This is a genomic window from Actinoallomurus liliacearum (genome assembly GCF_039542035.1).
GTDB classification, from domain to species: domain Bacteria; phylum Actinomycetota; class Actinomycetes; order Streptosporangiales; family Streptosporangiaceae; genus Actinoallomurus; species Actinoallomurus liliacearum.
The window spans coordinates 503,175-559,554 of record NZ_BAABHJ010000002.1 but is presented as its reverse complement, the minus strand read 5'-3'; the positions used below and the strand labels follow the sequence as shown (position 1 = coordinate 559,554).

Genomic DNA, 56,380 nt, shown 5'->3' with positions numbered 1-56,380 from the left:
GAGCCGGAACTGGTGCCGGACGTTCTGCGCGCGCAGCCGCTCCACGACGCCGGCGGCCGTCGCCTGACCGCCGATCTCGATGATGCGCCGGTGCAGCAACTGGTTGAGCTCGGAGTACTTCAGCACGTGCCCGTCGGCAACCGCGGCGCGCATGGCGTCCCCGATCGATCGCAGCTCCGCGATCTCCTCATCGGTGACGCGCTCGGCGGCCTTGGCCGCGCACAGGCCCTCGACGACCATCCGCACTTCGGAGATCTCGATCGCCTCCTCGAGCGTCACCGCGCGGACGCGGGCGCCCCGGTGCTGAACGCGCTCGACGAGTCCCTCGTTGGCCAACTCGAACAGCGCCGTGCGCACGCCGCTGCGGCTCGCGCCGAACTGCTGGGACAGGTCGGCCTCGACGAGCCGCTGGTTGGGCGCGAACTCGCCCCGGACGATCGCCTCGCGGATCGCGGCGGTGACGTCTTCTGGCGCGACGGCCCCCGAGCCGGCCGCGGTCTGCTCCTGCGCTGGCATGGTCCCTCACTCGCGGGGCTTGTACGCGACGCGCCCTGTCACTTTAGTCGTGGGAATGGTCGAATCGTCGAAGAAGATGTCGACAATTTAACCACCGGGCTCGCCGACCGCAACGCGCGGGGGCTCGCGAGGAGACTGAGTGCGGTTGGCGGAGCGGGCGGATCGGTTCGAGTGGTACCCGGCGCTGGTGAAGGCCTCGCCGACGCGGTGCCCGGCGAGGCCTTCGTCAGGAGGCGGGGACAGCGCCGATCTTGTTCACCCAGCCCTGGCGTTCGTAGGCGATGTACTGGCCGGGGCCGTTCTTGCCGGTGCCGGGAAGCTGCTCGTAGTCGAGGAGCTGGGCGGTCACCGGGTCCACGGTCAGCCGGATGGCCACGCCGTCGAGGACCTGAGCCGAGACGGCCACGCCGGACCTGCCCTCTCGATCCTTGATCCGTCCGGTGACGTGGACGGACGGGGAGTCCGCGAGGATCCGGTAGAGCGACGCGCGCGTGCCGGGGATGGTCGGAGTCCTGAGCAGCTCCGAGGCGCTGACGAAGACGTACTTCCCGAAATCGGCCCTGCCCTTGGTGTCCTCCCGCCACAACTTCCGCAGGTAGCCCTCCAGTCCGCTCTTGGTCGTCGGCAGCTTCGCGATGGTCTTCCACTCGATCTCGTGGCGGCCGATGTCGGGGTTCACCAGATGCGAGCCCTTGTCGTACGTCGTCGTGACCGGCTTGGACGCCGTCGTGAAGCCGTTGACGTTGAGAGGCGGTGAACCCGCCGCCCGCCAGGCCGCCTCGTCCCTCTTGGTGGGGAAGGTGACCTGGACGTCCAGCGGCAGGCGCGATCGGAACCGCATGCCGGTCTCGCCCGGCAGGGCGCACGCCCAACTCTCGTCGCTGCTCGCGCCCCGCGCCTGGAACGTCTGGGGCTTGACCGGGGGAATCCTGGGGGACTTGACCTGCGGGTTCGGGCTGCCCTGGGGGACCGGGCTGACGCCCGGTCCGGGCTTTTGGAAGGGCGCCAGGTGGTCGTCCCACGTGCGCGTCCGGCTGTACCAGCACGTTCCATGGGCGGCGGGCTGCTTGGCGATCGTCTCCGCGCTGGCCAGCAGGAACGCACGGGTGTCGATCGCTTCCTGCCGGCCGGCGGTGCCGTTCCCCGCCGTACCGCCGTCGTGGCCTCTGGACAGCACGCCCGCGGCCAGCACCGCCGTGGCCGTCACCACCGCGGTCGCGCCGGTGGCGAAGGCCAGCCGCCGGACCGGCCGCCGTCCCGGGACCAGACCCCGGCCCACGGGGGCCGTGCCGGTGCGCGCACGGACCAGTGACGTGTCGGGACGTCGTTCATAGGCCGCGTTGGCGAGTTCGTCGACCACCGCGGGCTTCAGGGCGTTGATCACGCTGTCGAGTTCGTTCTGCTTCACAGCTTCTCCGGGATGACTCGGTCGTGCGAGACGGGTGCGGAAGTGCGCGTGCCGGGTTCGCGGGACGCCTCCAGTGCCCTGGCCAGCCGTCGGCGTCCGCGGTGCAGCCGGACGGTGAGGGCGGCGCGGGAGCAGCCGGCGACCCGGGCCGCATCGGCGGGCTCGAGCCCGTGCCAGGCGGTCAAGGTGACCGCTTCGGCCTCCTTGGGGGACAGGGTGCGCAGGGCCGCCAGTGCCTGGTCACGGGCAATGACGTGGTCGGCGGCATCCCAGGCGTGCAGGTCCGCGTCCGTGGTCAGGCCGGCCAGCCGGTCGACCAGGCGGCGCGCGTGTCCGGCGGCGCCATGGGACTGGCGGACGAGGTTCCTGGCCACGGCCAGCAGCCACGGCAGCGCCCGCTCGGGGATCTCGTCGACCTTCCGCCACGCGATCGTGAACACCTCGTTGGTGACGTCCTCGGCGGCCTGGGGCGGGACCCGCAGCACGACGTAGCCGAAGACGTTGCGGTAGTACGTCTCGTAGAGGCGGGTGAATCGGGCCTCTTGCTCGTCCACGCCACCTCCTTTCTTCTCGGGACACGAACGTCAAGAAGTCGAAGAAGGCGTCACCGGATTACGCGACAGTTCGCTGGATCTTCGCGATGGGCCCTGCCGTGCGGTCCGTACGAGGCGCGCCGGCCGGTCTCGCACCGGAAACCGGTCGACCGGGGAGAGCGTTGCGACGATCTCATCGGCGCAGCGTCGGCCGCGACGACGACCGATTCGAGCGCGGCTTGTGTCGTACGTCACAATCGGCCGTGTCGAAGCGCCGCGCACGGCTCCGTCCCGGCAACAGAAGGAACGCCGGCGCGCCTGAACACGCGCAGCCGAATCTGAGAGGAGATCGTCATGGACGAGACCAACCGGCGGGGTCCCTACCCCGGGCGGGCGACGATCCAGCGGATGGACCATGTCAGCGTCGTCGTCGACGACCTCGCGGCCGCCACGGCCTTCTTCGTCGAGCTCGGACTGGAACTGGAGGGCGAGGCGACGGTGGAGGGCCGCGTGGTAGACCGTGTCAACGGGCTGGAGGGAGTCCGTTCGGACATCGCGATGATGCGGACCCCGGACGGCCACGGGCGGCTCGAGCTGGCCAAGTACCACACGCCGTCGGGCCCCGGCGGGGACCCGCGCGCTCCCGCCAACGCGCTGGGCATCCGTCATGTCGCCTTCGCGGTGGAGGGCATCGACGATGTCCTCGACCGCTTGCGGGCGCACGGCGCCGAACTCGTCGGCGAGCTGGCACGGTACGAGGACAGCTACCGGCTCTGCTACGTCCGTGGCCCCGAGGGGATCATCATCGAGCTGGCGGAACAGATCAAGTGACCGGCCGGTGAACGGTCCAGCGCCGGAACCACGCGCGGCGGGGGAGACCCCCGCCGCGCCGGATCAGCGCAGCCAGACGGCGGTGTCCGGGGGCAGCTCGCCCTGCTGGTTCAGGGGGTCGCTGGCCAGCAGCGGCTCCCGGCCCTCCGGCAGACGTACGGGACGGGCCCCGAGGTTGACGACGCAAGTGATCCCGCTCTCCCGGTCGAAGGCCAGGACGTCCTCGCCCATCGCCCGCCAGGTCATCGAGCCGAAACCGAGCAGCTCACGACGCAACCGCAGTCCCCTCCGGTAGAGGCCGAGCGTCGAGGACGCGTCGGCCGACTGGGCCTCCACCGTCAGGTCGCGCCAGGCCGGGGGCTGCGGCAGCCACGGGTCGCCGCCGAAGCCGAAGCCGGGCGCGTCACCGGACCACGGGATCGGCACGCGGCAGCCGTCCCGGCCGCGGTCGGTACGGCCAGAGCGGAACCAGATGGGGTCCTGCAGCCGGTCCTCGGGCAGGTCCTCGACCTCCCAGAGACCGAGCTCCTCGCCCTGGTAGACGTAGACGCTGCCGGGGAGCGCCATCGCGAGCAGCGCGGCGGCCCGGGCGCGGCGGAGTCCCAGGCGCAGGTCCGTCGGCGCGCCGTGCCGCCGGTCGTTCAGGTCGAAGGACGTGTCCTCCCGGCCGAATCGCGTGACCGGCCGGGTCACGTCGTGGTTGGACAGCACCCAGGTCGGCGGGGCGCCGAGCGGCGTGTGCGTCTCCAGCGTCGTGTCGATCACCCGGCGCAGGGCCGCGGCGTCCCACGGGCAGCCCAGGAAGTCGAAGTTGAAGGCCGTGTGCAGCTCGTCGGGGGCCAGGTACGCCGCGAAGCGGTTCTGGTCGGGCAGCCACAGCTCGCCGATCAACGCGCGGTCGCCGTACCCGTCGGACGTCCGGCGCCAGGCGCGGTAGATGTCGTGCACGCCGTCCCGGTCGGTGTACGGGTCGAGTCCGTCCGGCTCCGCGTCGGGGTCCTTGACCAGCACGGCGGCGGAGTCGATGCGGATCCCGTCCACGCCCCGGTCGAACCAGAACCGCAGGACGTCGAGGAACTCCGCGCGCACCTCGGGGTCGGTCCAGTTGAAGTCCGGCTGCTCGGGCGCGAACAGGTGGAGGTACCACTCGCCGTCCGGCACCCGGGTCCACGCCGGACCGCCGAAGATGGAGTTCCAGTCGTTCGGCGGCGCGTCGCCGCGCCCGGGCCGGAACCAGAACCGCGCCCGCGCCGCGGAACCCGGCCCGGACCGCAGCGCCTCCTGGAACCAGGCGTGCCGGTCGGAGCAGTGGTTCGGGACGATGTCGACGATGACCCGGATCCCCAGCCCGTGCGCCTCCTCGATGAGCTTCTCCGCCTCGGCGAGCGTGCCGAAGGCCGGGTCGATGTCCCGGTAGTCGGCGACGTCGTAGCCGCCGTCGACCATCGGCGATGGGTACCACGGGTTCAGCCACAGGGCGTCGACGCCCAGGTCGGAGAGGTGGCGGAGCCGCCCCCGCAGGCCCGCCAGGTCACCGATGCCGTCCCCGTTGCCGTCCGCGAAACTGCGCAGGTAGACCTGGTAGATCGCGGCTCCCCGCCACCAGCCGGTGGAGCCCGGAGCCGTGCCAGGGGGAACTTGTTCGGCCATGCCGGTCATCTTCTCCTCAGACGTTCGTGGTCGGCGCGGGTACGGGGAGGCGTGGCTCTCGCCGCGGGCCGTGCGGTGGCCGGCCCGGCCGTGGAACTGGGCCCGCGCGTCTCACCCCTTCAGCCCGCCGGCGGTCAGACCGGCCATGATGTGGCGCTGGAACACCAGGAAGACCGCCACGGCCGGGACACTGGCGATCACGAGGGCGGCGATGAGGATGTTCTGCGGCGTCTGCTCCGACAGTGAGGAGATCGCCACGCTCACCGTCATCTTGTTGCTGTCGGGCAGCACGAGCAGCGGCCACACGAAGTCCTTCCAGACGTCCACCACCGCGAAGATCGACACCACCGCGATGATCGGCCGCGAGATCGGCAGGACGATCGACCAGAGGATGCGCGAGGACGACGCGCCGTCGATCGCCGCGGCCTCCAGCAGCTCGCCGGGGATGGAGTCGAAGAACCGCTTGAGCAGGAAGATGCAGAACGCGTTGGCCGCGGCCGGGAACCAGATCGCGAAGGGCGTGTTCAGCAGGTTGACGTGCAGGAGCGGCACGTCCCGCACGGTGAGGTAGAGCGGGACCAGGAGGACGGTGGACGGGATCATCAGCGTGGCCAGCATCAGTCCGAGGACCGCTCTGCCGAGCAGGGGCCGCAGCTTGGACAGCGCGTACGCCGCCGGGACGCACACCGCCAGCCGCAGCAGCCAGGCCCCCGCCGCGTACTCGAGCGTGTTCAGGAGGAACCTGCCCAGGTAGAGCCGCCGCCACGCGTCCCGGTACACGCCGGGGTGCGGGTGCCGTGGGAACAGCGTCGGGGGAGTCCGGGCCAGCTCGCCGGAGGACTTCATCGCCCCGGTCGCCATCCAGTACAGCGGGAACAGGAACACCGCGGTGAACAGCACGATCACGGCGATGAGAACGGTCCAATAGATCACCCGGCCGCGCGGCGTGTTCAGCGCGCGGGCCGAGATCAGGGTCCGTGGGGCGGACACGTGGTCCGCCGCGCGCCTCCGGCGGCGTCGCCGCGGGCGAGGGACGGCCGTGGCGGCCGCCCTGATCGCGGGCTCGGTCAACTCCGGCCTCCTCGTCTCATCGCCCGCCGTCCCGGGTGACGCGCAGGTACACCGCGGAGAACACCATCAGGACGAGCATCAGCATCAGCCCGAGGGCGCTGCCCCCGCCGTAGCTGTTGAAGCGGAACGCGTACAGGTACATCAGGTAGACGACGCTGACCGTGGCGTCCTGCGGTCCGCCGCCGGTGAGCAGGTACGGCTCGACGAACACCTGCATGGTGGCGATCACCTGGAGCAGGAGCATGACGAGCAGGATCAGCCGGGTCTGCGGGATCGTGACGTGCCAGATCCTGCGGAACAGTCCCGCACCGTCCAGCTCCGCCGCCTCGTACAGCTCGCTCTGCACGCTCTGCAGGGCGGCGAGGTAGATGAGCGTGCCGCTGCCCATGTTCATCCACGTGGAGACGATGACCAGGGACAGCAGCGCGGTGCTCGTGGAGTCCAGCCAGTTGAGGCCCGGGAGATGGGCCAGGTGCAGCACCTGGTTGAACAGGCCGGGGCCGGGGTCGTAGAACCACTTGAAGAGCAGCACCGCGACCGCCGGCGGGAGCATGACCGGCAGGTACACCACGAACCTGAGGTAGGCGCGCGCGTGGCGCAGTTCGTTCAGCACGATCGCGGTGAGAAACGGCAGGACGTAGCCGCAGAGCAGCGCCAGCCCGGTGAACTCCAGGGTGTTCAGCCAGGCACTGCCGAACGCCGGGTCGTCGGCCACCCGGCGGAAGTTGTCGAGGCCGACCCACTCGGACCGCCCGACGAAGTTCGTCTTCTGGAACCCGAGCAGCGCCTCCCGCACGATCGGGTACCAGGAGAACACCGCGAAGCAGATCAGCGCCCCGCAGAGGAATCCGTACGCGGACAGGCCGCGCCGGACGGACCGCCGGGACGCGGATCGGCGCGGCCCGGCCGGGTGGGACGAGGAACGCCGTGGGGCGGCCTTCCTCAGGATCGTCGTGGTCACCGGTCTCTCCCTCGCGTCGTCACCCGGCCGTGGCCCGCTCAGTTGGATCGGGCGAGGATGCCGTCGACCTTCTTCTGTGCGGTCGCGAGGAGCTGGTCGATGTTGATGTTGCGGTCGGTCAGCACCCCGGACATCACCGAGTCGAGGACGGCGTAGATCTGCTGGGCGTTCGCGGGCTCGAGCCGGCCCGGGATGCGGTCGACCGCGTCCTCGTACGGCTTGTAGTTCGCGACCGGGACGTTGGCGGCGCCGGTGCGCAGCGAGCGGTCGGTGGTCGCGGTCTGGCCGGTGTAGAAGTTCGGCTGCGGGAGACCGACGGCGCGTCCGTACTTCGCGGCCCGCTGGTAGTTCAGCTGGCCCTGACCCGGCGTTAGGACGTAGTACTCCAGCCAGAGGAGACCGGCCCTGATCTTGGCCGGGGACGCCTTCACGTTGAACAGGTAGCCGTCGCCGCCGAGGAGGGTGCCCTTCGCCTCGGGGATCGGCGCCAGGCCGTAGTCCTTGTACTTGCCCTGGAACTGGTCGACCAGCGCGGTGATGTTGTCCGGGGCCGACAGGTACATGCCGAGCCGGCCGGCCGCCATCATCTGCTGCACGTCGGCGAGCTGCAGCAGTTGCTTGGAGCCCATGCTGTCGTCCGTCCAGCGCATCTGCTGGAGGTTCTGCAGCACGGCGCGGCCCTGCGGGCTGTTGAACGCGGCCTTCTTACCGTCGGGCGTGACGACGTCGCCGCCCTGGCCGTACAGCTCCGTGGTGAAGTGCCAGCCGCCCTGGTTACCGGCGCTGTAGTCGGCGTAGCCGACGACGCCCTTGCCCAGGCCCGCGATCTTCTTCGCGTCCGCGCGCAGCTCCGCCCACGTCGCGGGCGGCCGGTCGGGGTCGAGCCCGGCCTGCTTGAACAGGTTGCGGTTGTACAGCAGGCCCATCGAGTAGTTCTGCCGGGGCAGGCCGTAGACCTTGCCGTCGGGGCCGGTGAAGACCTTCTTGACGGACGGCTGGATGTCGGGGAACTGCTTGACGCCGCCGAGGTACTTGCTGATGTCGGCGGCCTGCCCCGACTTGATGACGCTCTGGATGTCGGTGAAGTAGGCGTAGAAGACGTCCTCCATCTGGCCGCCCGCGAGCTTGGCCGTGAACGTCTTCGGGTCGGCGCAGGGGAAGGCGTCCTTGCCGACCACGGTGATGTCCGGGTGCAGTTTCTCGAAGGCGGCGACGTCCTCCGTCCACTCCCGGCGCTCGATCGGCTGGCTCTTCGCGGGCATGCAGCCGACCGTGATGGTCACCTTGCCGCCCGCGGCGTCCTTTGATTTGTCACCGCCCCCGCACGCCGTTCCGGTCAGGGCGAGCCCTGCCGCCAGCAGGATCACGAACCTTCGGGGTCTCATCGTCGACTCCCTCCTGGACTGGCCTCGGGGGAGGCCGCGGACCGAGGACCGGGCTGCAGGATCCGGTGCGAGCACGATATAGAGACCAACAGGCCACTGCAATAGATGTACTGAGGATCGAAAAAAATCGACAGGAAGTGGCCATCCTGTGGCGGCGCGGGCTCTCCCTAACGCGTCACCGGGCCGGGCCGGTGGAGCCGCGGACGACGAGCTCCGGCTCGAACAGCAGCTCGTCGTCGGCCGCCTGGGAGCCGTCGATCTGGGCGGCGAGGAGGGTCACCACCGCCCGCCCCATCGCGTCGATGGGCTGCCGCACGGTGGTCAGCGGCGGGTCGGCGCAGCTCATGAACGCCGAGTCGTCGAAGCCGACCACCGAGACGTCCTCGGGCACGCGCTTGCCCTGCCGTCGGACCGCCTTGACCGCGCCCAGCGCGAGCGGGTCGCTGCCGCAGATCACGCCCGTGACCCCGCGGCGCAGCAGGCGCGACGTCGCCGCCTGCCCGCCTTCCAGGGAGAACAGCGTGCGCTCGACGAACTCGCCGTCGGCGGCCGCGCCGGCGAGCCGCTCGAAGGTCGCGACCTTCCGGCGGGACGGCATGTGGTCCGCCGGCCCGACGACCAAACCGATCCGCTCGTGCCCGAGCGAGCGCAGATGCCCGTACGCCTGCTCGACCGCGACGGCGTCGTCGGTCGCCACGGCGGGGAAGCCGAGGTCGGCGACCGCCGCGTTGACGAGCACGACGGGCATGCCGCGCTTGCGGAGCAGCCGGTAGTGGTCGTGCGAGGCGTCCGCCTCCGCGCACATCCCGCCCGCGAAGATCACCCCGGACGCCTGCTGGTCGAGCAGGAGGTTGACGTACTCGGGCTCCGACAGGCCGCCCGCCGTACGGTTGCACAGGACCGGCGTGAAACCGAGCTGCACCAGGGCTCCGCTGACCACCTCGGCCAGCGCGGGGAAGATCGGGTTCTGCAACTCCGGCAGCACCAGGCCCACCAGGCGCGCCCGGTCGCCCCGCAACTGGGTCGGCCGCTCGTACCCGAGCACGTCCAGCGCGGTCAGCACGTTGTCGCGGGTGGCGGCGGAGACTCCGGGTTTGCCGTTGAGCACCCGGCTGACGGTGGCCTCGCTCACTCCGGCCTTCCGGGCGACGTCAGCAAGTCGTCGTGACATGCCGCAAGAATACCGCAAGGACCGCAAATCACTTGCACGCCTTGCAGTAAGTAAGGGGGCCGGGAATCCGGATGAACGCCGCGAGGTTGTGGTGAGTGATGACCGAGTCGTTTCCGGACGCGTCCTCACCCGCCGAGGCGCTGCGCGCCGAGCGGGTGAGCACGCTCGAGCAGATCGAGGCCCTGACCCGCGACTGGGAGGGGATCGTCGAGTCGTCCACCCAGATGGGGGCCGTCGACGACGAGCACGACCCGGAGGGCGCGACGATCGCCTTCGAACGGGCCCAGGTCGAGTCCCTGCTGGACCAGGCGCGCCGTCGCCTCACCGATCTCGACCAGGCGGTCGAACGCCTCCGTGACGGGACCTACGGCACCTGTGAGAACTGCGGCGGCCCGATCGCCCCCGAGCGCCTGGTCGCGCGTCCCGCCGCGCGCACCTGTATCGCCTGCGCCGCCCGCTGACCCGCGCACCTGGACCCGGCCGCCGCGCCGCACAGTGGGTATGAGGACGGCGCCGGCCCTTCCATCCACGAGTACGGCGTTCCGTCGCTCAAGCGGCGCCGCGGCCGGATGGCGTTCACGCGACGCCGCCTTTGCCGGGGGATTACTCGATTTTTGTGCGGGTATCTCCGGCGGCATGTCCTCCGCGAGCGGCACTCTTCTCGGCGAGAGATATCGGGTCGCCGAATCCCTGGGAAGCGGCGGCATGGGTGCGGTGTGGCGGGCCCGCGACGAATTGCTCGGCCGGGACGTCGCCGTCAAGGAGCTGGTCTTCCCGCCCAACCTGAGCACCCATGACAAGGAGGTCATGCGTGGCCGCATGATGCGGGAGGCGCGCACCGCGGCCCGGCTCAGCCATCCGGGAGTCGTTCGGATCTTCGACGTCGTCGAGGCCGAGGAGCGGCCGTGGATCGTCATGGAACTGATCCCGTCGGCCCGTTCGCTGAGCGAGATCCTCGACGAGGAGGGCCCCGTCGCCCCCGCGGAGGCGGCCCGGATCGGGCTGGAGGTGCTGGCGGCGCTGTCGGCCGCGCACGCCGCGGGCGTTCTGCATCGGGACGTCAAACCGGCCAACATCCTGATCGCCCCGGACCGCCGCACGGTGCTCGGCGACTTCGGGATCGCGGTCGCCGAGGGGGAGCCGACGCTGACCCGGTCCGGCGTGCTGATCGGCTCGCCGGCCTACCTGTCGCCGGAGCAGGCGCGGGGCAGGCCGCTCACCCCCGCCTCCGACCTGTGGTCGCTCGGCGCCACGCTCTACACCGCCGTGGAGGGCGAGACGCCGTTCCACCGCGACAACGTGATGGCCACCCTCACCGCCATCATCACCGATCCGCCGAACCCGCCCACGCTCGCCGGGCCGCTGTGGCCCGTGATCGAGAGCCTGCTCCGCAAGGACCCGGCCGACCGCGTCGACGCCGTCGCCCTCGCCCAGGCGCTCACCGAGGTGGCGGCCCAGGGGGAGACGAGCGCCGCAACCCGAGCGCACCCGGACACCGCCGCCCGCGCGGCGGAACCGCCGGCGGTCCCGTACAAGATGCCGGTCGGCCGCCCCGCCGACACCGGGCCGTCGGGGGAGCGGCCGGGCCCCCGCGATCCGGCTCCCGTACGGGAGCGGTCCGAGGGCGGGACGCTCGGCGCGGCGCCACCCGGCGAGGACCGGCCCGCGCGGACGCGTCCCGCGCACCGGCGGGGACGGGCCGTCGCCGCCGTCTCGATCGTCCTCCTGCTCGGGGCGGCGGGGATCCTCGCCGTCGTCTTGGACCAGGACCAGCACCGCGCGGGCCTGTCCGGCGCGAGCGGGAACGCGGGCCGGAGCACCCCGCCGTCCACGACTCCGTCGGCCCGGTCCAGCGCCTCGGCGAGCCCACCGGGGCGGCGAGAAACGGCGAGCCCTGCCCCGTCCTCCGGCGGCACCACGTCCCCGGGCGGCATCGCGCTGCCCGCCGACTTCCGCCGGTACGAGGACGACTCCGGCTTCTCCATCGGCGTGCCGCGCGGCTGGAAGGTCAGCCACGGCGGCGGATACGTCTACGTGCGCGATCCCGGCTCGTCCCGGTACCTGCTGATCGACCAGACGACGCACCCGAAGAGCGATCCGCTCGCCGACTGGCGGCAGCAGGACGCCTACCGTCGCGGTAGCGACGGCGGGTACACCCGGATCAAGCTGGAATCCGTGCCCGGCTACTTCAAGAAGGCCGCCGACCTGGAGTTCCTGCATTCCTCGGGCGGCGAGAGGACCCACGTTCTGAACCGGAACATCCTGGTGAACGGGCATCGGGCGTACGCGCTGTACTGGTCGACGCCGGCCTCCCAGTGGTCCCGCAGCCGCCGGTACTTCGACGTGTTCGCCGGAAGCTTCCGTCCGGCGTCCTGAGGCGGTCCGCGTCGTCTCCCGGCGCCGTTCCCGTCCGGCCGACCGCCCCTTGCCGGAAATGCGAACGTCCGCGGGCCTGCCCCTTCCCCCAAAAGGCACGCTCGCGGACGTTCACCATCATCGGCCCGGATGCGACTCCAGGCTTCTGGGAAATCGGCCCTCGCGGTGTCTCCCCGGTGAACCCCCCAATCCAGCGGGGTCCGCGCGGGCCGTCGTGGTCGTCTTCGTCGTTCGCTTGAAAAACTACGTGGCCCGAACCCCGGATTCATCCATCCGCCGGTGACATTCCGCCGTACACCCGCGGTTGACGCCCTGCTCCGGCCGACACTGACGCCGGGCGTATCCGCCCCTCCTTTGGTATTGACAGGCGGTCATCGCGGAGTCAGACTGCGGCAAAACAGGAAAGTTTCCTAATAGTCGGCGACTCTGGAGACCGTCATGTCGGCTCGCGCCCCGCCCCGCCCGCTCCGAGCCCAGGAACGTCCCCGCGACGGCCGCGCCCAGGCGGCCGTCGTCGTTGACCATGAGGAGCTCACTTGACGTCCTCTCCTGCCTGAAGGCGGGAGATTTCGGCCTCTCGCGAAGGAGAAGCGAGTGGTTCGCGGTTCACGGCCCCGCCCAACGGCTGGAGGGCTTCCCGCGCTGTCGCGGCCCGCCCGGCCGCGAATCCGCTTGGTTATCGCGAACTCACGCACCGTAGCAGAATGGAGGGAGCGGCGCTTCCTCTCCGGCCTCAAGGCCGGAGTTTCCGCGCCGCGAACGAGATGAACGGAAGGCTCATCGCCGCTGCCGCCGGCGTCGCTCTGACCCCCGCGCTCATCGTGGGGCTCGCCACCGCCGCGAGCGCCCACGGGTACATCAACTCCCCGCCCAGCCGTCAGGCCCAGTGCGCCCAGGGCATCGTCCAGTGCGGCGACATCAAGTACGAGCCGCAGAGCGTCGAGGGGCCCAAGGGCCTGCGCAGCTGCAGCGGCGGAAACGCCCGGTTCGCGGACCTCGACGACGACAGCAAGGGCTGGCGCGCCACCAGCGTCGGCCGGACGGTCACCTTCAACTGGACGTTCACCGCCCGCCACCGTACGACCGACTGGGAGTACTACATCGGCAACACGCTCGTCGGTACGGTCAGCGGCAACAACGCGCAGCCGCCCGCCACCGTGTCGCACACCATCAACCTCGGCAACGTCTCCGGCCGCGTGAAGGTGCTGGCCATCTGGAACATCGCCGACACCGCGAACGCCTTCTACTCCTGCGTGGACCTGCAGGTGAGCTGAGGGCGCGCCCGCCCGGCCCGGGAACGGGGCCGAACGCCGATCCGGCGGCCCCGCTCCCGGCGCCGGGTGCCCGAGGTCCGGCGATCGTCATCGTCCGCCTGGCGTCGACAGGAGATTTCCCCACCTATCCGGTTGACTAAGTGGGCAACATTCCGTCACTGTTCGTACATGCCCTGACGCGGGGCGGCGCGACCGGAGGCCTCCCGCGTCGTTCCGCCACTGCACGGGACAGGAGACGCCATGAGCGTGACGGACGAACTACTCGCCAACGCCGAGCGCTACGCCGCGACGTTCGACAAGGGGGGACTGCCCCTGCCGCCCGCCAAGGGCGTCGCCGTGGTCGCGTGCATGGACGCGCGGCTGAACCCGTACGGGCTCCTGGGCCTGTCCGAAGGAGACGCGCACGTCATCCGCAACGCCGGAGGCGTGATCACCGCGGACGAGCGGCGCAGCCTCGCGATCAGCCAGCGGCTGCTGGGCACGCGCGAGATCATTCTCATTCACCACACCGACTGCGGCATGCTGACCTTCACCGACGATGACTTCAAGGCCACGATCCAGGCGGAGACCGGCGTCAAACCCGACTGGTCGGCCGAGGCGTTCGGCGACCTGGACGAAGACGTCCGGCAGTCCATCGGCCGGATCAGGTCCGACCCGTTCGTCCCGTACACCGATCAGGTCCGCGGGTTCGTCTACGAGGTCGAGACCGGCCGGCTGCGGGAGGTCAAGAGCTGACGCCGCTCGCGTGCGGGCGGCGCCGGCGAGGCCGCTCGTCGGGGTCGGAGCGCAACTCCTCCTCGACGGGCGGCCGCTCGGTCTCGCGCATGTGCTTCGCCGGGCGGGACGGTGCGACACGCCCTTAGGGGAGGGCGCGGTCGACGATGTCCAGGGCGTCCTCCTTGATCCTCGTGGTCGACTCCTTGGACACCAGCGGCAATGCCTGTCGCAGCTCACGCCGGCCGACCGCCGCCAGGGCGCCTCCGGCGGAGATCAATCCGCCGCCCACCGTCAGGGCGGCGGCCCACGTCGGAAGCCTTCGGGACAGCCCCGCGACCGTACCCGCCACCACCGCGCCGGTTCCGTACGCCATCAGCGCGCCGGCGCCGCCGAGCAGCACCATTCCGCTCCTGGCCCGCGCCGCGTTCTCCACCATCTCCTGACGGACGACCGCCATCTCGTCCCGGACCAGGCGGACCGTCTGCGCCGTAACGTCCTCCAGCAGCTCGGACACCGATTCGTCCTCGGCCATTCGCCGTCTCCTCACGTGTTTTCCCCGAGCGCTACCCGGCACTGGGGCGGAATAACGCGTTTGGGTCGTACGGACGTCTTTCGGCGGGTATGGCCGTGAGCAGGGGATTCCGGAAGGAGGCGTGACATGTCGCTGTTTCTGGCCATCATCCTCGTGGCGATCGCCCTCGGCGTCGCCGGATGGGTGGTGAAAGGCCTCTTCTTTCTGTTGATCATCGGGATCGTGGTCTTCCTGGCCGACATGGTGCTCGGCGGGATCCTGCTCGGCCGCCGCCGCGGCAGGCCTCGCGCCGTACGCTGACGCGTCCACTCGCGGTGAGCGCGGGCCGGTCAGTGCCTGCCACCGTGTTTCTCGCCCTTGCCTTTGCCCTTTCCCTTCGCCTTGCCGGGCGCCTTACCGCTATCGGACCGCTCGCCGGCTCCCGCCCGGTCGGCCGATCCGGCGGTACGGGCCACGGGGCGCGTGGTACGGCGCGGCGCCGAAGACGGAGACGCGGAGGGACGGGCCGCGTAGACCGTCACCGTCGTGCCGACCGAAACCTGTCCGGACGGCGTGAGCCCGACCACGGTGTCGGCCGTCCGTCCAGGGACGACCTGGTGCCGGACGCCGACGCGCAGGCCCTCCCGGCGCAGCGCCGTGACGACGGAGGTCAGGCGGTGCCCGTAGTAGGCGGTGGGATCGATGGTGACCGTCCGGCGGGCCGGGGCCGCCGACACACTGGTGGCCTGCTCGCGCGCGGACCGTACGTCGGACGGGCTGCGCAGCGCCCACCCGCTCGCTCCGGTGAGCGCCGCGACGGCCACCGCTCCGACGCCGAGCACGAGGGACCGCCGGCTCGCCGGCGCCGGGGCGGCGGGCGCGTCCGGGGACGTGGCCGCGATGGGCGGCCGCTCCTCCTCGGCCACGACGACCGGCCCGGACGGCGCGGCGGCCACCGCCGGATCGTCGTGGAGCCGCCGGGCCCACTCGGCCACGGTCACGGCGTCCGGGCGTACCGCCGGGTCCTTGGCGGTGAGCGCCCGCACGAGGAACCGTACGGGCTCGGGGACGCTGTCGGGGAGTGGCGGGACGGGGCGGTCCCGGTGCGCGATGGCGACCGCCAGCACGTCGTCGCCCTGGAACGGCGGCCGCCCGGCCAGGCACTCCCACGCGATCACGCCCAGGCTGTAGAGGTCGCCGGCGGGCGTCACGGCGTACCCGGCCGCCTGCTCGGGCGCCAGGTAGAGCGGCGTGCCGATCACCTGACCGGTGCGGGTGAGCCGGAGGGTCTCCGGCCCACGCGCGATGCCGAAATCGGTGATCTTCACGCTGCCGTCCGGGCGGACGAGCAGGTTCGCCGGTTTCATGTCGCGATGCACCAGCGCCGCCGCGTGCACGCACGCCAGACCGTCGGCGGCCTGTGCCACGATGTCGACGACGCGACGGGGTGGCAGCGTGCGCTCCCGGGCGAGCACGGCCGACAGCGGCTCTCCGGCGATGAGCTCCATGACGAGGTACGGCCGTTCGTCATCCCGGCCGTCCCCGTAGTCGTGGACCTCCGCGAGGCGCGGATGGGACAGGGCCGCCAGGTGCCGGCCCTCGAGCCGGAGCCGCTCGCGGTACTCCTCGCTGTCGGCGTGCTCCGGCCGCAGGAGCTTGACGGCGACGGTCCGGTCGAGCTCGGTGTCCTCGGCCCGCCAGACCTCTCCGACGCCTCCGGCGGCCAGCAGCTCACACAACCGATAACGTTCCCCGACCACTCTCGGCACCACGGTAGGCATGGCACACCGCCTACCCGTCTGCGCCCGGAACATACCGGTGACGACCTTGAACGTGCGGTTCGTCTGTGACGCCGGTCGCGCCGGAGGTCAGCGTCCGAGCAGGGCCTTCAGCGCGCCGAGGACGGCGGGCCAGGCGCGGGAGAGGGGATCGATCACCGGGAAATGGCCGGTGCCGGTCAGCTCGGTCAGCGTGCAGTCGTCTCCGGCCGCCCGGGCCGCCCGGGCGTACCGGCGCGACTGCTCGACCGGCACGTTCTCGTCCGCCGTCCCGTGCACCAGTACGGACGGCACCGAGGAGGGGAGCAGTGCCAGCGGGTCGGCGAGCGCGGTGCGCTCGGGCAGGTCGCCGGCGGTCCCGCCCAGCAGGGCGTCGGCCGCGCCGTCGCTGAGCCCCTGGCGCGACGCGAGTTCGAGCGCGGCCACCGGGGCGAGCGCGACCACTCCGCGCAGCGGCGGCGGCGCCGGCAGCCGCCAGGGCGCGGAGAGGGGGAGGCGCGTCCGGGAGGCGGCCCACAGCGCGAGGTGCCCGCCCGCCGAGTGACCGAGCAGCACCACGTCCCCGATCCCGCCCGGAACGACCCGGTCCGCGAGCGCGGGAACGGCGTCGACGGCCCGGGCGACGTCGTCGAAGGTGCCCGGCCAGCCGCCGCCGTCCTGCCCGACGCGGCGGTACTCGACCGAGGCGGTGGCGAAGCCGCGGGCGGCCAGGTCGTCGGCCATCGGACCGGTGTGCGCCCGGTCGTACCGGGTGCGCCAGAAGCCGCCGTGCACGATGACGACGAGCGGGGCGGCCGTCCCCGCGCCGTCTCGGGGGAACCGCACGTCGGCGACCTGGTCCGGCAGCTCTCCGTAGGCCACTGTCGCGTCCGGCGATGAGGAGCGCCGTGTCAGCACGTCGTCGGGCTCCGCCGCGCCCGTGCGCCGACCGCTCTGGATGTCGTTCACCCCCCACCTCTACCGAGGTCGCCGTGCTGTCGGCAAGCAGGAAGATCATGGAAGGATCGGCGCCGTGAAGCTGACGAAGCTGGGCCACGCGTGCGTGCGCCTCCGGAAGGACGACCGGGCGATCGTGATAGACCCCGGCGTGTACACCCCGGAGGCCGACGCGCTCGACGGCGCCGACGCGATTCTCATCACGCACGAGCACCCCGACCACCTCGACGCCGACCGCATTCGCCGGGCGCAGGCGGAACACCCCGGGCTGCGGATCTTCGCCAACCGGGCGGTCGCCGAGCAGTTCCCCGATCTCAAGATCCAGCAGGTCGGGCACGGGGACCGGTTCTCCGTGGCCGGATTCGACGTCCAGGTGTACGGGGATCTGCACGCCGCGGGCCACCCGGACGTCCCGCCGGTCGCCAACAGCGGTTTCCTGGTGGACGGCGAGGTCTTCCACCCGGGCGACTCGCTCACCGTTCCGGCGCGGCGCGTGCCGACCCTGCTGACGCCGTGCGACGCGCCGTGGCTCAAGGGGGCGGAGATGGTCGCCTACCTCCGGGAGGTCGCCCCGGATCGGGCGTACTCGATCCACGACGCCTACGTCTCGGAACTCGGCATGGAGGTCGTCGGCTCCTGGTTCGAGTTCGAGGCCGAGCGGTCCGGCGCCGACCTCAGGGTCTTCAGAACGGGGCAGACCATCGACCTGTGACCGGCCGGCACGAAAAGCGCAGTCCATGACGAAGCTCCTGTTCTTGTCTTCTCGTCACGCCGCACCCGTCAAAGAGTCACTGTGCGCCGCGCGGCTCCTTACGCGAGCGTGAGACAGCGTTTTCGTGTGGGTTCTCACCGGCCTCGATCCGGCGCGCCGCCCCTGTGCCGCCACGAGGGTGGGCATCCCGCGGGACCCGGCATAGTCTCTCCCTCATCGCTACCCGGACTGGCGAAGGAGCAGGTCGGCGGCTTGAGCGAACAGACACCCACACCGGCCGCCCGCGAACCGCGGACCGCGGCCGCCCGGCTCACGGTCCGCGACGTCCTCGGCCTGGACCTGGTGACGACCTGGGGGCCGGAGGTCGTGGCCGGCGCCGCGCACCTGGACCGCCCGGTGCGCTGGCTGCACGTCGCCGAGGCCACGGACGTCGCCGTCATGCTGGCCGGTGGGGAGATGGTGCTGACCACGGGCCTGCTGCTGGCCGGGAACGACCAGGCCCAGGCGGACTACATCGAGTCGATGCGGCGCGTGGACGTCGCCGCGGTCGTGCTCGGTCTCGGCCGCGCGTTCCGCACCACGCCCGAACCCATGCGCCGGGCGGCGGAGCGATGCGGAGTGCCGCTCATCGTGCTGCACCGGCCGGCGCCGTTCGTGCGGATGACCGAGGAGGTCCACTCGCGGCTGCTGTACGGCAGGTTCGCCGCGCTCAACCTGTCCGACAACATCCGGTCCTCGCTCACCGCCCTCAACCTGTCCGGGGCCACACTGCAGCAGTTGCTCGACGAGATCGCCTGTTACAGCGGCTGCCCGGTCGTGCTGGTCAACCTGGCCCAGCGGGTCCTCGCCTCGGCCGGCGACCGGGCGTCGCTGAGCGAGCTGCTACGCGACTGGGACCGCGTCTCCCGGCAGGTCGCCGAGCTGGCGGGGAGCGGCCCGGTGACGGTCGAACCCGACGGGTGGATCGTCGTGGACCTGGAGGCGCGGGGCCGGCGGTGGGGCCGGCTGGTGTTCTTCGGGTACGCCGGATCGGAGGAGTCCGGGCTGCTCCTCGGCGCCCGGGCGGCCGAGGCGCTGGCGATGCACCGCCTGCTGGGCGACCGGGACCACGGATGGGAGGAACAGGCCGCGGAGGCGCTGCTGCTGGACCTGGCCTCCGGAGCCGCCCGGCCCGAGCAGCTCTTCACCCGGGTACGCGCCGCCGGGCTGCCCGTGAACCGCCGGACCTTCGTGCCCGTGGTGGTCCGCGTCCTCGACGACGGCCGCACCGACGGCGAACGGGACGACACGCCGGAGCTCGTCGACCGGGCGGTGGCGGAGACGCCGGAGGTGGCGGGGCTGGTCGCCCGGATCGAGCCCGAGGGCACGGCCGCGCTGCTGAGCATCCCGTACGGCGAGGACTCCGACGCCGTCGTATGCCGGGTCGCGGTGCGGGTCCGGGAGGCGCTGGCCCTGCGCGGGCGGCGGGCCGTGCTGGGCGCCGGCTTCGCCTGCTCGGTGCTCGACGAGGTGCGCCGGTCGTTCGTCGAGGCGGTCCACGTCGCGGACGCGGCGGTGGCCGCGCCTCCCGACGGGCCGGTGGCCCGGCTGGGCGACGTCCGCCTGCGGGGACTCGTACGGCTCCTGCGGGACGACCCGGAGCTGCAGGCGTTCATCGAACGCGAGCTCGGCCCGCTGCTGGAGAACCCCTCGCTGCTCGGCGTGCTCCGCACGTACATGGAGACGGGCCGCAACAAGTCCCTCGCCGCCCAGGCGCTGCACGTCAGCCGCCCGACCCTGTACCGCCGGCTGCAGCGCATCGAGGCGCTGCTCGGCATCGACCTGGAGGACTGGGAACGCCTCACCTCCCTGTACGTCGCGCTCCTCGCCCACGAGGGCCAGACCGGCCCCCGGCCCACCCCGCCGGGACGGCCATGACCTCCACGGCCGTCCCGGTCGGGATTCCGCCCGAGCCGTGCGCGGTGGTCAGGCCGGGGCGCCCTCGGCCGGTGCGGTCGCGGTGACGGCCCGTCCGGTCGCGGGGAACAGCCGGGTCAGCAGGATGTACAGCAGGAAGGCCGAGGCCAGGCCCACCGCCCAGCCGTAGTCGGCGAGCGGCTTGAGCGGTGGGATCAGTCCGCCGGCCGGGAACGGGCCGGTGCCGGGCGCCGAGTACGAGCCGCCGATGGCCAGGACGCCGCCGACCGCGAAGGCCGCGACGGCACGCCAGTTCCAGCCGCCGTCGTACCAGTAGCGGCCCTCCGCCCGGTACAGGTCGGCCAGGTCCAGCCGCGTGCGCCGCAGCACCCAGTAGTCGGCGATGAGGATCCCGGCGACGGTGCCGAGCAGGCCGCCGACCGTGCCGAGCCAGGTGAAGATGTACGCCTGCGGGCTGGCCAGCAGCTTCCACGGGAAGATCACCACGCCGATCACCGCGGTGATGAGCGCGCCGGTGCGGAAGGTGACGTGCCGCGGCGCGATGTTGGACAGGTCGAAGGCCGGCGAGACCACGTTGGCGGCGATGTTCACCGAGAGGGTCGCGATCAGCACGGTGACCAGGGCGTACAGGACCGCGGCCCAGTTGTCGAGCCGGGCGGTCAGCTCGATCGGGTCCCAGATCGCCTTGCCGTACACCACCTGAGAACCGGAGGTCACCAGCACCGACAGCAGCGCGAACGCCGTCATGGTGGTGGGCAGCCCCAGCGTCTGGCCCCAGAACTGCGCGCGCTGGTTCGCGCCGTACCGCGTGAAGTCGGGGATGTTCAGCGACAGGGTGGACCAGAAACCGATCATGCCCATGAGCGCCGGGAAGAAGACCTTCCAGAAGCCGGAGCCCCACCCCAGCCTCGACGGCTGGTGCACGATCGGGCCGAACCCGCCGGCCTTGACGCTCATCCAGATCAGCAGCGCGATCGCGCCGACGATGACGAACGGCGCCGCCCAGTTCTCGAACCGGCGCAGCGTCTCCATGCCGCGCATGATGATGCCGATCTGCAGCACCCAGAACAGCGCGAAGGACAGCCACTGCGTCCACGGATAGCCGCCCACGTGCGCGGCGCCGGTCCACCAGTCGCCGAACAGCTTGCCGGCCAGCAGGAAGATGCCGGACCCGCCGATCCAGGTCTGGATGCCGAACCAGGCGCAGGCGACGGCGGCGCGGACCAGCGCGGGAAGGTTCGCGCCCCGGACCCCGAAGGAGGCCCGCGCGAACACCGGGAACGGGATGCCGTAGCGCGGCCCGGCGTGGCCGCTCAGCAGCATCGGCACGAGGACGACGACGTTGGCGAGCGCGATCGTGAGGACCGCCTGCTTCCAGTCCATGCCCAGCGCCACCAGGCTGGAGGCGAGCGTCCAGGAGGCCAGGTTGTGGGCCATGCCGACCCACAGGGCGGTGAAGTTGTAGGTCGTCCACCTCCGCTTGGCGATCGGGACGGGCAGCAGGTCCTCGTTGGCGTACGGGCCGGTGGGTACGGCCGCGTCGGGGAGCTCGACGCGGCCGGCGGAGGCGGTGGGTTCGGCGGGCGAGGGCGAGGTGGCGGTCATGCGCGGCTCCTCGGGAGGGACGGGAACGAGAGGGGGGCCTGAGGCGTGTCCGGTGGATCTCCGTCCGGCTGCGCGGCGCCATGAAGAAGATCCACCGGCCACGCTCTGGGGCGGTCGCCGGCCGCGCCGGGGTCAGCCGGTCAGCGCGGGGATGACGGTCTCGCCGTAGGCGTCGATCGTCGTCTCCTTGGCGTCGTGCATGTCGTAGACGGCGAACTGGTCCACGCCGAGCGCCCGCAGTCGCCGGAGCCTGTCGATGTGGGCCTCGGCCGGTCCGATCAGGCAGAACCGGTCGACGATCTCGTCCGGGACGAACGCGGTGTCCGGGTTGCCGGCGCGGCCGTGGTGGGCGTAGTCGTAGCCCTGGCGGGCCTTGATGTACTCGGTCAGCTCCTCGGGCACCAGGGAGGACGACTCGCCGTACCTGCTGACGAGGTCGGCGACGTGGTTGCCGACCATGCCGCCGAACCATCGGCACTGGTCACGGGCGTGCGCCAGGGCTTCGGGCGAGTCGTCGTCGGTGACGTACGCCGGGGCGGCGACGCAGATCGCGACGTCGGCGGGGTCGCGGCCGGCGGCCACCGCGGCGTCCCGGACCGCCTTGACCATCCACTCGGTCAGGTATACGTCGGCGAGCTGCAGGATGAAGCCGTCGGCCTTCGCGCCGGCGAGGGCGAGGGCCTTCGGCCCGTACGCCGCCATCCAGACCGGCAGCCGGGCGCCCTCCCCGATCCAGGGGATGTGGATGGGCGTGCCGTCGACCTCCGCCGTACGTCCCTCCGCGAGCTCGCGGATGACGTGCATGGCCTCTTCCAGCACGGCGAGGGTGTTCGGCCGGCGGCCCGCCACGCGCATCGCGGAGTCGCCCCGGCCGATGCCGCAGATCGTGCGGTCGCCGAACATCGAGTTGAGCGTGGCGAACGTCGAGGCGGTGACCTCCCAGGTGCGGGTACCGGGGTTCGTGACCATGGGGCCGACGATCAGGCGCTCGGTCCGCGCGAGGATCTGGCTGTAGATCACGAACGGCTCCTGCCAGAGCACCGCGGAGTCGAACGTCCAGCCGTACGTGAAGCCGCGTCCCTCGGCGCGGCGCATCAGCTCGACGACGGCCGAGGCGGGCGGGTCGGTCTGCAGGACGAGTCCGAAGTCCATGAGGCGCGCCTTTCTCAGCCGAGGTAGCGGCAGGTCTCGCGGGCGACGAAGCGGCCGTGACCGGCCCGGCCGGTGTAGGTCCGGTCGTCGATGACGACCTCGCCGCGGGACAGGACGGTCTGGACCCGGCCCGTTACGGTCCGCCCCTCGTACGCCGAGTAGTCGACGTTCATGTGGTGGGTCTCGGCGGACATGACCTGGGTGGCGTCCGGGTCGTAGATCACGATGTCGGCGTCCGCGCCGGGCGCGATCGTGCCCTTGCGGGGGTACAGGCCGAACATGCGGGCCGGGGTCGCGCAGGCGATCTCGATCCAGCGGCGCCGCGAGATGCGGCCGTCCACGACCGCCTGGTGCAGCAGGTCCATGCGGTTCTCGACGCCCGGCAGCCCGTTCGGGATCTTGGAGAAGTCGCCCAGGCCCATCTCCTTCTGGCCCTTGAAGCAGAAGGGGCAGTGGTCGGTGGAGACCACCTGCAGGTCGTTGGTCCGCAGGGCCCGCCACAGATGCGCCTGGTGTTCCTTCGGGCGCAGCGGCGTGGAGCAGACGTACTTCGCGCCCTCGAAGTCCGGCTCGGCGAGGTTGTCGGTGGACAGGAAGAGGTACTGCGGGCAGGTCTCCCCGAAGACGGGCAGCCCGAGGTCGCGGGCCTGGGCGAGCTCGGCGACGGCCTCCGTCGCCGACACGTGCACGACGTACAGCGGCGCTCCGGCGACACGGGCGAGCTGGATCGCGCGGTGCGTGGCCTCGGCCTCCAGCAGCGCGTGGCGGACCTCGCCGTGGTACCGCGGGTCGGTACGGCCGGCGGCCAGGGCCTGCTCGACCAGCACGTCGATGGCGATGCCGTTCTCGGCGTGCATCATGACCAGGCCGCCGTTCCCGGCGGCGCGCTGCATGGCGCGCAGGATCTTCCCGTCGTCGCTGTAGAAGACGCCGGGGTAGGCCATGAAGAGCTTGAAGCTGGTGACGCCCTCGTCGACCAGGCCGTCCATCTCCTTCAACGTGTCCTCGTTGACGTCGGAGAGGATCATGTGGAAGGCGTAGTCGACGGCGCAGTTCCCGTCGGCCTTGGCGTGCCAGGCGTCCAGGCCGGCGCGCAGCGACTCCCCGACGGTCTGCACGGCGAAGTCCACGATCGTGGTGGTGCCGCCCCACGCGGCGGCGCGGGTGCCGGTCTCGAAGGTGTCGACGGCGAACGTCCCGCCGAACGGCATCTCCATGTGGGTGTGCGCGTCCACGCCGCCCGGGATGACGTACCTGCCGGAGGCGTCGAGCACGCGGTCGGCGGACTCGGCCCAGGCGCGCGCGACGTCGCTGTCGTGCGCGGCGAGCGCGGTGACCCGGCCGCCTTCGATGAGGATGTCGGCGTTCGTCTCGTCGGCGGCGGTGATGACCAGCCCGCCGCGGATCACGGTGGTCCCCATGCGGTCGGCTCCTCTCAGTTCTCGACGAGCGGGCCGTAGGCGTCCGGGCGGCGGTCCCGGTAGAACGCCCACTGCTGCCGGACCTCGTCGATCAGGCCGAAGTCGAGGTCGCGGACGACCAGCTCCTCCTCCTTGCCGGAGGCCACGTCGCCGACGAACTGGCCGCGCGGGTCCACGAAGTAGCTGGTGCCGTAGAAGTCGTTGTCGCCGTACTCCTCCACGCCGACCCGGTTGATCGCGGCGACGAAGTACTCGTTGGCGACGGCCGCGGCGGGCTGCTCCAGCTTCCACAGGTACGACGACAGGCCCCGGTGCGTGGCCGACGGGTTGTAGACGAGCTGGGCGCCGGCCAGGCCGAGCGCGCGCCAGCCCTCCGGGAAGTGCCGGTCGTAGCAGATGTAGACGCCGACGCGGCCGACGGCCGTGTCGAACACCGGCCAGCCGAGGTTGCCGGGCCGGAAGTAGAACTTCTCCCAGAAGCCCTTGACCTGCGGGATGTGATGCTTGCGGTACTTTCCGAGGAAGGCGCCGTCGGCGTCGATGACGGCGGCGGTGTTGTAGTAGAACCCCGACTGCTCGACCTCGTAGACGGGGACCACCATGACCATGCCGAGCTCGCGGGCGAGCTCGCGCATCCGCCGCACGGTCGGGCCGTCCGGCACCGGCTCGGCCCACCGGTAGTGCTCGGCGTCCTGCACCTGGCAGAAGTACGGAGCGTTGAAGACCTCCTGGAAACCGATGACCTTCGCGCCCTGGGCGGCGGCCGCGCGGGCGTGCTCCTCGTGTTTGGCGATCATCGTCTCGGTGTCACCCGTCCAGGTCGCCTGGACCAGGGCCGCGCGTACGATCGGGCTCATCGGATCTTCCCTTCGGAAAGCATGAGCAACGCAGGGGAGAAGCGGACTCCCTGCCCTTATGACGGCTGACGCTACGAGCCGCCCGGCGCGTCGTACAGTGCCACCGTGTAACGGGATCCGGCGGCCCCGTTGCACCTCGTCACCTGCGCCGATGCCCGTTCACGGGATTGTTATGCCGAGGGACGCGATGCGTGAATTCCGCGTTTCCGCCGGCGAATGTCACCGGGGCCGTCGCCCCCCTGAACGGGTGGGCGACGGCCCCGAGGTCCGGTCGGCGCCGGACGCGTTCCGGCGGTCAGGCGGTGGCGGCGGTCAGGCGGTGGCGGCGGCCTCCTGGGCCGGCGGCTGTTCGGCGACCTCCTCCCGGACCCCGCCGCGCAGGGCGACCAGGGCGAGCAGGCAGGACAGCAGCGCCGCCGCCCCGCAGACGACGAACCCGATCGCGTACCCGTGCCCCAGGGCGTCCAGCGCGAGCGGCGCCGCGCCGCAGGGCGGCGACGAGGGCGGCACGGAGTTCACCGCGAGCGGCCCGCCCTCGGCGGCGACGTGTCCCGCCGCGGCCTTGATCTGCGGACTCAGCGTCGAGCCGGCCAGGTCGGAGGTGAACTGTGACGCGGCGCGGCTCAGCGCGACCGCGCCGATCACCGCCGGGCCCAGCGTGAACCCGAAGTCGCGCAGCAGGCTCGTCGCGGCGCTGGCCATCCCGGCGTAGTGGATCGGCACCGTGTTCACGGCGGTCGCGGTGATGGAGGAGACGGTCAGCGCGAATCCGACGCCCACCAGGCCGAGCGGCAGGATGAGCGAGGTCAGCGCCCGGTCGGAGACGGGCAGGGTCGCGGCGGTGAAGTCGCCGGCCGCCATGAGCGCCAGGCCGATGGTGAGGATCCAGCGGCCGGCCAGCCGGTCCAGCAGCCGGGACGTGATCGGCAGCATCACCAGCGCCAGGCCGTTGAGCAGCAGGAACGCCACGGAGGAGCGCATCGGGCTCTGGTGCTGGATCGGGCCGAGCCGGATGCTCGCCGCGTACGCCGTGCCGAGGAAGCTGAACATGCCGACCACGGCCACGAACGACGCGATGGCGAAGGCCCGGTTGGTGAACAGGCCGAGCCGCAGCAGGGGCGAGCGGGCCCGGCGCTCGGCGACGATGAACAGCACCACGAAGACCGCCGCGATGACGAACGCCGTGATCACCGGTCCGGAGCCCCAGCCGTCGGCCGGCCCCTGGATGACGCCGTAGAGCAGCGCGAACAGGCCGACGCCGATCGTGACCTGGCCGCCCAGGTCCAGTGAGCGGCCCTCGGGCGCGCTGGAGTTCGCGGCCAGCAGCAGGCTGACGAGGGTGCTGGCGGCGGCGATCAGCGTCACGACGACGAAGGCCCACCGCCAGGACCCGTAATTTCCGGTGATGCCGCCGAGCACGGGGGCGATGAAGCCGCCGGTGGACAGCGACGCCGCCCAGATCGCGATGGCCCGGGACCGGGCCTGGTGCGTGCGGGTCCCGGCGGCCACCATGGCCAGCGAGGTCGGGAAGAGCGCGGCCGCGCCCAGGCCGGCGATCGCCTGTCCGGCCCACAGCAGGTGGACGCCGTGGCTCGCGGCCGCGACGACCTCACCGACGACGATCAGGGCCGAGCCGCCGACCAGCAGCCGCTTGCGGCCGAAGAGGTCGCCGAGCACGCCGAAGGTCAGCTCCAGGACGGTGACGGGCAGCAGGAACGCGTCGGAGATCCAGGTGAGCTGCGATCCGATCGGGTGCAGGTCCTCCTGGAACAGGCCGTTGAGGGTGGCGGGAATGGCGAGGGCGATCTGGGCGAGGCAGACGGCGAGGCAGCCCGCGACGAGCGTGCCGAGCGGGAGCCTGGCCGGCCCCGGGTCCGTGGGTTCGCGAAGCGACATGGGGGTTCCCTGGAGTGCGGAAGAGAGGGGACGGCGACGGGTCAGGAGTCGCGGGCGCCGACGAGGCGGCCGGGCCGGTAGGTGACGAAGGCGGCGCCGCCGAGGTTCAGCGACTCCGCGGCACGCTGCAGGGACGCCGGCTCCGCGACCCGGTCCCAGCGACCGGTCGCGACGCGGTGATCGATCGCGTGCACGCCCGCCACGATCTCGGCCGTGGTGAACGCGCAGTGGCCCTGCCGGGCGACGTACGCCTGCCGGAGCAGGGCCCCGTCCCCGGCCGCCCGGACCCGCACGGCGAACGCGGACTCCTGCTCGACGGGGACGAGCTGGTCCGACGTGGTGTGCAGGTCGAGCAGCGGCACGGCCAGGCGCTGCCCCGCCGTGGAGGTCTCCCGCAGCGAGCGGCGGGCCTTCGGGTCGGCCGTCAGGCGCGCGCCCCGGGTCAGCGCGGTCAGGTCGGCGCGCAGGTCCAGACCGGCCCGACGGTACAGGGTGCGGACCTCGGCGGCGTGTTCGGAGGCGCGCAGCAGCGCCGTGTAGTCGATGCCGGCGTTCCCCGACGTGTTGCCGCCCGCCGACTGTTCGATGGACCAGCGGCCGTTCTCGATGAACGCGAGCAGTCCCTGGCTCAGCCAGGCGTACTGCTGGGCCTCCTGCCCCGCGGCGTCGCCGGCGGAGGGCGGGTTCTGGCCGGGGGCCCAGTCGCTCTGGTTGAGGTACGCGGCGGCGAGCGCGATCCTGGCCCGTCCCTGAGGTGTCGCCTGGGCGGCGGTGACCGCGCCGGTCAGCCGCTGTGCCGTCGCGGCGGCCTCCTGGGCGTCGGTGAAGCCGGTGAGTTTCACCTCCTGGCCGGGCAGCAGGAGGGAGGCGATGGCGTACTCGGCGTCCAACTGGTAGTCGTCCAGGTCGACTCCGCCGGCCACCAGGCCGCACAGCCCGAGGGCGCCGGCCACGCGGCCGGCCCCGTCGCGGGAGATGCGGGCGTTCACCAGCCCGCCCATGGACTCGCCGACGGACAGGGTCCGGAACGGCCGGGCGACCGCGCGGGTGAAGGCGTCCAGGGTGGCGAACTGGTCGCGCTCGGCGCTGTTCAGCGCCCACCAGGAGCCGTGCGGGTCGTAGGAGGAGCCGGCGAGGGCGTAGCCCTCGGCGAGGAGCGCGGAGCGCGCCTCGCCGGACGGGGCGTCCTGCGCCACGGTCGGTCCGTAGCCGTGGCTGAACAGCAGGAGCGTCCCGTTCCAGCGGGCCGGCACGTCCGCGATCCAGGTGGCACCGTCGGCGAGGGTGCCGGTGGTGTAGGTGCCGGTGGTGTGGGAGGGGGCGGCAGACGCCGCGGCGGTGGCGGCTCCGGTGAGGGCGGTCGCGCCGAGGGCTACGGCGGCGCCGAGGGCTACGGCGGCGCCGAGGGCTACGGGGAGGCGGAGAAGGCGTCGAGGCACGGAAGCGCTCCGTTCTCGGGGGACTTGTGGCCTGAGGCACATGAGACAACGGCTCGAATGTAGGGCTGTATTTTTACCATCGTCAAGAGTCTGCCGAATGTTCGCCGAGCGGACGCGGCGCTCACCGGTCCGTGCCGCCTCGGACCCGTCGGCGATAGGCGGCGGACTTGGACTTGTTGCCGCAGGCCGCCATCCCGCACCAGCGGCGTCGCCCCGCATGGGAGACGTCCAGGAAGAGCCTGCTGCAGTCCGGGTGCGCGCACTCGCGGACGCGGCAGGCCTGCGGACCGGCCAGCAGGTCGATGGCGTCCCGAGCCAGCGTGGAGAGCGCCTGGTCGAGGTCCCCTCGGTGTCGAACGGTGCCGTCGGCCAGGCAGGGGACCGTCGGCGGGTGGGCGGCGACCTCGTTGAGCCGTCGTACGTCGGCGGGGTCGGACGGGGCGGCGGTGAGCGCGGCGCGGGCGAGCCGGTGGATCACCTCGCGGAGCTCGCGGAGCCGTACGAGGCCCGCGTCGTCGACGGCGACCCGCTCGGCCAGCCCCGCCTGCTCGATCCAGTCCCGGGCATCGTGCGGGGTGCGCAGGGTCTCGACGGGTTCGCGATGGCGGACCTGGAGCGTCGTCGTGAGGTCGAGGCAGGGCCGACCGCTGAGAAAGGTGAACACGTCACCATATTGACCGGTGACGCGGATTCGTGCCACCGTGGCGTCACCGCACTGTGTGGTGACGTGAGGAGCTGAGGCCGTGCATGCCGGACACCCCGACGGGGAGATCGCCAGGGGACTGGTCCGGTACGTTCCGGCGGCGGTCCTCGCGCGGGGCGCCGACGGCGGGGCGGCGGTGGGACTCGTCCTGCTGGCCATGAGTCCGGGACTCGACGTGCCCGGGGCCGCCGCGACCGGCGGCCTCCTGGCGGGCGCGCTGAGCGCGCCGCACCTGTTCGGGCCCTGGACGGCCCGCCGCCTGGACCGGGCCCGTGACGCGCGGCGGGTGCTCGCGACGGCGTTCCTGCTCTACGCGGTGGCGCTGGCGGCCGGGTCGCTGCTGCTCGGCCGGGCCCCCGTCTGGGCGGCGGTCGTGGCGGTGGCCGTGGCCGGCTGCTGCGGTCCCCTGCTCACGGGCGGGATGAGCAGCCGGCTGCCCGGGACGTCCGGGGCGGACGGCCCGGCCCGGCGCCGCGCCCAGGGCTGGGACGCGCTCACGTACGGCATCGGCGGCACCGCCGGCCCGGCCGCGGTCGCCGGCCTGGCGGGGCTGTTCGGGCCGCTCACCGCGATGCTCGGGCTGAGCGGCGCGGCCGCCGTCGCCGCCGGCCTGACGTTGGCCCTCCCCCGGGAACATCTCACCGGTCCGTCCGCGGAGCGCGCGCCGGGCGCCCTGGCGGGCATGGGGGTGCTGGTCAGGTCCGCGCCGCTGCGGCGGGTGACGACGATGACGCTGCTCAACGCGCTGTGCCTGGGCGCGATGCCGGTCATCGCGGTCGTGCTCGGCCCGCACCTGACGGCCCGGCCCGGCGCGGGCGCCACCCTGACCGTCGCCTGCGGGCTGGGCAACCTCGGCGGCTCCCTGCTCGTGACGGTCTTCCCGCTGCGCGGGGAGCCCGAACGGCTCGCGCTCCGGCTGTTCGCCGGACTGGCCGTCACGCTCGCCCTGGCCGCCGTGACCCCGGGCCTCCCGCTCGCCCTCGCCGGATTCGCGCTGATCGGCGTCGCCAACGCCCTGTCCTTCACCGCGACGCTGACCGCGCGCACGGCGTACGCGCCGGTCGCCGCCCGCGCGCAGGTGTTCGTCACCAGCGCCGGGCTGAAGATCGCGGTGTCCTCGGTCGGGTCCGCCGCGGCCGGCGCGATGGCGGGCCTCGGCGGCCGTACGCTGCTCCTGCTCTGCGCCGGAGTCGGGGCCGTCGCGGTCCTCTCCGCCGGCGCGGACCGCCTGGCGTGCCGCCGGCGGGACCGCGCGGCCGCGGCACCTCGCCCGGCCGACGCGCCGGCCCCACCGCGGCGCGTGGCCGGTTAGCCCGCCGGAACCCGGTCAGGCGTAGAAGCGGTAGACCGCCTGGGCGACGCAGGCGGGGCGGTCGACGCCGTCGATCTCGACCGTGAGGTCCACGACCAGCTCGACGCCGTCGCCCTTCACCTCGGTGACCGAGGCGATCGCGCCGTGCGCCCGGATCTTCGCGCCGACGCGGACGGGGGAGGGGAGACGTACCCGGTTGAGGCCGAGGTTGACGGCCATCCGCACGCCGGTGACCTCGAGCAGCTCGCTCCACAGGGGGATGAGCAGGGACAACGTGAGGTAGCCGTGCGCGATCGTCCCGCCGAACGGGCCGTCCTTGGCCCGCTCCTCGTCGACGTGGATCCACTGGTGGTCGTCGGTCGCGTCGGCGAAGGTGTTCACCCGGTCCTGGGTGATCTCCATCCACCGGCTGTGCCCGAGGTCGGCGCCGGCCTGGGCCTTGATCTCGTCCAGGCCGTTGACGGTGACGGTCACGGGATCTCCTTCGTTGTGGGGTGGAGCGTCACGGCCGCCTGCTCGTCGCCGTGGGCGGCGCGGATGGCGGGCTTGAGCAGTTTGCCGCTGGGAGTGCGCGGCAGATCGTCGGTGAAGACGACCGACTTGGGAATCTTGTACCGGGCCAGTCGGCCCTCCAGGTACGTCAGCAGGTCCTTCTCGCCGGTGGCGGTGCCCGGTTCAGAGACCACGACGGCGCGGCCGACCTCGCCCCAGCGGGGGTCCGGGACGCCGATGACCGCGCAGTCGCGCACCGCGGGGTGCTCGAGCAGGGCGTCCTCCACCTCGGCGGGATAGATGTTCTCCCCACCGGAAATGATCACGTCCTTGAGCCGGTCGGCGATCCTGATGTGCCCGTCCTCGTCGGCCGCCGCGACGTCGCCGGTGTGGAACCACCCGTCGCTGATCGACTCGGCGGTGGCCTGGGGCAGGCCCCAGTACCCGGCGGTGACGTTCGGGCCCTTGACCAGCACCTCGCCGCGTCGGCCGGGCGGGACGTCGTCGCCGAGCGGGTCCACGAGCCGTACGTCGGTGAAGAAGTGCGGAACGCCGGCGGAGCCGGCCTTGCCGAGGGAGTCGGCCCGGTCCAGCAGCAGCACGCCGGGGGACGCCTCGGTCATCCCGTAGCCCTGGACGAAGGCGAGCCCGCGGTCGAGGTAGGTCCGGATGGTCCGGGCCGGCACCGGCGCGCCCCCGCACAGCAGCGACCGCACGCTGGACAGGTCCGCGTCGGCGAAGCCGGGGTCGGCGGCGATCCGGTCGTACATCGCGGGCACCCCGAACAGGGAGGTGACGCGGTGCCGCGCGATCAGTTCGAGGGTCCGCGTGGCGTCGAAGGACCGCTCCAGGACCACCGTGCCGCCCTTGAGCAGGGTCGGCAGGCAGGTCATGTTGAGGGCCGCGGTGTGGAAGAGCGGCGCGCTGACCAGCGTGACCTCGTCGCCGGACAGGTCGACGTCGACCAGGACGTTGACGCTGTTCCAGGTGATGTTGCCGTGGGTGAGCACGGTGCCCTTGGGCCGGCCGGTCGTCCCCGAGGTGTACATGATCAGGCAGGTGTCGCCGAGCCCGACGTCCTCGTCGATCGGCTCGGCGGAGGACGCCTCGATCAGCGCGTCGTACGGCAGGTCGGCCGGGTGCGCCGGGTCGCCGACCGCGATGCCCGCCCGGGGCGCGGCCCCGTCGTGGACGGCCTGGAGGGTCGCCGGGCTCCGGTCCGCGTGCACGAGGACCGAGCTGCCGGAGTCGTGGAGCTGGTAGACGAGCTCCGGGTCGGCGAGACGGCTGTTCAGCGGCACGAACACGGCGCCGAGGAGTCCCGTGGCGAACAGTGTCTCCAGGTAGGCCGGATGGTTCGGGCCCAGGTAGGCGACCCGGTCCCCGCGCCGTACGCCGCGGTCGCGCAGGACGTGCGCCAGGCGCGTGGCACGGTCGTGCAGCGCGGCGTAGCTCAGGCGGCGGTCGCCGAAGACCAGGGCCGTACGCTTCGGGGTCTTACGGGCGCGGCGCGCGGTCCACGAGCCGATGCCTTGATTGCGCATTGGAGGGCTCCTCTCGCCCAGCGGGTGCGCGGTGGATCTGGAGATCGCCGCCGGAACCGGGTCAGTCGCGGGTCAGACCGAGCAGCCGCGCGGCGTTCTCCTTGAGGATCCCGGGACGGACCTCGTCCTTGATGGGCAGCTTGGCGAAGTCCGCCAGCCAGCGATCGGGACTGATCATCGGGTAGTCCGAGCCGAAGAGGACCTTGTCCTTCAGCAACGTGTTGGCGTACTGCACGAGCTGCGGCGGGAAGTACTTCGGCGACCAGCCGGACAGGTCGATGTACACCTTCGGCTTGTGGGTGGCGACCGCGAGCGCCTCGTCCTGCCAGGGGAAGGACGGGTGCGCGAGGATGATCGTGAGTTCGGGGAAGTCGGCGGCGACGTCGTCCACGTCCATCGGGTTGGAGTACTTCAGCCGGACGCCGCCCCCGCCGGGCGCGCCCGCGCCGATGCCCGTCTGCCCGGTGTGGAAGACCGCGGGCACGCCCAGCTCCTCCATCACCTCGTAGAGGACGTACGCCCGCCGGTCGTTCGGGTGGAACGCCTGCACGTTGGGGTGGAACTTGAACCCCCGGACACCGTGCTCCTCGACCAGGCGCCGCACCTGCCGTGCGCCGGCCTTCCCGCGGGCCGGGTCGACGCTGGCGAACGGGATGATGACGTCCGGGTTGGAGCGGGCCGCCTCGGCGACCTCCTCGTTCGGGACCGGCGGGTGGCCGGTGGCCGCCTCGGCGTCCACGGTGAACACCACGGCGGCCATCCGCCGCTCGCGGTAGTACGCGGCGATCTCGGTCAGCGTCGGGTGGCGGTGTTCGGTCTTGAAGTACGCGCCGGCGGCGGCGTCCAGCTCGGCGGACAGCGAGTGGTCGCCGCGCTCGGACACCTCCGCGTGGGTGTGCATGTCGATCGCCGTGACGGCGTCCAGGTCGATCATGGTGGTCTCCCGCCCGGTCACAGCTTCGGCGCCGGGATGCCGTACGTCTCGGGGTGTCGCCCGACCGACACGGACCAGGCGGCCGCGATGGCGTCGCCGCTCCACCCGCCGTCGGCGTACGCCGTGCTGATCTCCCGCGGGTGGGACCACAGCGAGAGGCCGTCGCCGCCGATCCCGACGCACTGGCCGGTGACGTCCTTGGCCGCGTCGGAGGCGAGGTAGACGACGAGCCCGGCGCAGTCCTCGGGCGTACCGAAGGCGTATCCCTTGCGCAGCGCGTCCGGCAGGGGAGTGCCGTCGTTCTCGTAGGCCTCGACGTACGGGGCGAACGCCGGGATGGTCCGGGTCATCGCGGTGGCCGCGTTGGGGATGACCGCGTTCGCGGTGATCCCGGCCCTGGCCAGCTCCATCGCCCAGGTGCGCACCATCGCGGCGATGCCGGCCTTCGCGGCGGCGTAGTTGGTCTGGCCGAAGTTGCCGCGCTGACCGGCTGGGGAGCCCGCCACGATGACGCGGCCGCCCTCGCCCTGCTCCCGCATGCGGATCGCCGCCGCGCGGACGCAGGTGAACGTCCCGCGCAGGTGCACCTGGATCACGGTGTCGAAGTCCTCGTCCGACATCTTCCACAGCACCCGGTCGCGCAGCACACCGGCGTTGGTGACCATCGCGTCCAGCCGGCCGAACTCGTCCACGGCACGGGCGACCAGCGCCTCGGCGGTCTCCGTGGTGCCGACCGGGCGCACCTCGGCGACCGCCCGGCCGCCGGCCTCGGTGATCTCCTTGACCGCCGTCCGTGCGGCGTCGCCGTCCACGTCGTTCACCACCACGGCCGCGCCGGCGGCGGCGAGCGCGGAGGCGTAGGCGAGACCGAGGCCACGACCGGCGCCGGTGACGACGGCGACCTTGCCGGTGAGATCCATGGGGTTCCTTTCCGGCCAGGGGGATGTCTCTGGCATCGCCCAAATTAGGCAGTTCTCCGACGTCGGTCAATATCCTGCCCAACTTTTGCTCGTGGGGCCGCCCGTCCGGGGTGCCGAGCACCTACGCTGTCCTGGTGACCCGAATCGATCAGGTCGAACCCGAGGCGTCCTCGGTCACCGGCCTCGACGGGGGCGACGCCGCGGAGAGCGCACCCCGCCCCCAGTCGCTGATGCTGAGCTTCTTCGGCATCCACGTTCTGGACCGCCCGGTCGCGCTCTCATCCGCCAGCGTCATCGACGTCCTGGCGCGCGTCGGGGTGGGGGAGGACGCCGTACGCTCGACGCTCACCCGGATGGTCCGCCGCGACCTGCTCGAGCGCCACCGGCGTGGCCGCAAGATGTACTTCGGCCTCACGCCCCGCGCCGTCGAGGTGCTGCGGGACGGGCACCGGCGCATCTGGCAGACCGGCGCGGTGAACCGCGCCTGGGACGGCACGTGGACCGTCGTGGGCTTCTCGCTGCCCGACTCATGGCGGCGGGAGCGGCACGACCTGCGCTCCCGTCTGCTGTGGGGCGGATTCGGGCCGCTGCAGAGCGGCATGTGGGCGGCGCCCGGCCGCGTCGACGTGGCCGCGCTGGTCGACGGGCTCGGACTCGACGCGCACCTCAAGGCGTTCCAGGGCGCCTCCGTGGCGCCCACCGACGCCGCCCGGCTGATCGAGGCGGCCTTCGACGTGCCCGGCATCGCCCGCCGCTACCAGGAGTTCCTGACCCGCTGGGACCGGCCGGAGCCCGCCGCCGAGCTCGACGACCTCGCCCGGCAGTTGCTGCTGCACACCGACTGGCTCGACCTCGTACGCCGCGATCCCCACCTGCCCGCCGAGCACCTGCCCGACGACTGGCCCGCGGTCCGCGCCGAGCAGGTCTTCCACTCCCTCGCCCACCGTTACGACGAGCCGGCCCGCGCCCGCGCCGCCGAGATCCTCGACGGCATCACGCCGTCCGAGGACTGAGCGGCCGGACGGTACCTCAGCGGGCCGGGTCTCAGCGGGCCGGGTCTCAGGGGCGGGGCCTCAGCGCACGGGGTCCGGGGCCGCCGCGGAGTCCTCGATCCGCATGATCGACGGCCGCTCGGTGGCGCGCAGGTCACGGGCCACGGCCTCGGCGTCCCGCAGCACGCGCAGGGCGTTCTGCCAGGTCAGCTTGGCGAGGTCGGGCTCGCTCCAGCCGCGGCCGAGCAGTTCGGCGATGAGGTTCGGGTAGCCGGAGACGTCCTCCAGCCCGGCGGGCAGGAACGGGGTGCCGTCGTAGTCCCCGCCGAGGCCGAGGTGGTCGATCCCCGCCACCTCGCGCATGTGGTCCAGGTGGTCGGCCACGGTGGCGACCGTCGCGACGGGCCGCGGGTGGGCCGCCTCGTACGCCCGCCGCGCCTCCTCGGCCTCCGGCGTCGCGGCCAGCGGGTCGAGACCCTGGGCGCGCACGTACTCGTCGGCCGCCCGCGTCCAGGCGATCGCCTCGGGCAGCACGAACTTCGGCACGAACGTGGCCATGGCGACCCCGCCGTTGGCGGGCAGCCGTTCGAGCACGTCGTCGGGGATGTTGCGCGGGTGATCGCAGACCGCCCGCGACGAGGAGTGCGAGAAGATCACCGGGGCCCGGCTCACCCGCAGCGCGTCCCGCATCGTGTCGGCCGACACGTGGGACAGGTCGACCAGCATGCCGAGCCGGTTCATCTCCCGCACGACCTCCTCGCCGAAGGCGGTCAGGCCGTGCGCGACCGGCTCGTCGGTCGCGGAGTCGGCCCACGGCACGTTGTCGTTGTGCGTGAGCGTCATGTAGCGGACCCCGAGCTCGTAGAGGCCGCGCAGGGTCGCCAGCGAGCACGCGATCGAGTGCCCGCCCTCCGCGCCCAGCAGCGAGGCGATGCGCCCCTCGGCGCGGGCCGCGTCCACCTCGTCGGCGGTACGGGCGAGCCGCAGGTCGCCGGGGTAGCGTTCGACCAGCGCCCGTACGCAGTCGATCTGCTCCAGCGTGGCGCTGACCGCCGCGTCGCCCGCCAGGGCCGACGGGACGTACACCGACCAGAACTGCGCGCCGACCCCGCCGGCGCGCAGCCGGGGCAGGTCGGTGTGCAGGAGGCCGGACTGGTCCGCCGCGACGTCACGACGGTCCAGGTCGTAGCCGACCTGCTCGCGCAGGGCCCACGGAAGGTCGTTGTGCCCGTCCACCACCGGGTGCTCGGCCAGCAGCGCGCGGGCGCGCTCCACCATGGCCGGATCGGCGACATATCCCATCGCTGCCTGCGTCCCCACTGTGCTCACGTGATCGTTCTCCTGCCTCTCCCAGCCTAGACCGAGCATGCCCAGGGCCCGCCCGCCCGGGTCGCGGCCGCGCCGACGGCGGTCAGCCGCCTGGGCAGTCACAGGCGCCACCGCTGTAGCAGGGGCAGTAGCCCGACTTAACGGGCGCGGGGCGGGGCGGCTGGATCCGGTGGATGTCACGCGCGGCGCCCACGCCCACCGTCATGCCGTAGGCGATCCCCGGCAGCACTCCCACGACGATGAACACGACGGTCGCGACCCGCCGCCGGGTCACCACGCTGAGGAAGACGGCCGCGAAGGGCAGCACCAGCGCGCAGCCGACCGACGCGATCAGGAGTCGGTCGGAATGAAGCTTCTCCCGGGCGCCGACCTGACAGCCCTCGAAACAGATCATCGGATCGAGCGCCGCGAAGAAGAACGCGACCGTGCCGCAGATCCAGCCGAGGGTGAGAAGGACCAGTGCCACCCCGGTGACGGTCCGCGCCGTCGTGCGCGGTCGGAGCCTCGTGTCGATCATGTGAGCAGCATCCCGGCGCCGCCGCCCGCCGGGCAGAGTACAAGTACTCAGACTCCGGGCCCATGTTCCTCCGGAGGTATGCCTCCCCGGCAGGTCGGTTACGCTGACGAAGGGGGCCCGATGAACGCGACGCCGGAAGCCCGAGGCGCGGGGTCCGGGAGCCTGCCGGAGGATCTGACCAGCTTCGTGGGCCGCCGTCGGCTGACGGACACCGCCCGGCGGTTCCTGGCGGACTCCCGGCTGGTCACCCTGACCGGTGTGGGCGGGGTGGGCAAGACCCGGCTGGCCGTGCATGTGGCGCGGCAGGTATGTCGCGCGTTCCGGGACGGCGTCCGATTCGTGGAGCTCGCGGACGTGGACGACCCGTCGCTGGTGCCCACCGCGGTCGCCGCGGAGCTGCGGCTGCCGGAGGCGTCGGTCCGCGAGCTCACGGCCGTGCTGGTCGATTACCTGGCGGACAAACAGCTGCTGATCGTCCTCGACAACTGTGAGCATCTGCTCCAGTGCTGTGCGGGCCTGGTCGGGGACCTGCTGAGGACGGCCTCCGGGGTGCGGGTGCTGGCCACCAGCCGTGAGCCGATGATGATCAGCGGCGAGCGCGTGCTGGAGGTCGAGCCCCTGCCGGTGCCGAGCGCGCAGGTCGTCGTCTCGGACGCCACGATGGACGAGTATCCGGCGTTGCGCCTGTTCCAGGACCGGGCCTCGGCGGTCGTGCCGGGCTTCTCGGTGAATCCCGGGAACGCGTCCGTCGTGACCTCGGTGTGCCGGCGACTCGACGGGCTGCCGTTGGCGATCGAGCTGGCGGCCGCCTGGCTGCGCGTCCTGTCGCTCGAGCAGTTGTCGGCGCGGCTGGAGGACCGGTTCCGGCTGCTGAAGACCGGCGAGCAGGGCACGCCGGCACGGCACCGGACGCTCCGCGCCGCGGTGCAGTGGAGCTTCGACCTGTGCTCCACGTCCGAACGCCTCCTCTGGTCGCGGCTTTCGGTCTTCACCGGAGAGTTCGACCTCGACGCGGCCGAGGCGGTCTGCGCGGGCGACGGACTGGACGTGTTCACCGCGATGTCGGGGCTGCTGGACAAGTCGATCATCGTGCGCTGCGGCGGGGGACCGCGCGCGTGGTACCGCATGCTGGAGACCATCCGGCAGTACGGGGCCGAACGCCTCGCCGACGCCGGAGAGGCTCCGCGCCTGCGGTGCACACACCGCGACTACTTCCTGCGGGAGGCGGAACGGGCCGACGCGTGCGCATGCGGGCCACGTCAGGGCGAGTGGGTCAGGCGGCTGACGGCGGAGCGGGGCAACCTCTGGGCGGCGCTGGAGTTCTGCCTCGACGAGCCCGCCCAGGCGCGCGCGGGGCTCCGGATGGCCGACGCGCTGTGGTTCTACTGGGTCGGCTGCGGGTTCGTCCGCGAGGGCGCGCACTGGCTGGGGCGCGCGCTGGCCCTGGACCCCGAGCCGAGCCATGAGCGCGTACGCGCGCTGTGGATCGACGGCTGGATCGCCTTCCTCCGTGGGGAGAACGCCACCAGCCTCGTGCTGCTGCGGCAGGCCCGGGAGCTGGCCGGTGAACTGGACGACGAGGCCGACCGGATCTACGCGCTGCAGTTCTACGCCGAGGCGGAGATGTTCGTCGGGAACCTGGACGTCGCGGTGCCGATGCTGGAGCAGGCGCTGGCCGGGCATCGCGCGTCGGGGGCGTGGACGGCGCCGGCACTGTTGATCTTCGGGCAGCGCGCCCGCCCGGCGGTGCTGGCCGGTGACATCGACCTCGCGGTGGCCCTGCTCACCGAGTGCCTATCCATCTGCGACTCCCTCGGCGAGCGCTGGACGCGGTCCTGGTCCGAGTGGAACCTGGGCGTCGCGTACTGGACCACCGGTGCCCTGAGGAAGGCGGCGGCGCACCTGCGATCGTCCCTGCGGGCGAAGCAGGACCTCGTCGACCGGCTCGGGATTCCCTTCTGCGTCGAGCTGCTGGGGTGGGTGGCGATCTCGGCCGGTCGGACCGACCGGGCCGCGGTGCTGTTCGGGGCCGCGGACGCGGGCTGGGACCTGATCGGCAGGCCACTGTTCGGCTTCGACACGTTGCTGAGATGGCGCAGGCAGAACCGCGCGCGGTGCCGTGAGTCGCTCGGTGACGCCGGCTTCGCGGCCGCGTGCCGGCGAGGAGCCCTCATGCCCCAGTCTGAGCTGGTCGGCTTCGCCCTCGAGGAGGAGCCCTCGGAGGAACCGGCGGCGGTCGTCGTCGCGCCGTCGGCCGCGGCCGACCAGGCGTTGACGAAGCGCGAGCGTCAGGTCGCCGAGATGGTCGCCCGGGGCATGACCAACAAGGAGATCGCGGAGAACCTGCTCATCGCGCAGCGCACCGCCGAGAGTCACATCGAGAAGATCTTGAGCAAGCTCGGCTTCACCTCGCGTACGCAGATCGCCGTCTGGGCCGCCCACCGCCGGAGGCCGTGACGCCGCGCCCGGCGGAGCGCGAGCCGTTCAGCGAGCCGTCCGCCCCGGCGAGACCGGGGAGGCGATCCCCGGTCTCGCCGGGCCGGGTGCGCGGCTCGCCGGGAGACCGCGCGGCCGGCGGTCCGGACGACCGGGGACGGCTTACCGGACGACGCGGAACCAGAGGTTCGTGGCGAGCGGCGTCTCGCTCTGGCTCAGGCGTTCGAGCCGGACCTTGTGGCCGCCGGCGTGGTCGAAGAGACGGACGCCGTCGCCGAGCAGGAGCGGCGCGATGAAGACCAGGAGCTCGTCGACCAGCCCGGCGGTGAGGCACTGCCGGGCGACCTCGGCGCCGAGGATGTTGACGTACTTGTCGCCGGCGGCCTCCTTGGCCGCCGCGACCGCCTTCTGGAGATCGTCGACGAAGGTGACGCCGGGGACGGGGTCGGCCGGCGCGTGGTGGGTGAGCACGAACTGCGGGCCCTCCCAGCCGCCGCCGAACGGCTTGCCCTCCTTCTCCGTTCCCCGGTGCGGATCGTCGCCGCCGAAGGTGCGCTTCCCGACCAGGAGGGCGCCGATCCGTTCGATGACGTCCGTCACCACCGGGTTCGGTCCGATGTACGGCGTCAGCCAGGACATGTCCCCGCCCGGACCGGCGATGAAGCCGTCCAGTGACATGCTGACCGAGTAGAGCATCTTCGCCATGACCTACCTGCTCTCGTGTGGATGCGCGTGTGGTCCTCTGTGCGGACCACGCGGCGGACGAGAACTCATCGCGCCCGGCGGCACTGACCGCATCCGGCCAGGTGCGCGGCCGGTCGCCTCAGGCGGGCCGCCTCAGCCGACCTGCCACACGTGCAGCAGGTGGTCGCGGGTGGTGAGCACGGGCCGCCAGGTCGACGGGACGCCGGGCAGCGCGGCCTTCGCGGCGTCGCCGCAGCGGGGGCAGGCGTCGCTGCCGACGCTGTAGGACACGACGTAGTCGCCCGCCGCCGGTCCCGTCGCGTTCGTCAACGGCCGCAGGTGGCCGCGCCACACCCGGTGGCCGGTGCGGCTCACGAAGTAGATCGGGAGGACGCGGTAAAGCTTCGTGTCCGCCCAGACGGTACGGGCACCGGAGCGGGCCAGCCAGGACCGGAACTCCGGCAGCGCGTCCGACGACACGCGCGGCGAGCCCGCCCAGCCGGGCGCGCCCGGACGGCCGAGCACGGCGAGCCCGGTCGTGAGGAGCGCGACGGAGCACACCACCACCGCGGGGGCGAGCGCCCGCGCCCGCGCCGGCCGCCGTACGGCGCGACCGAGCAGCCACAGTGCCGCGACGCCGCCCAGCACGAAGGCGGGGAACACCGGGTACCAGTAGCGCAGGAGCTGCAGGCGCAACTTGGGATGGGCCGGGTTCAGCACGCCGCCGAGGAGCGTGAGCGGCACCCACAGCAGCGCGATCCACAGCGCGAACACGCCGGCCCGCCGCGTGTCCGGACCGGCCTGAGCGCCGCCGCGCCACGCCCGGACGAGGCGGACGGCGCAGACCGCGCCCGCGGCCAGGGTCAGGGCGAGGAGGAGCAGCAGCCCCGGCCCCTCGGGGAGCGTGGCGAGCTGCTGCGGCAGCCGCCACAGGTACACCCACAACGGCAGGTCGTGGAAGGTCTTGGCGACCTCCGGGCGGGACGGCAGGTCGCCCAGGCCCGATCCGGCGTGCAGGCGGGCGAGCGGGTCGCCGTACAGCCACGCGTTGAACGCCGTCTCGCCCACGCCCGTCAGCGCCACCGGCGTGACCAGGCACAACGACTCCCGGAGGCCGATCCGCCGCCACAACAGCACGGGGACCAGCGGCCAGACGAACACGATGAACTCGCGGACCAGGTAGCTCCAGCCGAGCAGCACGCCGATCACGACGAGCCAGACCCGCCGGTGGCCGAGGAGCCCCCGGCGGAGCGCGACGGCCAGGGCGACGGCCGCGGTGAACAGGGCGGTGGCGGGCAGGTCCGGCAGCAGCTCGGTGCCCGCGACGACGACGATCCCGACGCAGCCGAGGACCACCGCCGACACCGCGCCCACGAGCCGGCCGAACAGCAGGCGGCCGATCGCGTACACCGACCCGAACAGCAGCAGCGCCGCCGCGATCGGGAACGCGTGGTAGGTCGCCTCGGAGTAGCCGAAGACCTTCATCACCAGGGCGGTCGGCGCGGTCAGCCCGATCCGCAGGTACTGGTGGTCGAAGATCGGGTTCGGCGGCCGGGACGGGAACGACCGGGCGGCGTCCATGTAGCGGCTGTGGTCGACCGGCTGCGGCACCGACAGGTCGAGGACCAGCAGCACGGCGTACGCCGCCAGCAGCGCGGCGGGCGGCAGGATCTCGGCGGGCGGCGGCAGCGCGTCGCGGCGGCGGCGCGGGGCCGCCGCCGCGACGGCCGGCTCGGAGGCGGTGGCCGGCATCAGAAGACGACGTGCTCCTCGGCGGGCCCGTGGAACGCGACCCGGCCGTGCCGCATCAGCTCCTCGTCGCTGACCTTCCACGTGTGGGCCTCGCGGTCGCCGCGCACGGAGACGAAGTTGAACCGGTCCGCGGAGTAGATCCCGACACCCTCGGCCTGGGCCCGGCGCAGCAGGTCGCTGTCCACGGCGCGAGGCAGGTCGGAGAACCGCAGCCGCCGCATGACGTCACCGTCGGCGAGGATCGTGCCGCCCTGGATGAGCTCCGCCTCGGTGTGCTCCAGGTGCGGGAAGCGCAGCAGGGTCACCCCGTGCGTGCGCATCTCGCAGTAGTGCGCGCCCTTCCCGACCAGGCCGGCCGTCGTGTGGTCGAAGGCGTAGGCGAGGTCGCTCAGGTAGTGCGGCCCGTACAGGTTGTCGTCGTCCATCTTGGCGAGGTACGCGCCGTCGGCCGCGTCGATGCCGAGGTTGAGCACCGCGCCGAGCGTCAGGCCCGCGTCCGCGGACCGCACGACGACGTTCTCCAGCCCGGCGGCGCGAGCCTTGGCCGCGGCCCGGTCGGAGGAGAAGCCGTGCGTGACCAGGACGAGCTGCAGCGGCCGGTGGACCTGCCGGGCGACCTGTTCGATGGCGTGGTCGATCTGCTCCGGACGGTTCGTCGGCAGGACCACCGAGATCGAGCGCTCCCGCCGGGGCGCGGACACGCCCGCCGCCGACAGGATCGCGTCGGCCCGGTGCCCGTACAGGTGCTCGGCGAAGACCTCGCGCATGGCCAGGTGGCCGATCCGGTCCCGTAGATCGGCGCTCTTCATCAGCTCGACCAGCGCCTCGGTGGTCTGCTCCGGCGTGGTCGAGAGCCGTACGAGGTCGCCGAAGACCTCCTCCAGGGCGCGCGAGTGCCCCGACACCACCGGGGTCCCGCAGGCCGACAGCTCGAACACGCGCCGCGCGCACATCGTCGGCGACTTCGTCACCGAGTTGACGTTGAGGAAGATCTTGTACGCCTTGTACGCGGCGAGCATCTTCTCGTACGGCAGCGAGCCGACGATGTGGTCGGCGTACTCCGGCGGGAACTGGAAGTCCGGGTCGTCGGAGATGCGGCTGTAGATGTGCAGGTCGAACTCGCGGGCCGGGGCGAGGATCGTGTCCATCTGCGCCGCGCGCTCGGGGTACTTCTTGGAGTGGTACGTCCCGGCGAACGCCACCTCGTACTTCCGCCCGCCCGGCACGGCCACCGGGTTGTGGATCCGCGGCTGCGCGCCGAACGGCAGCAGCGCGACCCGGTCGTGGCCCAGCGCCTCGACGTAGCGCGGGATACAGTCGGCGTCCACGGTGAAGACCCGGTCGAACAGCTTCGCCGTCTCGATGAACCGGTCGAAGTTCGGCGGGTCCTCCTTGTTCCAGAAGACCGTCGGGATGCCCTGGGCCCGGCACCAGGCGACGAGGTCGCGCACGGGCTGCTTCGGCGCGCCCGCGGCGCTCATCATCGTCGCCCAGCGCCCGTCGTTGCCGTGCCAGGCCGACTCGACGAACAGCAGCGCGGGCTTCTCACGCTCCAGGACCTGGCGCCAGTCGTCCGGCCCGAACCGTATCTGCTGCCACTCGTACCGGAACGCGGTCGCGGAGAACACGTCGAGGATCACCGCGACCTTCAGGTCGCGCGCCACCGGGCCGTCCGGGACGACGACCTCCGGGATGGCGATCGCCGAGTAGTGCCCGGTCTGGTCCGGCGAGCCCGTCGTGGTGTCGGGCTTCGGCTCGGTCAGGCGCGGCGGGGTCTTCAGCGCGCTCGCCAGGTTCTTGGGCAGCTTGAGCGCGTCGGTGGGCCGCTTGGCGCTCCACAGCGCCTCGCCCACCCGCCACCACTTGCGGTTCTTGGTGGACTTGAGCTGCCAGGTGACGTAATCGGTGCGGTACGACTGGTGGGCCAGGCGCGCCTCGAGGTTCTTCATCCGGGCGTTGACCTGCTCGTAGCGGGCGATCGCGATGTCGTAGCGCCGCATCCGCTCCTTCTCGTCCTGCATCGCCTCCTGGATCGCGATGAACGCGCGCTCCATCATCGGCTGGGAGTCGAGGATGAGCCGGTCCGGGTCGGCCATCGGCCCCGGGTGGGCCCGGACCCGCAGGTACCTGTCGACGATGTCCAGACTCTCGATCGAGACGTACGGGGCGAGCATCCGGACCAGGGTGTCCACGTAGAAGGTGGCGTAGTGGTCGTGATGCTTGCTGAGGCCGAACGGCGTCGTCAGCGCCAGCACGCCGTCCGGGCGCAGCACCCGCGCGGCCTCCTTGAGGAAGGGGGAGGCGTCCGGGATGTGCTCGACGATCTCGCCCATGATGACGGTGTCGAACGAGGCGTCGGGCAGGTCCAGGGCGCTCGCGTCCGCGAGCCGGAAGTCCAGGCGCGCGCGCACGTCCTCCGGCTCGGCGTCGCGCTCCTTCTTCGCGTACTCGATACGGTCGGCCTGAATGTCCACACCGAGCACGGTCAGCCCGCGCCGCGCGCACAGGATCGAGGCGATGCCCTGCGAGCACCCGACGTCGAGCACGTCTCCGGTGGCTTGGCCGACGAGCCAGTGGATACGATCACGTGCGACCCGCTGCGTGCTTTCGGCCCAGATCTCGCCTTTGTAGACCTCGGAGATGCGATCGGAATTAGCCATTGAGCCTCATGTCGTCGGGAGTGGCGCAGAGACGCTAGCCGCGCCCGGCGAACGGACGGTGTCGTGCAGACGACGCCGGGGTAATCGACGGAGAATTAAGGTGGTCACCGTGGCTGAGATCGGCTCCACCCGGTAGATGGCATCTCCGCATCCGCCGGAGACGGTCCTGGGGTGGGTCCGTGACGTCGTGGGCGGCCGGATCACCTCGATCCGCTCGATGGGGGCGGGCTCGACGACCCTGCACGCGATCGACGCCGGGACCGATCCGGTGCGCCGCCTGGTGGTCCGCCGGTTCCACGACACCGCGCGGCTGCGGACCGATCCCTGGTACGTCCCGGCCGTCGAGGCGGCCGTCCTGGAGCTCCTCGACGACACCGAGGTGCCGGCGCCGCGTCTCCTCGCCGCCGACCCGTACGGCCGGCTCTGTGACGTTCCCGCGCTCCTCGTGACACGGGTGCCCGGCCGGCACGCGGTCCGGCCCTGGGACATGGACGCCTATCTGACGGAGATCGCCCAGGCCCTCGCGCGGGTCCACGAGGTGCCGCCGGAGGCGGACCTGCGAAGGTACGCGCCGTACCACGACCCGGCGGTCCACGGTGAGCGGCGCCCGCCCGTCTGGTCGGGCAGCCCCGAGCTCTGGCAGCGGGTGTTCGAGGTGATCTCGGGTTCCGCGCCGGAGACGTCGACCGGGTTCGTCCACCGCGACTTCCATCCGGGGCAGATCCTGTGGTCCGGGGACCGGCTGACCGGCATCGTCGACTGGACCGCCGGGTGCGGGGGGCCGTACGGCGTCGACCTGGCCCGCATGCGTATCCACCTGGCCATCGAGTACGGCGTCGAGGTCGCCGAGCGGTTCCTGGCGGTCTACCAGCGGATCGCCGGACCGGACGGCCACCACCCCTACTGGGACCTGCTGGACGCCGCCGACATGATCCTCGGCATGCCCGTGCCGGAGACCCAGGCCGCCGCCGACGGGTACTCCCGGTTCGAACACTGGACGGCCATCGCCCTGGCGAGCGTGTGACCCCGACGGACGCGGGGGTCCTGATCCACCCCGCGCCGGACGACACCGTGGAATCGGTCGTCCGCCCACGGCGCGCGATCACGTCCGAAATCGGACACGCGTTGTCATTTTCTGTGAAGCCGCCGTTTCTTCCCCTGTATTGACCTGCGGAGTTACGGTGGAAGTGTTCCGGTAGTAGGCGGGTGTGCCGATCCTTAGTGGATCTTCCCAAATGAATCGCACCGCCCAGCCCGCCGTTCCCGGAACCTGAGATGGAGAGGCCCGTCGATCCGCCCCAGTAGATCCAGCCTCTCCACAGCCCGGCCTCTCGCGCATCCGGGGCCGGTGATAAGGGCGCTGGGCGCCGCGGGTGACGAGACACCGGCGTCCAGCGCCCCACCGGTGTGAAGGACCCGGTCGTGGCCTGGAACAGGGCGGACGGGATAATGACCTGTCATGGAGGAACGTCTCATCGACAGGATCGGCCGGCGCGCGTCGGTCGTCGGGCTCGGCACCTGGCAGCTGGGGGCCGACTGGGGGCAGGTGGAGGAGCGGGACGCCGTCGCCGTCCTCGAGGCGGCGGTCGAGTCCGGGGTCACGTTCCTCGACACGGCCGACGTCTACGGCGACGGGCGGAGCGAGCAGATCATCGGCCGCTTCCTGCGCGACCACCCCGGCCTCTTCGTCGCGACGAAGATGGGGCGCCGGGCCCCGCTCGATCCCGCCGAGTACACCCTGGACAACTTCCGCGCCTGGACCGACCGGTCGCGCGCCAACCTCGGGGTCGACACCCTCGACCTCGTCCAGCTCCACTGCCCGCCGACGCCGGTCTACTCCAGCGACAAGGTGTTCGACGCCCTGGACACCCTCGTCGACGAGGGTCGGATCGCCGCGTACGGCGTCAGCGTCGAGACGTGCGACGAGGCGCTCACCGCGATCGCCCGGCCGGGCACCGCCAGCGTCCAGATCATCCTGAACGCCTTCCGGCAGAAGCCCCTGGAGCGGGTGCTGCCGGCCGCCGCCGAGGCGGGCGTGGGGATCATCGCCCGCGTGCCGCTGGCCTCCGGTCTGCTGTCGGGCCGCTACCGCCACGACACGGAGTTCGGCCCCGAGGACCACCGGACGTTCAACCGGCACGGAGCGGCGTTCGACGTCGGCGAGACCTTCTCGGGCGTGGACTACGACACCGGGGTGGAGGCGGCGGCGGAGTTCACGGCGCTGGCGGCACCGGGGGCCACCCCCGCGCAGACGGCGCTCCGGTGGATCATCCAGCAGCCCGGCGTCACCACCGTCATCCCGGGGGCGCGCAACCCCGACCAGGTCCGCGCCAACGCCGCCGCGGCCGGCCTGTCCCCGCTGCCGGAGGCGACGCTCGACGCAGTGCGCGATCTCTACGACCGCCGGATCCGCCCGCAGGTGCACCACCGCTGGTGAGCCGGGCCCGACCGCAGACGCGCCCCCACCGGTGAGCCGGGGACGCTCCGCCCGGCGACTCTCGCAGATCTCGGCATGTGCATCATGCACATGCCGAGATATGATTCGCCTACATTCGGGCGCCGGCCGCGCCCCCGACGCGGGTCACCCTGTCGATCCGCGGCCCGTCGAGGGCCGACCGCGCGGGCGGTGCCGTGGAGGGGGTCACATGCGGCGCACCGACCCGGACGTCCCATCATCGGATCGGGACTGGCGAAAGAGCCGGTACAGCAATCCCAGCGGCTGCTGCGTGGAACTCGCGCGGGTGCCGCCGCCCGCGCCCGTCGCGGGCGGGCGGTCACCCGAGCCGGAGCACCCCGCGGGCGATACGCCCGGCCGGGCCTGACCACCGGCGGCACACGCCTGTCGTGGAGCTCCACGGTCCCGCGGGCGGTCCGCCCGCTCCGGCCTGACCACCGGCGCCACGCGCTCGTGCCGGAGCCGTGGTGGGGTCCCTGACGTACGGCGGACGGGTACGACCGGAGGCATGGGGCCGGAATAACATGCCGTCCGGCTCCGGGCCAGCCTTGGCCCGGGCGATGGCCGGACCCGGACGAGCAGGTCGGCCGGCCGCGTCGCGCCCGCTCGCCGGTGAATCCGCCGATCACGTGCGCGGCCTGCGCGACGCGTCGGAGGCGGCTTCGCGCCGCGTGCGTGGCCCGACCACGGCGTGCGGCGGTACCGACAGGTAAGGTCATGACCAGCGTGGGGGAGCGGGAGGTGGGCGTTGAACGACCGTCTATGGACGTGGCCGAACGTATTGAGTTTTGCTCGTCTGATCGGCGTTCCCGTCTTTCTGTGGTTGGTCCTCATCAAGGAGGACTGGTGGGCACTGGGCATCCTGGTCTTCGCGGGACTGTCCGACTGGCTCGACGGCAAGCTGGCGCGGATGCTCGACCAGACCAGCGAGCTCGGCACGCTCCTCGACCCCGCGGCCGACCGGCTGTACATCTTCGCGACGCTGATCGGGCTGGTCGTCCGGGGCGTCGTCCCCCTGTGGGTGGCGCTGGTCCTGGTCGCCCGTGAGGTGTACATGGCCGTGCCCCTCACCGTCCTCCGGCGGCACGACTACGACGCGCTGCCGGTGCACTTCGTGGGCAAGACGGCGACGCTCTGCCTGCTCTATGCCTTCCCGCTGCTGTTCCTGGGGGCGCATTCGGGAACCTATGCGACCGTCGCGAAGGTCATCGGCTGGGCGTTCACCATCTGGGGAACCGGTCTGTACTGGTGGGCCGCCGTCCTCTACACCGTCCAGGTCCGCCGGCTCGTGCTCGCGGACCGCGGCTCCGGCGAGCTGAAGGGAGCGGAACCCCTACCATGATCGGCGTACCCGCGAAGGAGTGGCTCCAGTGAAGGCCGTGGTGATGGCGGGCGGGGAAGGGACCCGTCTGCGTCCGATGACCGCCAACCAGCCGAAGCCGCTTCTTCCGGTGGTCAACAAACCGATCATGGAGCACGTGCTGCGCCTGCTGAAGCGGCACGGATTCACCGAGACGGTCGTCACCGTGCAGTTCCTCGCCGCGCTGGTCCGCAACTACTTCGGCGACGGCGAAGAGATCGGCATGGCGCTGAGCTACGCGACCGAGGAGATGCCCCTGGGCACCGCCGGCAGCGTCAAGAACGCCCAGGACGCGCTGCGCGACGACCGTTTCCTGGTCATCTCCGGTGACGCGCTCACCGACATCGACCTGACCGACATGGTGCGCTTCCACCGGGAGAACGGCGCGCTCGTCACCATCGGCCTCAAGCGCGTGCCGAACCCCCTGGAGTTCGGCATCATCATCGTGGACGACGACGGCCGCATCCAGCGGTTCCTGGAGAAGCCCACGTGGGGCCAGGTGTTCTCCGACACCGTCAACACCGGCATCTACGTGATGGAGCCGGAGGTGCTCGACCACGTCGCGGCGGGGGAGTCCGTCGACTGGTCCGGCGACGTCTTCCCCAAGCTGCTCGCCGAGGGCGCCCCGCTGTACGGCTACGTCGCCGAGGGCTACTGGGAGGACGTCGGCACCCACGAGAGCTACCTCAAGGCGCAGGCCGACATGCTGTCCGGCAAGATCCGGGCCGAGCTGGACGGCTTCGAGATGTCGCCGGGCGTCTGGGTCGGCGAGGGCGCCGAGGTCGACCCCGAGGCGACCCTCAAGGGCCCGCTCTACATCGGCGACTACGCCAAGGTCGAGGCGGGCGCGGAGCTGCGGGAGTTCACCGTGCTCGGCAGCAACGTCGTCGTCAAGGAGGGCGCGTTCCTGCACCGTGCCATCGTCCACGACAACGTCTTCGTCGGCCCGCTGACCAACCTGCGCGGCTGCGTCGTGGGCAAGAACACCGACATCATGTCCGCCGCCCGCATCGAAGAGGGCGCGATCATCGGCGACGAGTGCGTGATCGAGGCCGAGGCGTACATCTCCAGCGAGGTCAAGGTCTATCCCTTCAAGACGATCGAGGCCGGGGCGGTCGTCAACACCAGTGTCATCTGGGAGTCCCGCGGCCAGCGCACGCTGTTCGGGCCGCGCGGCGTGTCCGGGCTGGTCAACGTCGAGATCACCCCCGAGCTCGCGGTGCGGCTGGCCAGCGCGTACGCCACCACGCTCAAGAAGGGCGCGAACGTCACCGCCTCGCGCGACGCCTCACGGGCGGCCCGTACGCTCAAGCGCGCCGTGCAGAGCGCGCTCACCGCCAGCGCCATCAACGTCCAGGACCTGGAGGCCTGCCCGGTCCCGGTCGCGCGCTACGAGACCGCGCGGGAGGACTGCTCGGGCGGCATCGTCATCCGTACGACCCCGGGCGACCCGCAGGGCGTCGACATCCTCTTCCTCGACGAGAACGGCGCGGATCTCTCCCAGACGGCACAGCGGAAGCTGGAGCGGGTGTTCAGCCGGCAGGAGTACCGCCGGGCGTTCCCCGGCGAGATCGCGGAGCTGACCTACCCCGCCCGCGTGTTCGAGAGCTACGCTCGCGACCTGCAGCGCTGCATCGACCTGCGCGGCGTCCGCGAGGCCGAGCTCAAGATCGTCATCGACTGCGCCGGGGGTACCGGCTCGCTGGTCCTCCCACAGCTTCTCGGCCGCATCGGGGTCGAGGTGCTCACGGTGAACAACCGCCTCGACGAGGTGTCGCCGACCGAGACGCTGGCCGAGCGCATGCGCGACCTGCAGCGGCTGGGCGACCTGGTGTCCTCGTCGCGGGCCGCGTTCGGAGTGCGCTTCGACACCGTCGCCGAGCGCATCAGCCTCGTCAATGAGAACGGCGAGCTGATCAGCGACGACCGCGGGCTGCTCGTCGTCCTCGACCTCGTCGCCGCCGAGCGGCGCGGCGGCCGGGTCGCGCTGCCGGTCACGACCACGCGGGTGGCCGAGCAGGTCTGCCGTTTCCACGGGGTGCAGGTCGAGTGGACCTCCACCTCCCAGGACGTGCTGACCAAGGCGACGACGGCGGACGACATCATCTTCGCCGGAGACGGCCGGGGCGGGTTCGTGATCCCCGAGTTCAGCCCGACGGTCGACGGGGTGGCGGCGTTCCTCCGGCTGCTCGGCCTGATCGCGCGCACCCGCCTCACGCTCTCCCAGATCGACCAGCGGATCCCGGAGGCACACCTGCTGAAACGGTCGGTGCCCACCCCGTGGGCGGCCAAGGGCAGCGTCATGCGGCACGTCGTCGAGGCGGCCGGCGACCGTCCGATCGACACGACCGACGGCGTCCGCGTCATCGAGGACGACGCGAGCTGGGTGCTCGTCCTGCCCGACCCGGCCGAGGCGGTCACCCACCTGTGGGCCGAGGGCGCCGGCCGGGACACCGCTCAGGCGCTCCTGGAGACGTGGGCCGGCGTCGTGGAGGCCGCCGGTTCATGATCGACCAGGAGGACGGCGCGGCCCCCGACCGGCCGCGCCCGGACGACCACGGCCCTGGTGCCGTCGCCGCCGGAGTACGCGCCGACGAACCGGAACCGGCCGACGGCGCGGCGCGGCCGGCGGGGGCGGACGAGCGGGACGGGACCGGTGCCTCGCCGAAGGCCGCGGGAACGGTCGAAGCGACGGCGCGGCCGGCGGCAGCGGACGAGCAGGATCGGCCCGGCGTCCCGCCGGTGCCGCCGGGAACGGCCGGGCCCGTCCCCGCGGACCGGCCGCGGCGCCCGTGGTGGCGGCGATGGGCGCGGCGGCTGGGCCTGACGGCGCTCGTCCTGGCCGTCTGCGCCACCCTCTTCTCCTTCATCTACAACGCGGCCACGGCCGGCCGCGTCCGCCCACCGGCCGGGCTGACCTACGTACGGACCGGTGACCTGCTGACCCGCTACCGCGCGTGGGGAAGCGGCGGCTCGCCGATCGTCCTCGTGCACGGGGCGGCCGAGTCGGCCGACACCTGGGAGCCGGTCGCCGAGCTGCTCGCCCGCGACCACCGGGTGTACGCGCTGGACCTCAACGGGTCCGGGTACACCTCGCGGCGCGCGCCGTACGACCTGGACCACCAGACGCGGCAGCTGCTCGCCTTCCTCGACGCGCTCGGCCTGCGCCGGCCCGTGCTGGTCGGGCACTCCTCGGGCGCGGCGGCGATCGCGGACGCGGCGCTGCGCTCCCCGGATCGCGTCGGCGGCCTGATGTTCCTCGACGGCGACGCCCTCAGCACCGGGGCCGGGCCGCCGCCCGCCTTCCGGCACCTGGTCATCTCGCCGTACCGGACCACGATCCTGCGTCTCGTCGTCCGCTCCGACTGGGTCATCCGCACGATCTACTCCGCGCAGTGCGGCCCGGGGTGTCCCCGGCTGGACGCGGCGGGGGTGGAGGAATGGCGCAGGCCGTTCCAGGTCGCCGGCGCGGAGTCCGGGATCTGGGGGATGCTGCGGTACGGCGTACCCGGCCTGCCCCCGGACAGGCTGACGCGGCTCCGCTCGACCGGGATGCCCAAGTCGGTGGTGTACGGCGCGGAGGACCACGTGTTCGCCAAGGACTCCGCGGCGCAGACGGCCCGCCGGATCGGCGCTCCCGACCCGACCCTGATCCCCGGGGCCCGGCACCTCACGCTGATCTCCGCGTCGTCGCAGGTCGCGCGTGCCGTCGAGGACCTCGCCGCCCGCCGTACGCCATAGCGCCCGTCAGCGGCCGCGCGAGCGCCGGAGCCTGCCGGACACCAGCGCCGGCCCGGCGTGCACGGTCACCCCGGCGAAGTCCCCGGCGACCTCGGCCACCCAGTACGTCCGCTCGATGACCACCGCGGGGACGCGGCTGATGACCGGGGTACGGCCCCCGCCGGTGAACTCCGCGGTGACCGCCGACACGCCCGTGGGCAACTGGCCCCAGGCCAGCGCCCACCCGGCGCCCCCGCGCGGGTTGCGCCACGCGCCGCGCAGCAGCGACACCGACACCGGGGTCGCCACGCAGACGTCCGCGAGCCGCAGTCCCTCGTACACCTCGAGAGCGGCGCGATCGGCGGCGGCCCGGCCGATCCGCACCGACCAGCCGCTGATCGGCAGCCGCATGAGCGGGATCGCGCCCGCCTGTTCCCCCATCGTTCCCCCATTTGCCCTGCTGCGCATGGGGACCAGTTCATCGTCCGTTTCTGCGAAGGCTGTGCACGTTTCCTAAGAGTTCGCTGTGAAATGCCGCCGATCAGGGGTGATGCCGTGGTCCGGCCGGGGCCGCGCTGTTGGGAGAATGTCCGGATGAGTGAACGGGGAGCGCGCTGGAACCGGCCCGACGCCTCGATGTCGCTGCTCGCCGATCTGCTGGCCGGCAAGGACCTCGATCCCGGCTACGAGGCGGCCGCCGCCCGGCGGGCCGCGACCGGCGTGCGGCGCGGCCGGGCCGGACGGTGGGCGCGCCTGCTCGCCGGCACCCTCATCATCGGCCTGCTCGGAGCGGTCGCGGTCGTCCAGGTACGCCGCGGCGAGCCGGTCGCGCAGCGCCAGCGCAGGGCACTCCTCGGCCAGATCAGGCAGCGGACGGCGGAGGACGACGGCCTGCAGCGGCAGGCCGACCGGCTCCGCCGTCAGACCGACGGACTGCGCCGGGCCGGCCTGGCCCGCAGCGACGCCGGCCGGACCGCGCGCCAGGAGATGGACGGGCTGGCCGCGGCGGCCGCGGTCGGTCCCGTCCACGGCGCCGGGCTGACCGTGGTGCTGGACGACTCGCACACCCGGGGGGACCCGCAGGACGGCCGCGTCTCCGACCAGGACATGCAGCGGCTCGTCAACGCGCTGTGGGCGGCCGGCGCGACCGCCGTCGCCGTGAACGGGCAGCGGATGGCCGCCACGACCGCGATCCGTTTCGCCGGCGACGCCATCCTCGTCGACTACCGGCCGCTGTCCCGGCCCTACACCGTCACCGCTCTTGGCGATCCGGGCGGCCTGGAGCGGTCGTTCTCCGGTTCCGTGGCCGCCCGATCATTCCGTACTCTCAAAGCCGCGTTCGGCATCCGTTTCGACATCCGCCAGGAGGACAGCGTGCGACTCCCCGCCGCACCCGCCCCCACTCTCCGCTACGCGGGGGAGGTGCCGGCGAAGTGATCGCTCTGGTCGGTCTCGTCGCGGGGGTCGCCCTCGGCCTGTTCTTCCATCCCGACGTGCCGTTGTGGCTGCAGCCGTACCTGCCCATCGCGATCGTGGCGGCGCTGGACGCCATGTTCGGCGGCCTGCGCGCCCGTCTCGACGGCGTCTTCGACGAGAAGGTGTTCGTCGTCTCGTTCCTCAGCAACACGATCATCGCCGTCCTGATCGTCTTCTTCGGCGACCAGCTCGGCGTGGGATCGCAGCTGTCCACGGGCGTGGTGGTCGTCCTCGGCATCCGGATCTTCTCGAACGTCGCCGCCATCCGCCGCAAGCTCTTCCAGGCTTGAGTGAGGGGAGAGGGCGCATGAGCGAGGCGGAGCCGGACGAGCGCGAGACCGCCGCGGCGAGGGAGCCCGGCGAGCGGGCACCGGTGACGCCGCGCGGGCGTCGTCTGGCCGGGCGGCTCGTCATCGGGGTGCTCTGCGCGGTGCTGGGGTTCGCCGCGACGGCCGAGGTGCGGTCCAACGACCGGAGCACGAAGTTCGCGACCGCCCGGCAGGACGAGCTGGTGGGCATCCTGGGCGACCTGTCGCAGCGTTCGGAGCGGCTGCGCGGCGACATCCGGGACCTGGAGAACACCAAGGCCGGCCTCGAACGCGACACCCAGGGCCAGACGGCGGTCGAGGACGCCCGGCGGCGCGCCGCGACGTACGGGATGCTCGCCGGCACCCTTCCCGCCGCCGGTCCCGGCATCCGGCTGACGATCGACGACCCGCGCGGCCGGCTGCGGGCGGAGGACCTCCTCGACACGCTGGAGGAGCTGCGCGACGCCGGAGCCGAGGTGATCCAGGCCGACGACGTGCGGGTCGGGGTCAGCACCTACTTCGCCGACGCGGCGTCCGGGGGAGTCGTCGCCGACGGGCGGCTCCTGACCCGGCCCTACGTCTTCCTCGTGATCGGCGATCCGCACACGCTCGCGACGGCGCTCGGTATCCCGGGCGGGGTCCTGCAGACGTTGCGCAACCTCGGCGCGCGGGGCGCCGTGGCCCAGGAGCAGAGGATCGTGATCCGTGCGGTACGGTCGCCGTAGACCATGGCGGCGCCCGGCGCCGGCCGCGCGTTCACCGCGCGGCGGCGTGGACCGACGATCACTGTCGAAGGTAGCTTGATGAGACAGGACTCTTGTCGTGGTTGACCCCTCGGTCATTGCCGCGTAAGTTGCGGCAACCGTCGTCATGGCGGACGAGGGACTGAAAGCGCCATCGCCGACGGCGCTCGAAGGGGGGATCGTGTGCTGAGGCCGACCGGAGGTACGGTGCCGGGGTCGTCGGTGCTCGACCTCCGTGCCGTACGGTGCCAGAGGCACACCCGAGGCCATAGGTAGGAGGCCGAGCCGATATATGCCGAGCGTCTACTGCACGCAGTGTGGTCACGCCAATCCGGAGAACGCCAACTTCTGCTCGCAGTGCGGAACCCCGCTCTCGCGTAGTGCGGTGCCCCCGGTGCCGGGCGAGCCGGGCGACTCGACGTCGACGATCTCCCTCGGCGCGATCCCCGACGTGGAGCCGGGCGAGGAGCTGTCCCCGGACCAGATGGCGGTCGAGGCGCTGCCGCCGGACACCGCGCTGCTGGTGGTGAAGCGGGGGCCGAACGCCGGAAGCAGGTTCCTGCTCGACAGTGACCGGACCACGGCGGGTCGCCACCCCGAGAGCGACATCTTCCTCGACGATGTCACCGTGTCCCGCCGCCATGCCGAGTTCTACCGCAGGGGCGCGCAGTTCTCCGTGCGCGATGTCGGGAGCCTGAACGGCACCTACGTCAACCGGGAACGGATCGACGAGGCCGGGTTGTCCGGCGGCGACGAGGTCCAGATCGGCAAGTTCCGACTGGTGTTCCTCACCAACCCGCAGTACGCCGCCGAAGGAAGGGGCGACGGCCGGCCGGCGGGAGGGCCGTGAGGAAGCCGGAGGCACGGTGTGGCAGAGGCTGAGAGGGCGCGTGGCGACCGCGCGCTCGTGGACGCCGTGAGCGACGGGCGCCGCGCGGGCGCGCGAGCGCGGGGTGACGGCGCGCGGGTCCGTGTGCCGTCGGGCCGGGGGTGTCGATGAGCCAGTCCGCCGCCCGTGCGTACATGACGATCGGCGAGGTCATCGGCCTCCTGTCCGCCGAGTTCCCGGACATCACGGTCTCGAAGATCCGATTCCTGGAGGCGGAGGGCCTGATCGAGCCGGAGCGTACCCCGTCCGGGTACCGGAAGTTCGCCCCCGCGGACGCGGAGCGGCTCAGGTTCATCCTGGCCGCCCAGCGGGACCATTACCTGCCGCTGCGGGTCATCAAGGAGCACCTGGACGCCGCCGACCGCGGGCTGGAGCCGCCTCCGCTGGCCGGACGCCGGCGGGCACCCCGTGGCCTCGTCGCGACCGACAGCACGGCCGACGAGAACGCCGAGGTACGGCTGACCCGCCGGCAGCTCGTCGACGCGGCCGGCATCGATCCGGACGCGCTGACCGACCTGGAGGAGTTCGGCCTCGTCCGCCGGAACGGCGGCCACTACGACCAGGACGCGCTCGCCATCGCCCGCGCGGCGGCGGCGCTGCGGTCCTTCGGGTTCGAGGCCCGTCACCTGCGCGCGGTCAAGGCCGCCGCGGACCGGGAGGTCGGCCTGATCGAGGCGGCGGTGGCGCCGGCCATGCGGCAGCGCAGCCCGGGCGCGCGGGACCGCGCGGCCGAGACCGCGCGGGAGATCGCGGCCTTGTCGCTGAAGCTGCACGCCGCCCTGGTCTCGACCGGGTTGCGGGAAGGGCTCGACCCCTAGGGATCATGATCCTGACTCCGTCTCCCCTCCCCGGCTTGACGCGCCTCGGGTGTACGTTGGCTACAAGGGTTTCGGGTAGCCGTCTCAGCAGGGAGCCGCTGTGAAGCAGATGGAGGTCGTCGGCGTACGGGTCGAGATGCCCTCCAACCAGCCCATCGTGCTGCTGAAGGAGACGGACGGCGACCGTTACCTGCCGATCTGGATCGGCGCGGTCGAGGC

The 56,380-nt window shown here is 72.3% G+C and carries 51 protein-coding genes (2 of these 51 only partly in view); 23 read left to right on the top strand and 28 right to left on the bottom strand.

The genetic code is table 11. The features are described from left to right. The 3 genes from ABD978_RS05195 to ABD978_RS05185 all read right to left on the bottom strand — a co-directional run. Window positions 1-516 carry the 5' portion of a GntR family transcriptional regulator gene (locus tag ABD978_RS05195; RefSeq protein WP_345349112.1) on the bottom strand. The gene continues 144 nt to the left of window position 1, outside the view, so only the first 516 of its 660 coding nucleotides appear in the window; its start codon is at window positions 514-516; its stop codon lies off the left edge, out of view. A gap of 226 nt (window positions 517-742) precedes the next feature. Beyond that, the gene (locus ABD978_RS05190; RefSeq protein WP_345349109.1) at window positions 743-1,924 is read right to left on the bottom strand and encodes a hypothetical protein; all 1,182 of its coding nucleotides are present in this window, start codon (window positions 1,922-1,924) and stop codon (window positions 743-745) included. After that, window positions 1,921-2,478: an RNA polymerase sigma factor gene (locus ABD978_RS05185; RefSeq protein WP_345349106.1), complete on the bottom strand. Its 558-nt coding sequence runs from the start codon at window positions 2,476-2,478 to the stop codon at window positions 1,921-1,923. Before ABD978_RS05185 ends, ABD978_RS05190 begins: the two co-directional genes overlap by 4 nt. Before the next feature lie 387 nt (window positions 2,479-2,865). Between ABD978_RS05185 and ABD978_RS05180 the strand changes: the two genes are divergently transcribed. Further along, window positions 2,866-3,288: a VOC family protein gene (locus ABD978_RS05180; RefSeq protein WP_345349572.1), complete on the top strand. Its 423-nt coding sequence runs from the start codon at window positions 2,866-2,868 to the stop codon at window positions 3,286-3,288. Window positions 3,289-3,351: 63 nt separating this feature from the next. Here the strand turns inward: ABD978_RS05180 and ABD978_RS05175 are convergent, their stop codons facing one another. From ABD978_RS05175 to ABD978_RS05155, 5 genes are all read right to left on the bottom strand, one after another. Beyond that, window positions 3,352-4,938: a glycoside hydrolase family 13 protein gene (locus ABD978_RS05175; protein WP_345349103.1), complete on the bottom strand. Its 1,587-nt coding sequence runs from the start codon at window positions 4,936-4,938 to the stop codon at window positions 3,352-3,354. A 111-nt stretch (window positions 4,939-5,049) separates the two neighbouring features. Then, entirely contained in the window at window positions 5,050-6,009 is a 960-nt protein-coding gene (locus tag ABD978_RS05170) for a carbohydrate ABC transporter permease (RefSeq protein ID WP_345349100.1), read from the bottom strand. A gap of 16 nt (window positions 6,010-6,025) precedes the next feature. Next, window positions 6,026-6,970, bottom strand: a complete 945-nt coding sequence (locus ABD978_RS05165; protein ID WP_345349097.1) for a carbohydrate ABC transporter permease — start codon at window positions 6,968-6,970, stop codon at window positions 6,026-6,028. Between the two features lie 38 nt (window positions 6,971-7,008). After that, on the bottom strand, window positions 7,009-8,355 hold the full coding sequence (locus tag ABD978_RS05160) for an ABC transporter substrate-binding protein (protein ID WP_345349094.1): 1,347 nt from the start codon (window positions 8,353-8,355) through the stop codon (window positions 7,009-7,011). Window positions 8,356-8,530: 175 nt separating this feature from the next. After that, complete coding sequence (locus tag ABD978_RS05155; protein WP_425550671.1) at window positions 8,531-9,655, bottom strand: LacI family DNA-binding transcriptional regulator; 1,125 nt, start codon at window positions 9,653-9,655, stop codon at window positions 8,531-8,533. On the opposite strand from ABD978_RS05155, the gene ABD978_RS05150 reads away from it, so the two are divergent. The 4 genes from ABD978_RS05150 (at window position 9,625) to ABD978_RS05135 (ending at window position 13,911) form a co-directional block, all read left to right on the top strand. Continuing rightward, complete coding sequence (locus ABD978_RS05150) at window positions 9,625-9,987, top strand: TraR/DksA family transcriptional regulator (RefSeq protein ID WP_345349088.1); 363 nt, start codon at window positions 9,625-9,627, stop codon at window positions 9,985-9,987. The genes ABD978_RS05155 and ABD978_RS05150 overlap by 31 nt on opposite strands. Window positions 9,988-10,162: 175 nt before the next feature. Then, window positions 10,163-11,902: a serine/threonine-protein kinase gene (locus ABD978_RS05145; protein WP_345349085.1), complete on the top strand. Its 1,740-nt coding sequence runs from the start codon at window positions 10,163-10,165 to the stop codon at window positions 11,900-11,902. A 764-nt stretch (window positions 11,903-12,666) separates the two neighbouring features. Next, window positions 12,667-13,176 carry a lytic polysaccharide monooxygenase auxiliary activity family 9 protein gene (locus ABD978_RS05140; protein WP_345349082.1) on the top strand — a complete coding sequence of 170 codons (510 nt, stop codon included), beginning with the start codon at window positions 12,667-12,669 and terminating at the stop codon, window positions 13,174-13,176. Between the two features lie 240 nt (window positions 13,177-13,416). Continuing rightward, the gene (locus ABD978_RS05135; RefSeq protein ID WP_345349079.1) at window positions 13,417-13,911 is read left to right on the top strand and encodes a beta-class carbonic anhydrase; all 495 of its coding nucleotides are present in this window, start codon (window positions 13,417-13,419) and stop codon (window positions 13,909-13,911) included. A gap of 124 nt (window positions 13,912-14,035) precedes the next feature. Here the strand turns inward: ABD978_RS05135 and ABD978_RS05130 are convergent, their stop codons facing one another. Further along, window positions 14,036-14,425 carry a phage holin family protein gene (locus ABD978_RS05130; RefSeq protein ID WP_345349076.1) on the bottom strand — a complete coding sequence of 130 codons (390 nt, stop codon included), beginning with the start codon at window positions 14,423-14,425 and terminating at the stop codon, window positions 14,036-14,038. Between the two features lie 126 nt (window positions 14,426-14,551). On the opposite strand from ABD978_RS05130, the gene ABD978_RS05125 reads away from it, so the two are divergent. Then, window positions 14,552-14,725 carry a hypothetical protein gene (locus ABD978_RS05125; RefSeq protein WP_345349073.1) on the top strand — a complete coding sequence of 58 codons (174 nt, stop codon included), beginning with the start codon at window positions 14,552-14,554 and terminating at the stop codon, window positions 14,723-14,725. A 29-nt stretch (window positions 14,726-14,754) separates the two neighbouring features. Here the strand turns inward: ABD978_RS05125 and ABD978_RS05120 are convergent, their stop codons facing one another. Together ABD978_RS05120 and ABD978_RS05115 are read right to left on the bottom strand one after the other, a co-directional pair. After that, entirely contained in the window at window positions 14,755-16,176 is a 1,422-nt protein-coding gene (locus tag ABD978_RS05120) for a serine/threonine-protein kinase (protein ID WP_345349070.1), read from the bottom strand. A gap of 96 nt (window positions 16,177-16,272) precedes the next feature. Further along, a complete protein-coding gene (locus ABD978_RS05115) occupies window positions 16,273-17,130 on the bottom strand; it encodes an alpha/beta hydrolase family protein (RefSeq protein ID WP_345349067.1) in 858 nt (285 codons plus the stop codon). 64 nt (window positions 17,131-17,194) lie between these two features. On the opposite strand from ABD978_RS05115, the gene ABD978_RS05110 reads away from it, so the two are divergent. Both ABD978_RS05110 and ABD978_RS05105 read left to right on the top strand, forming a co-directional pair. Next, entirely contained in the window at window positions 17,195-17,830 is a 636-nt protein-coding gene (locus tag ABD978_RS05110; protein ID WP_345349064.1) for an MBL fold metallo-hydrolase, read from the top strand. Between the two features lie 252 nt (window positions 17,831-18,082). After that, complete coding sequence (locus ABD978_RS05105; protein WP_345349061.1) at window positions 18,083-19,747, top strand: PucR family transcriptional regulator; 1,665 nt, start codon at window positions 18,083-18,085, stop codon at window positions 19,745-19,747. Between the two features lie 48 nt (window positions 19,748-19,795). On the opposite strand, the gene ABD978_RS05100 is transcribed toward ABD978_RS05105, so the two are convergent. From ABD978_RS05100 to ABD978_RS05070, 7 genes are all read right to left on the bottom strand, one after another. After that, window positions 19,796-21,352 (bottom strand): NCS1 family nucleobase:cation symporter-1, encoded by a 1,557-nt coding sequence (locus ABD978_RS05100; protein ID WP_345349058.1) that lies wholly within the window; start codon window positions 21,350-21,352, stop codon window positions 19,796-19,798. 132 nt (window positions 21,353-21,484) lie between these two features. Then, entirely contained in the window at window positions 21,485-22,504 is a 1,020-nt protein-coding gene (locus ABD978_RS05095) for a TIGR03842 family LLM class F420-dependent oxidoreductase (protein ID WP_345349055.1), read from the bottom strand. Window positions 22,505-22,518: 14 nt separating this feature from the next. Next, complete coding sequence (gene hydA / locus ABD978_RS05090) at window positions 22,519-23,925, bottom strand: dihydropyrimidinase (RefSeq protein WP_345349053.1); 1,407 nt, start codon at window positions 23,923-23,925, stop codon at window positions 22,519-22,521. A gap of 14 nt (window positions 23,926-23,939) precedes the next feature. Beyond that, window positions 23,940-24,782: a nitrilase-related carbon-nitrogen hydrolase gene (locus ABD978_RS05085; RefSeq protein WP_345349051.1), complete on the bottom strand. Its 843-nt coding sequence runs from the start codon at window positions 24,780-24,782 to the stop codon at window positions 23,940-23,942. Between the two features lie 312 nt (window positions 24,783-25,094). After that, window positions 25,095-26,678, bottom strand: a complete 1,584-nt coding sequence (locus ABD978_RS05080) for an MFS transporter (protein ID WP_345349049.1) — start codon at window positions 26,676-26,678, stop codon at window positions 25,095-25,097. A gap of 41 nt (window positions 26,679-26,719) precedes the next feature. Next, the gene (locus ABD978_RS05075; RefSeq protein WP_345349047.1) at window positions 26,720-28,117 is read right to left on the bottom strand and encodes a hypothetical protein; all 1,398 of its coding nucleotides are present in this window, start codon (window positions 28,115-28,117) and stop codon (window positions 26,720-26,722) included. 121 nt (window positions 28,118-28,238) lie between these two features. Continuing rightward, window positions 28,239-28,781 (bottom strand): CGNR zinc finger domain-containing protein, encoded by a 543-nt coding sequence (locus ABD978_RS05070; protein ID WP_345349044.1) that lies wholly within the window; start codon window positions 28,779-28,781, stop codon window positions 28,239-28,241. A 79-nt stretch (window positions 28,782-28,860) separates the two neighbouring features. Between ABD978_RS05070 and ABD978_RS05065 the strand changes: the two genes are divergently transcribed. After that, window positions 28,861-30,132, top strand: a complete 1,272-nt coding sequence (locus ABD978_RS05065; RefSeq protein ID WP_345349041.1) for an MFS transporter — start codon at window positions 28,861-28,863, stop codon at window positions 30,130-30,132. A 15-nt stretch (window positions 30,133-30,147) separates the two neighbouring features. On the opposite strand, the gene ABD978_RS05060 is transcribed toward ABD978_RS05065, so the two are convergent. From ABD978_RS05060 to ABD978_RS05045, 4 genes are all read right to left on the bottom strand, one after another. Beyond that, the gene (locus ABD978_RS05060) at window positions 30,148-30,606 is read right to left on the bottom strand and encodes a MaoC family dehydratase (protein WP_345349038.1); all 459 of its coding nucleotides are present in this window, start codon (window positions 30,604-30,606) and stop codon (window positions 30,148-30,150) included. Beyond that, window positions 30,603-32,168 carry an acyl-CoA synthetase gene (locus tag ABD978_RS05055; RefSeq protein ID WP_345349035.1) on the bottom strand — a complete coding sequence of 522 codons (1,566 nt, stop codon included), beginning with the start codon at window positions 32,166-32,168 and terminating at the stop codon, window positions 30,603-30,605. Before ABD978_RS05055 ends, ABD978_RS05060 begins: the two co-directional genes overlap by 4 nt. Window positions 32,169-32,229: 61 nt before the next feature. Beyond that, complete coding sequence (locus tag ABD978_RS05050) at window positions 32,230-33,102, bottom strand: amidohydrolase family protein (protein ID WP_345349032.1); 873 nt, start codon at window positions 33,100-33,102, stop codon at window positions 32,230-32,232. Window positions 33,103-33,119: 17 nt separating this feature from the next. Beyond that, on the bottom strand, window positions 33,120-34,022 hold the full coding sequence (locus tag ABD978_RS05045) for an SDR family oxidoreductase (RefSeq protein ID WP_345349029.1): 903 nt from the start codon (window positions 34,020-34,022) through the stop codon (window positions 33,120-33,122). Between the two features lie 134 nt (window positions 34,023-34,156). Here ABD978_RS05045 and ABD978_RS05040 point away from each other — a divergent pair, with 134 nt between their 5' ends. Beyond that, a complete protein-coding gene (locus ABD978_RS05040) occupies window positions 34,157-35,035 on the top strand; it encodes a PaaX family transcriptional regulator (RefSeq protein ID WP_345349026.1) in 879 nt (292 codons plus the stop codon). A 60-nt stretch (window positions 35,036-35,095) separates the two neighbouring features. Here ABD978_RS05040 and ABD978_RS05035 read toward each other — a convergent pair whose 3' ends face one another. Together ABD978_RS05035 and ABD978_RS05030 are read right to left on the bottom strand one after the other, a co-directional pair. After that, window positions 35,096-36,343, bottom strand: coding sequence for a dipeptidase (locus ABD978_RS05035; RefSeq protein WP_345349023.1), 1,248 nt, complete (start codon window positions 36,341-36,343; stop codon window positions 35,096-35,098). 82 nt (window positions 36,344-36,425) lie between these two features. Continuing rightward, window positions 36,426-36,860, bottom strand: a complete 435-nt coding sequence (locus ABD978_RS05030) for a DUF6234 family protein (protein WP_345349020.1) — start codon at window positions 36,858-36,860, stop codon at window positions 36,426-36,428. Window positions 36,861-36,980: 120 nt separating this feature from the next. On the opposite strand from ABD978_RS05030, the gene ABD978_RS05025 reads away from it, so the two are divergent. Beyond that, a complete protein-coding gene (locus ABD978_RS05025; RefSeq protein ID WP_345349017.1) occupies window positions 36,981-39,317 on the top strand; it encodes an ATP-binding protein in 2,337 nt (778 codons plus the stop codon). Between the two features lie 141 nt (window positions 39,318-39,458). Here ABD978_RS05025 and ABD978_RS05020 read toward each other — a convergent pair whose 3' ends face one another. The 3 genes from ABD978_RS05020 to ABD978_RS05010 form a co-directional block, all read right to left on the bottom strand. Further along, window positions 39,459-40,001 (bottom strand): dihydrofolate reductase family protein, encoded by a 543-nt coding sequence (locus ABD978_RS05020; RefSeq protein WP_345349014.1) that lies wholly within the window; start codon window positions 39,999-40,001, stop codon window positions 39,459-39,461. A gap of 132 nt (window positions 40,002-40,133) precedes the next feature. Further along, complete coding sequence (locus ABD978_RS05015) at window positions 40,134-41,732, bottom strand: glycosyltransferase family 39 protein (RefSeq protein WP_345349011.1); 1,599 nt, start codon at window positions 41,730-41,732, stop codon at window positions 40,134-40,136. After that, window positions 41,732-44,392, bottom strand: a complete 2,661-nt coding sequence (locus tag ABD978_RS05010) for a methyltransferase domain-containing protein (RefSeq protein ID WP_345349008.1) — start codon at window positions 44,390-44,392, stop codon at window positions 41,732-41,734. The genes ABD978_RS05015 and ABD978_RS05010 overlap by 1 nt, the downstream gene beginning before the upstream one ends. Before the next feature lie 136 nt (window positions 44,393-44,528). On the opposite strand from ABD978_RS05010, the gene ABD978_RS05005 reads away from it, so the two are divergent. From ABD978_RS05005 to ABD978_RS04985, 6 genes are all read left to right on the top strand, one after another. Beyond that, entirely contained in the window at window positions 44,529-45,416 is an 888-nt protein-coding gene (locus tag ABD978_RS05005) for an aminoglycoside phosphotransferase family protein (RefSeq protein WP_345349005.1), read from the top strand. A gap of 435 nt (window positions 45,417-45,851) precedes the next feature. Beyond that, window positions 45,852-46,829 carry an aldo/keto reductase gene (locus ABD978_RS05000; RefSeq protein WP_345349002.1) on the top strand — a complete coding sequence of 326 codons (978 nt, stop codon included), beginning with the start codon at window positions 45,852-45,854 and terminating at the stop codon, window positions 46,827-46,829. Window positions 46,830-46,929: 100 nt separating this feature from the next. Next, the gene (locus tag ABD978_RS43765; RefSeq protein ID WP_425550670.1) at window positions 46,930-47,214 is read left to right on the top strand and encodes a DUF397 domain-containing protein; all 285 of its coding nucleotides are present in this window, start codon (window positions 46,930-46,932) and stop codon (window positions 47,212-47,214) included. Between the two features lie 381 nt (window positions 47,215-47,595). Next, window positions 47,596-48,189 carry a cardiolipin synthase ClsA gene (gene clsA / locus ABD978_RS04995; protein WP_345348999.1) on the top strand — a complete coding sequence of 198 codons (594 nt, stop codon included), beginning with the start codon at window positions 47,596-47,598 and terminating at the stop codon, window positions 48,187-48,189. A 28-nt stretch (window positions 48,190-48,217) separates the two neighbouring features. After that, entirely contained in the window at window positions 48,218-50,716 is a 2,499-nt protein-coding gene (locus ABD978_RS04990) for a sugar phosphate nucleotidyltransferase (RefSeq protein WP_345348996.1), read from the top strand. Continuing rightward, complete coding sequence (locus ABD978_RS04985) at window positions 50,713-51,948, top strand: alpha/beta fold hydrolase (RefSeq protein ID WP_345348993.1); 1,236 nt, start codon at window positions 50,713-50,715, stop codon at window positions 51,946-51,948. Before ABD978_RS04990 ends, ABD978_RS04985 begins: the two co-directional genes overlap by 4 nt. Before the next feature lie 6 nt (window positions 51,949-51,954). Here ABD978_RS04985 and ABD978_RS04980 read toward each other — a convergent pair whose 3' ends face one another. Then, a complete protein-coding gene (locus ABD978_RS04980; RefSeq protein WP_345348991.1) occupies window positions 51,955-52,368 on the bottom strand; it encodes a hypothetical protein in 414 nt (137 codons plus the stop codon). A gap of 153 nt (window positions 52,369-52,521) precedes the next feature. Here ABD978_RS04980 and ABD978_RS04975 point away from each other — a divergent pair, with 153 nt between their 5' ends. The 6 genes from ABD978_RS04975 to ABD978_RS04950 form a co-directional block, all read left to right on the top strand. Further along, entirely contained in the window at window positions 52,522-53,364 is an 843-nt protein-coding gene (locus ABD978_RS04975) for a DUF881 domain-containing protein (protein WP_345348988.1), read from the top strand. Then, entirely contained in the window at window positions 53,361-53,693 is a 333-nt protein-coding gene (locus ABD978_RS04970; protein WP_345348985.1) for a small basic family protein, read from the top strand. Before ABD978_RS04975 ends, ABD978_RS04970 begins: the two co-directional genes overlap by 4 nt. Window positions 53,694-53,710: 17 nt before the next feature. After that, a complete protein-coding gene (locus ABD978_RS04965) occupies window positions 53,711-54,436 on the top strand; it encodes a DUF881 domain-containing protein (protein WP_345348982.1) in 726 nt (241 codons plus the stop codon). A gap of 310 nt (window positions 54,437-54,746) precedes the next feature. Then, complete coding sequence (locus ABD978_RS04960) at window positions 54,747-55,304, top strand: FHA domain-containing protein (RefSeq protein ID WP_345348979.1); 558 nt, start codon at window positions 54,747-54,749, stop codon at window positions 55,302-55,304. Window positions 55,305-55,450: 146 nt separating this feature from the next. Continuing rightward, complete coding sequence (ftsR, locus tag ABD978_RS04955; protein WP_345348976.1) at window positions 55,451-56,161, top strand: transcriptional regulator FtsR; 711 nt, start codon at window positions 55,451-55,453, stop codon at window positions 56,159-56,161. Between the two features lie 100 nt (window positions 56,162-56,261). Continuing rightward, window positions 56,262-56,380: the beginning of a bifunctional nuclease family protein gene (locus ABD978_RS04950; RefSeq protein WP_345348972.1), read on the top strand. Its footprint extends 352 nt past the window's final position; 119 of the gene's 471 nt are visible here — the first part of the coding sequence; the start codon lies at window positions 56,262-56,264; its stop codon lies beyond the right edge, outside the window.

What these genes read in the sequence shown, in the direction of transcription:
- ABD978_RS05150 (WP_345349088.1), top strand. Translation starts at nt 9,625, where the DNA reads ATGACCGAGTCGTTTCCGGACGCGTCCTCACCCGCCGAGGCGCTGCGC.
- ABD978_RS05140 (WP_345349082.1), top strand. Translation starts at nt 12,667, where the DNA reads ATGAACGGAAGGCTCATCGCCGCTGCCGCCGGCGTCGCTCTGACCCCC.
- ABD978_RS05135 (WP_345349079.1), top strand. Translation starts at nt 13,417, where the DNA reads ATGAGCGTGACGGACGAACTACTCGCCAACGCCGAGCGCTACGCCGCG.
- ABD978_RS05015 (WP_345349011.1), bottom strand. Translation starts at nt 41,732, where the DNA reads ATGCCGGCCACCGCCTCCGAGCCGGCCGTCGCGGCGGCGGCCCCGCGC.
- ABD978_RS05160 (WP_345349094.1), bottom strand. Translation starts at nt 8,355, where the DNA reads ATGAGACCCCGAAGGTTCGTGATCCTGCTGGCGGCAGGGCTCGCCCTG.
- ABD978_RS05080 (WP_345349049.1), bottom strand. Translation starts at nt 26,678, where the DNA reads ATGTCGCTTCGCGAACCCACGGACCCGGGGCCGGCCAGGCTCCCGCTC.
- ABD978_RS05180 (WP_345349572.1), top strand. Translation starts at nt 2,866, where the DNA reads ATGGACCATGTCAGCGTCGTCGTCGACGACCTCGCGGCCGCCACGGCC.
- ABD978_RS05005 (WP_345349005.1), top strand. Translation starts at nt 44,529, where the DNA reads ATGGCATCTCCGCATCCGCCGGAGACGGTCCTGGGGTGGGTCCGTGAC.
- hydA (WP_345349053.1), bottom strand. Translation starts at nt 23,925, where the DNA reads ATGGGGACCACCGTGATCCGCGGCGGGCTGGTCATCACCGCCGCCGAC.
- ABD978_RS04960 (WP_345348979.1), top strand. Translation starts at nt 54,747, where the DNA reads ATGCCGAGCGTCTACTGCACGCAGTGTGGTCACGCCAATCCGGAGAAC.
- ABD978_RS05025 (WP_345349017.1), top strand. Translation starts at nt 36,981, where the DNA reads ATGAACGCGACGCCGGAAGCCCGAGGCGCGGGGTCCGGGAGCCTGCCG.
- ABD978_RS05050 (WP_345349032.1), bottom strand. Translation starts at nt 33,102, where the DNA reads ATGATCGACCTGGACGCCGTCACGGCGATCGACATGCACACCCACGCG.
- ABD978_RS05130 (WP_345349076.1), bottom strand. Translation starts at nt 14,425, where the DNA reads ATGGCCGAGGACGAATCGGTGTCCGAGCTGCTGGAGGACGTTACGGCG.
- ABD978_RS05100 (WP_345349058.1), bottom strand. Translation starts at nt 21,352, where the DNA reads ATGACCGCCACCTCGCCCTCGCCCGCCGAACCCACCGCCTCCGCCGGC.
- ABD978_RS05010 (WP_345349008.1), bottom strand. Translation starts at nt 44,392, where the DNA reads ATGGCTAATTCCGATCGCATCTCCGAGGTCTACAAAGGCGAGATCTGG.
- ABD978_RS05045 (WP_345349029.1), bottom strand. Translation starts at nt 34,022, where the DNA reads ATGGATCTCACCGGCAAGGTCGCCGTCGTCACCGGCGCCGGTCGTGGC.
- ABD978_RS04980 (WP_345348991.1), bottom strand. Translation starts at nt 52,368, where the DNA reads ATGGGGGAACAGGCGGGCGCGATCCCGCTCATGCGGCTGCCGATCAGC.
- ABD978_RS04965 (WP_345348982.1), top strand. Translation starts at nt 53,711, where the DNA reads ATGAGCGAGGCGGAGCCGGACGAGCGCGAGACCGCCGCGGCGAGGGAG.
- ABD978_RS05145 (WP_345349085.1), top strand. Translation starts at nt 10,163, where the DNA reads ATGTCCTCCGCGAGCGGCACTCTTCTCGGCGAGAGATATCGGGTCGCC.
- ABD978_RS05020 (WP_345349014.1), bottom strand. Translation starts at nt 40,001, where the DNA reads ATGGCGAAGATGCTCTACTCGGTCAGCATGTCACTGGACGGCTTCATC.
- ABD978_RS05055 (WP_345349035.1), bottom strand. Translation starts at nt 32,168, where the DNA reads ATGCGCAATCAAGGCATCGGCTCGTGGACCGCGCGCCGCGCCCGTAAG.
- ABD978_RS04975 (WP_345348988.1), top strand. Translation starts at nt 52,522, where the DNA reads ATGAGTGAACGGGGAGCGCGCTGGAACCGGCCCGACGCCTCGATGTCG.
- ABD978_RS05175 (WP_345349103.1), bottom strand. Translation starts at nt 4,938, where the DNA reads ATGGCCGAACAAGTTCCCCCTGGCACGGCTCCGGGCTCCACCGGCTGG.
- ABD978_RS05000 (WP_345349002.1), top strand. Translation starts at nt 45,852, where the DNA reads ATGGAGGAACGTCTCATCGACAGGATCGGCCGGCGCGCGTCGGTCGTC.
- ABD978_RS05085 (WP_345349051.1), bottom strand. Translation starts at nt 24,782, where the DNA reads ATGAGCCCGATCGTACGCGCGGCCCTGGTCCAGGCGACCTGGACGGGT.
- ABD978_RS05125 (WP_345349073.1), top strand. Translation starts at nt 14,552, where the DNA reads ATGTCGCTGTTTCTGGCCATCATCCTCGTGGCGATCGCCCTCGGCGTC.
- ftsR (WP_345348976.1), top strand. Translation starts at nt 55,451, where the DNA reads ATGAGCCAGTCCGCCGCCCGTGCGTACATGACGATCGGCGAGGTCATC.
- ABD978_RS43765 (WP_425550670.1), top strand. Translation starts at nt 46,930, where the DNA reads ATGATTCGCCTACATTCGGGCGCCGGCCGCGCCCCCGACGCGGGTCAC.
- ABD978_RS05095 (WP_345349055.1), bottom strand. Translation starts at nt 22,504, where the DNA reads ATGGACTTCGGACTCGTCCTGCAGACCGACCCGCCCGCCTCGGCCGTC.
- ABD978_RS04985 (WP_345348993.1), top strand. Translation starts at nt 50,713, where the DNA reads ATGATCGACCAGGAGGACGGCGCGGCCCCCGACCGGCCGCGCCCGGAC.
- ABD978_RS05030 (WP_345349020.1), bottom strand. Translation starts at nt 36,860, where the DNA reads ATGATCGACACGAGGCTCCGACCGCGCACGACGGCGCGGACCGTCACC.